At 37.9% G+C, this 57,671-nt stretch carries 60 protein-coding genes and 1 riboswitch (2 of these 61 cut by a window edge); of the genes, 14 read left to right on the forward strand and 46 right to left on the reverse strand.

Annotated features, from left to right (window positions below; genetic code table 11):
- The 14 genes from IGI38_RS13235 to IGI38_RS13300 all read right to left on the reverse strand — a co-directional run.
- A protein-coding gene (locus IGI38_RS13235) for a Spy0128 family protein (RefSeq protein ID WP_438731207.1) crosses the window boundary here: on the reverse strand, positions 1-4,123 show its 5' portion. 554 nt of this gene lie to the left of the window's left edge; the window shows 4,123 of its 4,677 coding nt (coding positions 1-4,123); it begins with the start codon at positions 4,121-4,123; its stop codon lies off the left edge, out of view.
- A gap of 14 nt (positions 4,124-4,137) precedes the next feature.
- A complete protein-coding gene (locus IGI38_RS13240; protein WP_438731210.1) occupies positions 4,138-4,488 on the reverse strand; it encodes a hypothetical protein in 351 nt (116 codons plus the stop codon).
- A complete protein-coding gene (locus IGI38_RS13245; protein WP_438731213.1) occupies positions 4,485-5,927 on the reverse strand; it encodes a helix-turn-helix domain-containing protein in 1,443 nt (480 codons plus the stop codon). The genes IGI38_RS13240 and IGI38_RS13245 overlap by 4 nt, the downstream gene beginning before the upstream one ends.
- A gap of 352 nt (positions 5,928-6,279) precedes the next feature.
- Entirely contained in the window at positions 6,280-7,602 is a 1,323-nt protein-coding gene (locus IGI38_RS13250; RefSeq protein WP_438731216.1) for a replication-associated recombination protein A, read from the reverse strand.
- Between the two features lie 126 nt (positions 7,603-7,728).
- Complete coding sequence (locus IGI38_RS13255; protein WP_438731219.1) at positions 7,729-8,403, reverse strand: fructose-6-phosphate aldolase; 675 nt, start codon at positions 8,401-8,403, stop codon at positions 7,729-7,731.
- 12 nt (positions 8,404-8,415) lie between these two features.
- A complete protein-coding gene (locus IGI38_RS13260) occupies positions 8,416-9,216 on the reverse strand; it encodes an SDR family oxidoreductase (RefSeq protein WP_438731222.1) in 801 nt (266 codons plus the stop codon).
- Between the two features lie 179 nt (positions 9,217-9,395).
- Positions 9,396-10,451 (reverse strand): zinc-binding dehydrogenase, encoded by a 1,056-nt coding sequence (locus tag IGI38_RS13265; protein ID WP_438731224.1) that lies wholly within the window; start codon positions 10,449-10,451, stop codon positions 9,396-9,398.
- Positions 10,448-11,512: a galactitol-1-phosphate 5-dehydrogenase gene (locus tag IGI38_RS13270; RefSeq protein WP_438731227.1), complete on the reverse strand. Its 1,065-nt coding sequence runs from the start codon at positions 11,510-11,512 to the stop codon at positions 10,448-10,450. Before IGI38_RS13270 ends, IGI38_RS13265 begins: the two co-directional genes overlap by 4 nt.
- 73 nt (positions 11,513-11,585) lie before the next feature.
- A complete protein-coding gene (locus IGI38_RS13275) occupies positions 11,586-12,857 on the reverse strand; it encodes a PTS galactitol transporter subunit IIC (RefSeq protein WP_438731230.1) in 1,272 nt (423 codons plus the stop codon).
- 58 nt (positions 12,858-12,915) lie between these two features.
- Positions 12,916-13,209, reverse strand: a complete 294-nt coding sequence (locus IGI38_RS13280; RefSeq protein ID WP_438731233.1) for a PTS sugar transporter subunit IIB — start codon at positions 13,207-13,209, stop codon at positions 12,916-12,918.
- A 15-nt stretch (positions 13,210-13,224) separates the two neighbouring features.
- A complete protein-coding gene (locus IGI38_RS13285) occupies positions 13,225-13,701 on the reverse strand; it encodes a PTS sugar transporter subunit IIA (RefSeq protein ID WP_438731235.1) in 477 nt (158 codons plus the stop codon).
- A gap of 3 nt (positions 13,702-13,704) precedes the next feature.
- A complete protein-coding gene (locus tag IGI38_RS13290; RefSeq protein WP_438731238.1) occupies positions 13,705-15,783 on the reverse strand; it encodes a BglG family transcription antiterminator in 2,079 nt (692 codons plus the stop codon).
- Between the two features lie 567 nt (positions 15,784-16,350).
- Complete coding sequence (locus IGI38_RS13295; protein WP_438731241.1) at positions 16,351-16,521, reverse strand: hypothetical protein; 171 nt, start codon at positions 16,519-16,521, stop codon at positions 16,351-16,353.
- 615 nt (positions 16,522-17,136) lie between these two features.
- Positions 17,137-18,294 carry an NlpC/P60 family protein gene (locus IGI38_RS13300; protein WP_438731243.1) on the reverse strand — a complete coding sequence of 386 codons (1,158 nt, stop codon included), beginning with the start codon at positions 18,292-18,294 and terminating at the stop codon, positions 17,137-17,139.
- Between the two features lie 496 nt (positions 18,295-18,790).
- Between IGI38_RS13300 and IGI38_RS13305 the strand changes: the two genes are divergently transcribed.
- The 8 genes from IGI38_RS13305 to IGI38_RS13340 all read left to right on the forward strand — a co-directional run bounded on the left by IGI38_RS13305 (position 18,791) and on the right by IGI38_RS13340 (position 24,930).
- On the forward strand, positions 18,791-19,150 hold the full coding sequence (locus IGI38_RS13305) for a LytTR family DNA-binding domain-containing protein (protein WP_438731246.1): 360 nt from the start codon (positions 18,791-18,793) through the stop codon (positions 19,148-19,150).
- Positions 19,151-19,259: 109 nt separating this feature from the next.
- Positions 19,260-19,868 (forward strand): accessory gene regulator AgrB, encoded by a 609-nt coding sequence (locus IGI38_RS13310; protein ID WP_438731249.1) that lies wholly within the window; start codon positions 19,260-19,262, stop codon positions 19,866-19,868.
- 734 nt (positions 19,869-20,602) lie between these two features.
- The gene (locus tag IGI38_RS13315; protein WP_438731251.1) at positions 20,603-21,322 is read left to right on the forward strand and encodes a GHKL domain-containing protein; all 720 of its coding nucleotides are present in this window, start codon (positions 20,603-20,605) and stop codon (positions 21,320-21,322) included.
- Positions 21,319-22,074, forward strand: coding sequence for a response regulator transcription factor (locus IGI38_RS13320; RefSeq protein ID WP_438731254.1), 756 nt, complete (start codon positions 21,319-21,321; stop codon positions 22,072-22,074). Before IGI38_RS13315 ends, IGI38_RS13320 begins: the two co-directional genes overlap by 4 nt.
- Before the next feature lie 174 nt (positions 22,075-22,248).
- Positions 22,249-22,581 (forward strand): PadR family transcriptional regulator, encoded by a 333-nt coding sequence (locus IGI38_RS13325; protein ID WP_438731257.1) that lies wholly within the window; start codon positions 22,249-22,251, stop codon positions 22,579-22,581.
- 2 nt (positions 22,582-22,583) lie between these two features.
- On the forward strand, positions 22,584-23,402 hold the full coding sequence (locus IGI38_RS13330) for a hypothetical protein (protein ID WP_438731260.1): 819 nt from the start codon (positions 22,584-22,586) through the stop codon (positions 23,400-23,402).
- Positions 23,403-23,501: 99 nt separating this feature from the next.
- Positions 23,502-23,993 carry a GNAT family N-acetyltransferase gene (locus IGI38_RS13335; protein WP_438731263.1) on the forward strand — a complete coding sequence of 164 codons (492 nt, stop codon included), beginning with the start codon at positions 23,502-23,504 and terminating at the stop codon, positions 23,991-23,993.
- A gap of 145 nt (positions 23,994-24,138) precedes the next feature.
- Complete coding sequence (locus IGI38_RS13340) at positions 24,139-24,930, forward strand: TraX family protein (protein ID WP_438731265.1); 792 nt, start codon at positions 24,139-24,141, stop codon at positions 24,928-24,930.
- Positions 24,931-25,268: 338 nt separating this feature from the next.
- On the opposite strand, the gene IGI38_RS13345 is transcribed toward IGI38_RS13340, so the two are convergent.
- On the reverse strand, positions 25,269-25,955 hold the full coding sequence (locus IGI38_RS13345) for a DNA-directed RNA polymerase subunit omega (protein ID WP_438731268.1): 687 nt from the start codon (positions 25,953-25,955) through the stop codon (positions 25,269-25,271).
- Between the two features lie 354 nt (positions 25,956-26,309).
- Between IGI38_RS13345 and IGI38_RS13350 the strand changes: the two genes are divergently transcribed.
- Both IGI38_RS13350 and IGI38_RS13355 read left to right on the forward strand, forming a co-directional pair.
- Complete coding sequence (locus tag IGI38_RS13350; RefSeq protein ID WP_438731271.1) at positions 26,310-26,873, forward strand: TIGR00730 family Rossman fold protein; 564 nt, start codon at positions 26,310-26,312, stop codon at positions 26,871-26,873.
- Positions 26,873-27,310 carry a nucleoside 2-deoxyribosyltransferase gene (locus IGI38_RS13355; protein ID WP_438731274.1) on the forward strand — a complete coding sequence of 146 codons (438 nt, stop codon included), beginning with the start codon at positions 26,873-26,875 and terminating at the stop codon, positions 27,308-27,310. Before IGI38_RS13350 ends, IGI38_RS13355 begins: the two co-directional genes overlap by 1 nt.
- 102 nt (positions 27,311-27,412) lie before the next feature.
- On the opposite strand, the gene IGI38_RS13360 is transcribed toward IGI38_RS13355, so the two are convergent.
- The 4 genes from IGI38_RS13360 to IGI38_RS13375 form a co-directional block, all read right to left on the reverse strand.
- Positions 27,413-28,942, reverse strand: coding sequence for a helix-turn-helix domain-containing protein (locus IGI38_RS13360; RefSeq protein WP_438731277.1), 1,530 nt, complete (start codon positions 28,940-28,942; stop codon positions 27,413-27,415).
- 420 nt (positions 28,943-29,362) lie between these two features.
- Positions 29,363-29,656: a PspC domain-containing protein gene (locus IGI38_RS13365; protein WP_438731280.1), complete on the reverse strand. Its 294-nt coding sequence runs from the start codon at positions 29,654-29,656 to the stop codon at positions 29,363-29,365.
- 15 nt (positions 29,657-29,671) lie between these two features.
- Positions 29,672-31,435, reverse strand: a complete 1,764-nt coding sequence (gene liaX / locus IGI38_RS13370; RefSeq protein WP_438731282.1) for a daptomycin-sensing surface protein LiaX — start codon at positions 31,433-31,435, stop codon at positions 29,672-29,674.
- Positions 31,436-31,639: 204 nt separating this feature from the next.
- Complete coding sequence (locus IGI38_RS13375; protein WP_438731285.1) at positions 31,640-31,924, reverse strand: PspC domain-containing protein; 285 nt, start codon at positions 31,922-31,924, stop codon at positions 31,640-31,642.
- 315 nt (positions 31,925-32,239) lie between these two features.
- Between IGI38_RS13375 and IGI38_RS13380 the strand changes: the two genes are divergently transcribed.
- The 3 genes from IGI38_RS13380 to IGI38_RS13390 all read left to right on the forward strand — a co-directional run bounded on the left by IGI38_RS13380 (position 32,240) and on the right by IGI38_RS13390 (position 34,040).
- Positions 32,240-32,659, forward strand: coding sequence for a GNAT family N-acetyltransferase (locus tag IGI38_RS13380; RefSeq protein ID WP_438731287.1), 420 nt, complete (start codon positions 32,240-32,242; stop codon positions 32,657-32,659).
- Positions 32,660-32,743: 84 nt separating this feature from the next.
- Positions 32,744-32,858: riboswitch (FMN riboswitch) on the forward strand.
- Positions 32,859-32,985: 127 nt separating this feature from the next.
- On the forward strand, positions 32,986-33,585 hold the full coding sequence (locus tag IGI38_RS13385) for an ECF transporter S component (protein ID WP_438731290.1): 600 nt from the start codon (positions 32,986-32,988) through the stop codon (positions 33,583-33,585).
- Complete coding sequence (locus tag IGI38_RS13390) at positions 33,585-34,040, forward strand: pyridoxamine 5'-phosphate oxidase family protein (protein WP_438731293.1); 456 nt, start codon at positions 33,585-33,587, stop codon at positions 34,038-34,040. The genes IGI38_RS13385 and IGI38_RS13390 overlap by 1 nt, the downstream gene beginning before the upstream one ends.
- A 56-nt stretch (positions 34,041-34,096) precedes the next feature.
- Here IGI38_RS13390 and xylB (IGI38_RS13395) read toward each other — a convergent pair whose 3' ends face one another.
- The 16 genes from xylB (IGI38_RS13395) to IGI38_RS13470 form a co-directional block, all read right to left on the reverse strand.
- Entirely contained in the window at positions 34,097-35,596 is a 1,500-nt protein-coding gene (gene xylB, locus IGI38_RS13395; protein WP_438731296.1) for a xylulokinase, read from the reverse strand.
- Between the two features lie 164 nt (positions 35,597-35,760).
- Positions 35,761-37,239: a xylulokinase gene (gene xylB, locus IGI38_RS13400; RefSeq protein WP_438731299.1), complete on the reverse strand. Its 1,479-nt coding sequence runs from the start codon at positions 37,237-37,239 to the stop codon at positions 35,761-35,763.
- A gap of 11 nt (positions 37,240-37,250) precedes the next feature.
- Complete coding sequence (locus IGI38_RS13405; RefSeq protein WP_438731301.1) at positions 37,251-38,213, reverse strand: hypothetical protein; 963 nt, start codon at positions 38,211-38,213, stop codon at positions 37,251-37,253.
- Between the two features lie 54 nt (positions 38,214-38,267).
- Positions 38,268-38,783, reverse strand: a complete 516-nt coding sequence (locus tag IGI38_RS13410; protein ID WP_438731304.1) for a D-lyxose/D-mannose family sugar isomerase — start codon at positions 38,781-38,783, stop codon at positions 38,268-38,270.
- Positions 38,784-38,799: 16 nt separating this feature from the next.
- Complete coding sequence (locus tag IGI38_RS13415; RefSeq protein ID WP_438731307.1) at positions 38,800-39,897, reverse strand: PTS fructose transporter subunit IIC; 1,098 nt, start codon at positions 39,895-39,897, stop codon at positions 38,800-38,802.
- A 10-nt stretch (positions 39,898-39,907) separates the two neighbouring features.
- Complete coding sequence (locus tag IGI38_RS13420) at positions 39,908-40,216, reverse strand: PTS fructose transporter subunit IIB (RefSeq protein WP_438731310.1); 309 nt, start codon at positions 40,214-40,216, stop codon at positions 39,908-39,910.
- A 21-nt stretch (positions 40,217-40,237) separates the two neighbouring features.
- Positions 40,238-41,104: a ketose-bisphosphate aldolase gene (locus IGI38_RS13425; RefSeq protein ID WP_438731313.1), complete on the reverse strand. Its 867-nt coding sequence runs from the start codon at positions 41,102-41,104 to the stop codon at positions 40,238-40,240.
- 127 nt (positions 41,105-41,231) lie between these two features.
- Positions 41,232-41,696: a fructose PTS transporter subunit IIA gene (locus IGI38_RS13430; RefSeq protein WP_438731315.1), complete on the reverse strand. Its 465-nt coding sequence runs from the start codon at positions 41,694-41,696 to the stop codon at positions 41,232-41,234.
- Positions 41,678-43,168, reverse strand: a complete 1,491-nt coding sequence (locus tag IGI38_RS13435; protein ID WP_438731318.1) for a BglG family transcription antiterminator — start codon at positions 43,166-43,168, stop codon at positions 41,678-41,680. The genes IGI38_RS13430 and IGI38_RS13435 overlap by 19 nt, the downstream gene beginning before the upstream one ends.
- Before the next feature lie 197 nt (positions 43,169-43,365).
- Complete coding sequence (locus IGI38_RS13440; protein WP_438731320.1) at positions 43,366-44,031, reverse strand: HAD family hydrolase; 666 nt, start codon at positions 44,029-44,031, stop codon at positions 43,366-43,368.
- A 10-nt stretch (positions 44,032-44,041) separates the two neighbouring features.
- On the reverse strand, positions 44,042-44,923 hold the full coding sequence (locus tag IGI38_RS13445) for an aldose 1-epimerase family protein (RefSeq protein ID WP_438731323.1): 882 nt from the start codon (positions 44,921-44,923) through the stop codon (positions 44,042-44,044).
- Between the two features lie 62 nt (positions 44,924-44,985).
- Positions 44,986-45,993 (reverse strand): tagatose-bisphosphate aldolase, encoded by a 1,008-nt coding sequence (gene lacD / locus IGI38_RS13450; RefSeq protein WP_438731326.1) that lies wholly within the window; start codon positions 45,991-45,993, stop codon positions 44,986-44,988.
- 4 nt (positions 45,994-45,997) lie between these two features.
- The gene (locus IGI38_RS13455; RefSeq protein WP_438731329.1) at positions 45,998-47,041 is read right to left on the reverse strand and encodes a galactitol-1-phosphate 5-dehydrogenase; all 1,044 of its coding nucleotides are present in this window, start codon (positions 47,039-47,041) and stop codon (positions 45,998-46,000) included.
- Positions 47,016-48,401: a PTS galactitol transporter subunit IIC gene (locus IGI38_RS13460; RefSeq protein WP_438731332.1), complete on the reverse strand. Its 1,386-nt coding sequence runs from the start codon at positions 48,399-48,401 to the stop codon at positions 47,016-47,018. Before IGI38_RS13460 ends, IGI38_RS13455 begins: the two co-directional genes overlap by 26 nt.
- 18 nt (positions 48,402-48,419) lie before the next feature.
- On the reverse strand, positions 48,420-48,698 hold the full coding sequence (gene gatB, locus IGI38_RS13465; protein ID WP_090407293.1) for a PTS galactitol transporter subunit IIB: 279 nt from the start codon (positions 48,696-48,698) through the stop codon (positions 48,420-48,422).
- Between the two features lie 129 nt (positions 48,699-48,827).
- A complete protein-coding gene (locus tag IGI38_RS13470; RefSeq protein ID WP_438731335.1) occupies positions 48,828-49,280 on the reverse strand; it encodes a PTS sugar transporter subunit IIA in 453 nt (150 codons plus the stop codon).
- A 235-nt stretch (positions 49,281-49,515) separates the two neighbouring features.
- Between IGI38_RS13470 and IGI38_RS13475 the strand changes: the two genes are divergently transcribed.
- On the forward strand, positions 49,516-50,451 hold the full coding sequence (locus IGI38_RS13475) for a 1-phosphofructokinase family hexose kinase (protein ID WP_438731338.1): 936 nt from the start codon (positions 49,516-49,518) through the stop codon (positions 50,449-50,451).
- A gap of 36 nt (positions 50,452-50,487) precedes the next feature.
- Here the strand turns inward: IGI38_RS13475 and IGI38_RS13480 are convergent, their stop codons facing one another.
- The 11 genes from IGI38_RS13480 to IGI38_RS13530 form a co-directional block, all read right to left on the reverse strand.
- Positions 50,488-51,252: a DeoR/GlpR family DNA-binding transcription regulator gene (locus IGI38_RS13480; RefSeq protein WP_438731341.1), complete on the reverse strand. Its 765-nt coding sequence runs from the start codon at positions 51,250-51,252 to the stop codon at positions 50,488-50,490.
- A 164-nt stretch (positions 51,253-51,416) separates the two neighbouring features.
- Positions 51,417-51,695 (reverse strand): PTS galactitol transporter subunit IIB, encoded by a 279-nt coding sequence (gatB, locus tag IGI38_RS13485; RefSeq protein ID WP_090407282.1) that lies wholly within the window; start codon positions 51,693-51,695, stop codon positions 51,417-51,419.
- 174 nt (positions 51,696-51,869) lie between these two features.
- The gene (locus IGI38_RS13490; protein ID WP_438731344.1) at positions 51,870-52,649 is read right to left on the reverse strand and encodes a DeoR/GlpR family DNA-binding transcription regulator; all 780 of its coding nucleotides are present in this window, start codon (positions 52,647-52,649) and stop codon (positions 51,870-51,872) included.
- Between the two features lie 130 nt (positions 52,650-52,779).
- A complete protein-coding gene (locus IGI38_RS13495; protein ID WP_438731347.1) occupies positions 52,780-53,709 on the reverse strand; it encodes a transketolase family protein in 930 nt (309 codons plus the stop codon).
- Entirely contained in the window at positions 53,710-54,522 is an 813-nt protein-coding gene (locus IGI38_RS13500; protein ID WP_438731350.1) for a transketolase, read from the reverse strand.
- An 18-nt stretch (positions 54,523-54,540) separates the two neighbouring features.
- Positions 54,541-55,134 (reverse strand): dihydroxyacetone kinase subunit DhaL, encoded by a 594-nt coding sequence (dhaL, locus tag IGI38_RS13505; protein WP_438733374.1) that lies wholly within the window; start codon positions 55,132-55,134, stop codon positions 54,541-54,543.
- A 122-nt stretch (positions 55,135-55,256) separates the two neighbouring features.
- The gene (locus tag IGI38_RS13510) at positions 55,257-56,249 is read right to left on the reverse strand and encodes a dihydroxyacetone kinase subunit DhaK (protein ID WP_438731353.1); all 993 of its coding nucleotides are present in this window, start codon (positions 56,247-56,249) and stop codon (positions 55,257-55,259) included.
- A 45-nt stretch (positions 56,250-56,294) separates the two neighbouring features.
- Complete coding sequence (locus IGI38_RS13515; RefSeq protein WP_438731356.1) at positions 56,295-56,633, reverse strand: Lin0368 family putative glycerol transporter subunit; 339 nt, start codon at positions 56,631-56,633, stop codon at positions 56,295-56,297.
- 26 nt (positions 56,634-56,659) lie between these two features.
- Positions 56,660-57,082: a Lin0368 family putative glycerol transporter subunit gene (locus IGI38_RS13520; RefSeq protein WP_438731359.1), complete on the reverse strand. Its 423-nt coding sequence runs from the start codon at positions 57,080-57,082 to the stop codon at positions 56,660-56,662.
- A 36-nt stretch (positions 57,083-57,118) separates the two neighbouring features.
- The gene (gene dhaM / locus IGI38_RS13525) at positions 57,119-57,502 is read right to left on the reverse strand and encodes a dihydroxyacetone kinase phosphoryl donor subunit DhaM (RefSeq protein WP_438731362.1); all 384 of its coding nucleotides are present in this window, start codon (positions 57,500-57,502) and stop codon (positions 57,119-57,121) included.
- Between the two features lie 2 nt (positions 57,503-57,504).
- A protein-coding gene (locus tag IGI38_RS13530; protein WP_438731365.1) for a triose-phosphate isomerase family protein crosses the window boundary here: on the reverse strand, positions 57,505-57,671 show its final stretch. It continues 607 nt past the right edge of the window; only the last 167 of its 774 coding nucleotides appear in the window; its start codon lies off the right edge, out of view; its stop codon occupies positions 57,505-57,507.

Below are 57,671 nucleotides of genomic sequence, written 5' to 3' on the forward strand. Positions count from 1 at the left end.
AGTTAATTGCTGTTCCATCTAGCTCATAACCTTTAGGGGCTTTCACTTCCGTAAGAGTGTATTTTCCAGGAGTTAGATTGTTAATCGTTAATTTCCCATTTTTCCCAGTTACTCCGATTGTTTTTCCGCCAATAGTAATCACTTTGTTATCCGCATCTCGTAACTCAAATTCTGCACCTTCGAGTGTATCAGCTGAATCCCCATCAATTTTTACAATGGTAATTTTCCCGTTTACCTTCTTTGGTTCCGTGTACTTATTAACGAACTTTTCTGGCCTATTGGTATCATCGCCATCATCATCTGAATAAAGCACACGAGCCTCTAACTCATTTTTACTATTCTCTTCAACAGTCACTGTGGCTGTTACCTTTTTTTTGTCGTAGGTAATTCCTGTTGCTTTTCCAGTTACTTCTTCGATCGAGTAAACATAGGTTCCTGCTGTGTCGAATTCGATACTGTCAAATTTCACCTTGCCATTTTTGGCATTTGCCTTCGTCTGGACTTCTCCTTGGCCGGTCAACTTGAATTCGAATTCTCCCGCATATAATTTTTTACCGTTCAAGATCTTCTGCACTTCTAAAGTCAATTTCGTTGGCTTCGCTTGCGGTTTGATATATTCATTGACAAACTCTTCTGGCGTATTGGTACCATCGTCATCTGTATAAATTACACTAGCTATTAATTCATTTTTACTATTCTCTTTAACAGTTACTGTGGCTGTTACCTTTTTTTGATCATAGATAATTCCTGTCGCTTTACCTATAACTTCCACAATTTCATAAACATAGGTACCCGCTGTATCAAATTCAATACTGTCAAACTTCACTTTACCATCTTTAGTGTTTGTCTTCGTCTGATCTTCTCCGTGACCGGTCAGTTTGAACTCGAAATCTCCCGCATATAATTCTTTACCATTCAAGATCTTCTGCACTTCTAAAGTCAATTCCGTCGGCTTCGATTGCGGTTTGATATATTTATTGACGAATTCTTCTGGCGTATTGGTGTCATCCCCGTCATCATCTGTGTAATTTACACTAGCCTCTAATTCATTTTTACTGTTCTCTTTAACGGTCACTGTGGTTATTACCTTTTTTTGATCATAGGTAATCCCTGTCGCTTTTCCAGCTACTTCTTCGATCGTGTAAACATAGGTGCCTACTGTGTCAAATTCAATGCTGTCAAATTTTATTTTGCCATTTTTGGCGTTCGTCTTCGTCTGATCTTCTCCGTGACCGGTCAACTTGAACTCAAATTCTCCTGTAGATAAATCTTTACCGCTCAAGATCTTCTGCGCTTCTAAAGTCAATTCCGTCGGCTTCGATTGCGGTTTGATATATTTATTGACGAATTCTTCTGGCGTATTGGTGTCATCCCCGTCATCATCTGTGTAAATTACACTAGTTTCTAATTCATTTTTACTGTTCTCTTTAACGGTCACTGTGGCCGTTACCTTTTTTTGATCATAGGTAATCCCTGTCGCTTTTCCAGCTACTTCTTCGATCATGTAAACATAGGTACCTGCTGTATCAAACTCGATACTGTCAAATTTTATTTTGCCATTTTGGTCATTCGTCTTCGTCTGGTCTTCTCCGTGACCGGTCAACTTGAATTCGAAGTCTCCTGAAGACAATTCTTTACCACTCAAGGTCTTTTGTGCCTCTAAAATCAATTCCGTTGGCTTCGATTGCGGTTTGACATATTTATTGACGAATTCTTCTGGTACATTGGTGTCATCACCATCATCATCCGTGTAAATCACGCTGGTTTCTAATTTGTCTTTTTCTTTCTTAACCGTAACCGTTGCGGTAATTTTTTTCGGGTCGTAGGTAATTCCTTCTGAATTTCCTTGTGTTTCTTCAATCGTATAGATATACGTACCAGGAGCATCGTAATCAATACTGTCAAACTTCACGTCACCTTCATTAGTATTCGTCTTCGTCTGGTTTTCTCCATGACCAAGTAGAGTGAATTCAAAATCCCCAGACTGCAACGTCGACCCAGTTAATTTCTTTTTCACGTTTAAATCAACTGTTCCTGAAAGTCTTTTATTATAAATATCAAAACTGAACCCTTCACTATCTGAAGCGGATATTTCAAAAATTCCATCTGTTGTCAGATTGGTTTGATTTTCAATAATCATCTTCGGATCGTAATTGTCCAATCCAGAAATTTCCTTAATCTTATACTTACCAACTTTTAAGTTACCTAATGTTGCTTTCCCATCTACATCCGTAATTAAAGTCCCCACTTGTGCGCCTTCTTGATTGCCGTCATACTCGACAACTTCAAACTGAACATTGGCAATAGGTTGATTAGTATCTTTATCCTTTTTCACAATCTCTATAGCATTTTTTGGTACTTTTCCCTCTCCACCCGCATCAGACTTCTGATAAATGACAGCAGATTCATTGCTTGTCATATCCCCATTGTCATAATACAGGTGAGCTGTATTAGAGAATCTATGATCACTAGGAACAGAACTATCCGCTTGAGCTTGCATTTCAATTGTATAACCAATGGACCAAGTACCATTGGACTCATCGTATAAATTTCGCAAAGCTGCTAATGTTGCTACTTTTTCTTCATCAGTCATACTAGTAGCACTGTTTATCATGTTTTCCATGTATTCCCATGTCCGGTCAAATACTAATCCTGCTTGTGCACCAGAGGTACTATCTGGAATTTCCCCAAGATGTATCAGCAGTGTCTCTTTTTTAGTAACATCATCCACATAGATAGCGAAACTTCCAACAGGATGATTCTTAATATCTTCCTTGGCAGTATCAATCGAACTCATGTCAATACTATCTGCAACATCATGATAATTACTACGATTCATTAAGACTGAGCCTATTCTGCTATCGGTTACCGTACCATCAGGTAATACTTTATAAATTGAAACACCTGCTCGATATGGGAATGGAACAGCGTCTGATCCTACTTGTTCTCGTAAAAAGGTTAGCCCTTCTTCCAACTCATCTACAAATACAGCATTTGAGTAAATTTCCGAACTTGCTTTGCCACCTTTATATATGGAAGTAACATCGTCCATGTTGACTTGTACTGACCATTGTAATCGATTGGTATTTAATGCTTGATACCCTTGTTTGTATAAAGTATCTGTAAAATTGATTTCTTTATCAGGATTTTTTCCAATACTAAAAGAAGGAAGTTCGAAATCACCGATGGTTACTAATTCTTCTTTTGATAACTCTTTATTAAAAAGTCCCGTGTATCTGAAATAGCCGTTTTCAATCGACGAGATCTTCTCTTTAGCAATCGTGTCATTAAAAACTACTCGAAAAACAGAATAATCATAATTTCCAGAAGCGTCGGTCACTTTATATAGTTCATACGTACCTACATGGTAGTCCTGTCCTTCAACCTTAATATTCAAGGCGCTGGCTGGAACATCGGTCAATCTAAGAATTGATGGAAGTTTAATTTCCATGTAATCTCCAGATTGAATAGTAGACGAATCCAGTATTTCCCAATCCACGCTTAACCGAAATGATTTTGTGGTAAGTTGGGAATCGCCATCTTCAATCGGTGACCATCCACCTGAGCCATCACTTTTTTCAAGTAAAACATTCTTGATTTCGGGCGTAACCTCTTTAATCACCTGTGGCATCACAATTTTCTGAGTAATAGGATCACTAGTCTTATCGTCTTCTGTCATATAGAAAATCGTTTTAGTAACGTTATTCCCAAAATCAACAATTTCGTTTATCAGATTTTTTCCGTTAGTTGAGGCTTTCAACGTGATTGAAATGATCGGTGTTTGCCTTTTCTCTGTCTCATAAAAAAACAATTGATTGTTCTTTACCGTATAGCTATTATTTGAATTTTCAATATTTCCATCTTGCTCTTCAAAAATCAAATTATTAGGCAATGTTACCGAAAAAATCTCTGTATCGGAAACTAGCCATTTCATTTCTACCTCAATGATTTCATTTACTTCTATCGGATTTTCAGCCGTTATTTCACTGCCATTGCTATGCTTTAATGTCGCCTCTTGAATTATTGCACCTTCTTGTAACGTAGTTTTTGCAAAAATTCCAATTGGCAGCATCCCTGACACAATCAAAATCGTTGAAAGTATTCCTATAATTTTTCGTTTCATCTCTTTTTCTCCCTCTAGTTCAATATGAAATGCTCAAAATAATCCGCAGGTTCTTTAGCGGCATAAGTAATCGTCCCAGCCAGACTACCTAAAAGATTTCCCAAATCTGTGTTCCCGGTAGAATTTATCGGCTCATAGGCCTCTTGTAGAAACAAAATTTTTTGTTCAATTTCCTGAGTATTCGTCCGCTTTTTTAATTTATAATTTCTTACAACGATCTCATGATCGCCATCTTGCTCAATAACAATATTTGCATGCCCACTGACTATGCTTGAAATACTATAATTGCTGTAAAGAACTGGCCAATGAGACTGATACATCAGTAGAAAAGGTATAGTCAACGTCACCATCGTTTGCTTTTTCAACTCATCCCTCCTCTAACCTCCACCAAAAGGTCCCCAAGTTCCTTCCAATCTTCTGGTGTTGGCGGACGTTTCCAAATTATCTGCTGGCAAGGCAATGTATCCAACGCAAAATCAGATAGATATATTTTTGTTTTAGTGCTCAATTTTTTTTCATATTGAATGTTCATACTTTGCAAGGAAGACAGCATCCTGCGAATATAGTCGTTATAAATTTCGCCATGTGAAAAATCAATGCAAATATGGAGAGGATTTTCTAGTCGTTCAATAGGAATTTGGGTAATAACAAAAAACAAGTAATCATAATAGAGCTTTGTCTTTTCCTGTCTACTTAGGAAAAGCGATCGCAGCTCCGCCTTCTCTACAAATTCTTGAATGAAGTCATCAAGCAAAGGATTTATTTCTTGAAAATAGCGAATCTGACCTTTTGTGATGAACGTTGACTCTTTGAAATGATAAATCAACCATTTACGATTTATATTTCGAAATTCATCAATAGTATTAGTCGAAAAGGTTAACTTCTCTCCATTACGCTCTATTTGAGTTCCCAATGAGTTAAAAAAAATAGTCGTCAATTCCTTAGCCTGATCCTCAACACTAGACGGTAGAAAATCGACAAACGATGACCGATCGATCGCCTCCAGATAAACAAATAGATAAAAATAAGCGAGTTCAAATTGGATTTGTTCGGCATTCAGGGCGAATTGATCCTTTAATACTTTCTGTAAATACGTAAAAAATTCTTCCTCATTAATAGAAATAAATGCATGATCTATTGCATGATTATGCTTTAAACGTGTCAACCAAATACATAAAAAGAAAATGAGTTTAATTTCTTTTGTTTTCACTAAGCTAGTCTTGTAATAGTGAATAAAGTGATTCAAAATATCTCTCGCAAGTTTTATTATGGTTTCCTCGAAAGGATTTTTGATGCCATTAAACAACTCGTAATAAATGCCAAATAGAAAACTTCTCAATTGAAATTCTTGCCCTGATAATTTATTTTTCTTTAATTGAATATTTTCGTCGGACAACAGTTTCTTTAAGTTTTTCTGATATTTATACGCTCCTGAACGGCTTAAGTTGATTTTTTCCTGATCCAATTGACTGTCTAAACTAATTTCTTTCGTCAGAAACAGATGAAACATCTGATAAGCTGGACTCTTTTCAACATAATAAACTCGAAGTTTTTTTACCAAGAGATGTGAAAATTTGGAACTACGAACTTCCCCATCATTACTTAGTTCAATCAGATGATTCTCTCCTATCTTTTCCAGATCGTATCCCAGCTCTTTCAAATATGTCTCTGTTTTATAAGCAGAAAAGTCCAATATTTCACTGATTTGAGTTAATGAACAATATGAATTTCGCTTAATCTCTAATAAATGAGCAATGTACCATTTATAGCGATCGTCCGTAATTAATAAATCGTTGGGAGACATAGCCACCTCTTTCTAACGTCTTTTTACCTGTTCCTTAGCTTAATTATATCTAGCAGATTTTTGTTTCGTTTTATTTTCAGACGCAATTTATCTACTTTTTTATTTCAGCACAAAAAAATAGTGGACTTTTCGATCACAATCCATCTACACATTTCTTTTTAATATTATTTATTAAACATATTATCATATCTTTGTATTATTTTATAGATTTTTCTTAAGAATAGTCATTTTTTAAAAAAAGAATAATATATCCATAACAAACAGAATTATTATCGACTGGAATTAATTAAAAAAAACGTTGCCTTCAAAATAGAAAGGCAACGTTTTTTTGTTGTAAAAATAGCTTTCTTTGTTAATCATGCTGGGAATGCCATTTTTCAATTGCTTCCTTACGCTCTTTGAAGCGTTTCTCATTTCCTTGCATGGTTGGCAGATAGTACTGATTACCTTCTAATGAAGGCGGCATTGTTTTCATCGAAGTCAATTTATCATCTGTATAATGAGCGTACTGATAATCTTCTCCATAATGCAAATCCTTCATCAATTTTGTTGGTGCATTGCGAATAACCAAAGGAACTGGTTCATTCATTGTTTCATAAACGTCCTTCTTCGCCAGTTGATAAGCCGCGTCGACAGCATTTGACTTAGGGGCTAGAGATAAATAGATCACGGCTTGAGTTAAATGAACATTACACTCCGGCAATCCTATGAATTGACAGGATTGAAATACTGTATTGGTTAATTCCAAAGCGCGGTTGTCTGCCAATCCAATATCTTCACTCGCAAAACGAACCAAACGCCTCGCAATGAACAATGGATCTTCACCAGATTCTATCATCCTGGCCAGCCAATAGATTGCAGCATCTACATCACTATTTCGCATGGATTTATGCAAGGCCGAAATCGTATTGTAGTGTTCTTCCCCTTTTTTATCATAGAGAAAAGATTTTCGTTCGATCAAGTCCAACAGCTTATCCTCTTTGAGAGTTACCATGGCAGCTTCCTTCTCTCCATTTAGAATAGCCATTTCTAATGTATTCAAAGCCACTCTAGCATCACCATTCGCATATTTTGCAATCGAATTTAGCACTTCATCGTCCATTTTAATTTTTAGTTTAGGAAAACCTCTTGGACTTTCAATCGCTTGCTTCAGCAGCCGTAAAATATCTGAGCTTTCCAATTGATTCAATACAAAAACTTTACTTCTGGATAGTAAAGCCGAATTTATTTCAAATGATGGATTCTCTGTCGTAGCTCCTATCAGAATAATACTCCCGTTTTCAACATAGGGCAAAAAAGCATCCTGCTGCGCTTTATTGAAGCGATGGATTTCATCTACAAAAACAATTGTTTTAGTACCATATGTACGATTGTGCTCAGCGTCTTTCATGACTGTTTTTATTTCCTTGATTCCGCTCGTCACCGCGCTAAAATTGATAAATTCAGATTTTGTCTGATTTGCAATAATCCGTGCCAATGTTGTCTTACCAACACCGGGAGGACCCCAAAAGATCATTGATGAAACATGATCATTTTCAATGATTTCTCTTAATAACTTCCCATTACCCAACAAATGCGTTTGTCCAACAAACTCCTCTAGATTCTCAGGTCGAACGCGCGTTGCCAACGGCTCACTCTCTTCTCTCGATTTTTCAAAAATTGAACTTTGTCTCATCTTAATACCTCCTAAGAACAAAAACGAACATCCGTTCTTATTTTAGCATTTTTGATCCCTATTTACAAAGTGATTTACGTTGAAAAGCTCACTCATCTTTAAAATGAGTGAGCTTCATAAGATGTATCAAATATTTTTCGTTTGATAAAAGTGTTCCCAATCATTTGAGAAACGGTCTATTGCTTGTTTAGTCACTGCTAAATCAAAGAACACCTCTAATATTTCGGGAGAAAACGTTACGGCATCAGCTCCAGAATCTATTGCTTCTGTAATTTGCATTGTATTCTTAATACTAGACGCCATGATCTTTCCATTCAGTGTATTTGTTTTGGCATATTCTTTGGCTGAGCCAATGATATCAAATGGATTAATTCCGATATTTTCAGATCGATTAGTGTAGACTGCTACATAATCTGCTCCTGATTCTAGTGCCAGAAAGGCCTGTAGTTTTGTATAAACAGCTGAAGTTGTAATTCTACAATTGGCATTTTCTTTTTTTAAAATATTTAGTGCATTCAGGCCAGCTTTTGACGCCGGAATTTTTACGAAAACTTCTTCGCCGATCTGGTTCCAAATTTTTCTTGCGTCATCTACCATTCCTTCAAGTTCTTTTGCGACGACTTGCATGTGTAAGGTACGCTCATTCCCAATTATTTCAAGTGTCTTTTTCATATGGGGGAAAAAATCAATTTTTCCTTCTCTTTTAATGATACTCGGTGTAGATGTTATTCCCTTAATAGGTACTACATCCATATACTTTTCAATACTATCTAAACAGACGGTATCCAACAAATACTCCATTTTTTATCCCCTTTACCCTCTAGATTTCCCACCAGCAATATTTGTGATAATACCACTTAAATAGCTAGCATGTTCTGACAAATAGAAGGCAACTACTTCTGCAATCTCCGATAACCTTCCAACTCTGCCGAGTGGAATACTTGAAGCTTTTACATAGCCTTCTCTCAATTCACTTAGCGATATTCTTCTAATAAAAGCTAATGTTTCTTCATACCTTTCAGAACGCAGTTCAGTCTCTTCCATAATACCTGGCGCTACACCTAAAACTCGGATGTTATATTTACCTAACTCTTTTGCCCAAGTACAAGTCATACTATTAATAGCTCCCTTTGTTCCTACATAAAAACCTTGTCCGATTGATCCCTCTAAAGCACTTTCAGTAGACATATTTATAATTACTCCAGAATGCTGCGTAACCATCTTACGAGCCACTGCTTGACTCATTAGAAATACACTTTTCTGATTAACTGAGACAATCCGATCAAATAATTTCTCGGTCAATTCATACTTCCCAGTGTTGTCAGGATTTATTAACATGCCGGGTAACGCTATTCCTGCATTATTTACTAGACCATCAATCCGCCCAAATTTCTGAAAAACATGATCTACTTGCTGATCTATCTCATTTTTTTTTGATACATCGACTTTATAAAAATAATAATTTTTTTCTTTGATTTGATTCGTACTCTTCAGATCAAAGTTCACCACTAGTGCATTGTTTTCTATCAAACATTTGACGATACTGCACCCAATTCCAGCAGAACCGCCAGTTACAATAATTACCTTATTATCTAGACCCAGCCAACTTTCCATGTCTTTCCTCCTACTACAATATATTTATAGGTTATAAGGCACTACTAGTATCATTAGTAATCCCTTTTATCTATCATGTTGCTTAAGCTGTTAGAATGAGAGGGCAATGGTCGGGCATTTTCCTCCTTGGACTTTAGCGTCCGTAAGTGAGTCTGCCAACCAGCTCACTTAATTTTCCATTAGTCAGGAAATTCTCCTGGATTTGACTCGATCATCACTTTGATCTCATTGCCTTCCATCACTTTATCAAACGCTTCACGCCAATCAGTTAATGGGTATTTTTTCGTGATCATCTCATCGATATTGATTGCGCCTTTGGCTAACAAATGAATCGCGATTGGCCAATCATAAGGATTCTGTGAACGACTGCCGATGTATTCAATCTCACGTTGTATAATTGATTCCGTATCCAGGTCTACCATTTTGTTGGCAAATAGCCCCACTTGAACAAATTGCCCCTGTTTACGGATCAATGGCAAGCTGGCATTTACAGCCGGCACCGCTCCAGATGCATCGTATACTTTATCAACACCGTAGCCATTCGTTGCTTCATCAACAATTTTGGCTAAATCTTCTTTCATCGTATCTACGATCACATCTGCACCCAGTTTTTTCGCTAATTCTAAACGGTGCGCATCTTTCGTGATTCCTGTCATAATAACGAAAGCTCCGATTTCTTTGGCGATCTGCAATAGGAACAGTCCAATCGGTCCAGGTCCCATGATAATAATCGTATCTTTTAGTTCTAAACGGCTCTTTTGATACATCGCATGCACACAACAAGCCAAAGGTTCGCTCATCGCTGCCCCTTCATAACTCAGGTGATCTGGTAATAAATGAATACTTTCTTCCCGTGCCAACACGTAATTAGCCATCGAGCCATTTTGCTGCGTTCCGATTCCTTTACGATGCGGACATAAATTGTATTGTTTTTCCTGACAATACTCACATTCGCCACAGACATAAAACGTTGTCTCGCTGGTCACACGATCGCCAACTTTGACCGTTGTTACGTGGTCACCTACTGCAACGACTTGTCCAGAAAATTCATGCCCCAGCACAACTGGTGTCGTTGGATTTTTGTATTCACCTTTAAACGTATGGATATCTGATCCGCAGATACCGGTATATGCGACTTTGATCAAGACCTTATCCTCTGTTGTTTCAGGTACAGCAAGGTCGATAAATGCCATTTGATCGTAGCCGGGGGCTTGTTTTGAAACACCCTGCATCATTTCTTTTCCTCTTTTCTCTCTTCCGGAAAAATCATTACTTTGTTATAAGATTCTTCACGATTCACTGTCAGATCAAATGCTTTTTGAATCTCTCCCAATTCATAGCGATGAGAAATCAATTCCTTCAGTTTTATTTTCCCTTGTTCGATAAACTTCGCAGAATGTATCCATTCTTTCCCAGGAAAAGGTGCTGAATACGAATTCCAGAAACCGTTTATTGTATATTCTCTTCTAAAAATATTTTCAAAAGCTCGTTGACGTAATAGAACATCTGAATAGGCGATTCCTTGATAACCAATTTTCCCACCTTTTCTTGTAATTAACAGGCACTGCTCCTCGGTAATTTTGGAGCCCGCACATTCGATAGCGATATCCACTCCAAGATTGTCAGTTAACTCAAATATTTTATCTTCTAATGATTCTTCCAAAGAATTTATCGTATCCGTTACACCATACTTTTTAGCCTCGTTTATCTTATTTGAGTCAATATCTACACCAATAATCTTTTTAACACCAGTTAAACACAACCACTGAACTGTTAATATTCCTATCGTTCCTAGTCCAAATACAGCTATCGTATCTCCGATTTTAGGATCTAAGCCCATTACGCCATGGGCTGCAACCGCTAATGGCTCAATCATTGCGGCTTCTTCAAAAGAAATGCTTTCCCCTATGTTAATCACATTTTCTTCTGGAACAGTCACATATTCTTCAAAACCACCATATCGGTGAGAGCCTACCATTGTATAATCTTCGCACAACTGATATTTTCCCGATTCACAGTAAACACATTCATGACAGGGAATCAGAGGCGCTACAACCACTCGATTACCTTTCAATGTCCTTTTTACTTTACTTCCTATTGATTCAATGACCCCAGAAAATTCATGCCCCAAAACCATGGGTAGTTCATATTTCCATTCGTTCTGCATTTTATGAATATCAGATCCACAAATTCCTGCAGCTTTGACTTTTATCAACACCTCGTGTTCCTTAGGAATAGGCTTTTCGATATTTTCTATTTCAAATTGATTCAACCCTTTTAACAATGCGGCTTTCATGACAAAGCTTCTCCTTTCAAAAAATCAAGGGACTCTTTTTAAAGTCCCTTAATTCAGTAATGGCTATAAAAAATTAAAGAATTCCAGAAAACAATTGAGAAAATTTCAAAATTACCCAGTTTAAGAAGTTACCACCCATATCGAGCGTTGATACTTGTGTTGCTCCTTTAGGAAACTCATACACACCTCGCATCATTTCTGTGTGAACAGGAGCGAAATTAGTTGCCATATATAATGCCAATGCTATTACAACGGTTCCTGTTAACACCGATTGAATAATATTCCCTTTCCGATGAGCGACAATTAAAGAAACATAAAATGGAATAGTTGCTAAATCACCAAAAGGTAACACCTTGTTGCCTGGCAATATAACAGCAATAAATAAAGTTATTGGAACTAAAAGCAAACCGGTTGCCAAGTTGGCTGGGTGTCCGGTGGTAACCGCAGCGTCTAAGCCTAAATAAATTTCTCTTTCCCCATAACGTTCTTGTAAAAAATCTCTGACAGATTCTGAAATTGGGATTAGACCTTCCATTAGAATTTTTACCATTCGAGGCATCAAGAACATTACTGCCCCCATGTTGATACCCATTTTTAAGATACCCCCAATATCATAACCACCTAGTGCAGCAATAGCTGCTCCGATAATAATCCCCATCATCATTGGTTCACCAAAAATACCAAAACGTTTTTGGATCGATTCTGGATCAGCGTGCAACTTATTTAGACCAGGAATTTTACTTATAGCAATACCAATCGGAATACCTACTAAGCCAAATGCGACTGTTGATCCAGTTGGCAGGCTCACTCCCTCCAACCCATAGAATTTCGCTACTAAAGGAGCTGTTTTGTCGGCAATAATCAAGCAAGCAATCTCATACAATACGGCACATAAAATAGCAAACCACCAGTTACCATTTGTTACAATATAACCCGTTGCTCCCGCAGCGATAAAATGCCAATAGTTCCATAAATCAATATCTAAAGTTTTTGTAACTTTCAGCAGGAGTAAGATAACGTTTACAATCAGGCAAATCGGAATTAAAACTGCAGAAACCGGCGAAGCCCATGCAGCAGATGCCGCGGATGGCCATCCAGTATCAATCACAGTTAAATGAAATCCAAAGCGTTCGACCATAGCTTGCGCAGCGGGCCCCAAATTATCTGATAACACACCGATAACCAAATTAATACCTACAAATCCAATTCCTATTGTTAATCCTGATCTTAATGCTTTCCCAAACGGAACTCTAAAAATAAGTGCTATGATTAGAATCATAATGGGGAGCATGACAGTAGGTCCTAAATTCAGGATATACTGTACAACATCGTTAATAGCTTTCATTCAAATAAATCCTCCTTGTATGTTTATTTTAAATAGCGGCCACTATTTTTAACTAACTTTATTGATCAACGGATCGTGCTAATTCCAAGATTTCTTTATCTAATTTGTCGGCGCCTATGCCACTGATATATCCCAAAGCTGTAATTGCTGGTATTTTGTATTGGGTCGGTAAGATTGTTGTCGAAATAAGCATATCAGCGCCTTCCTGTTTAGATACTGCTTCGGCAATTTTAATTTGTTGAACATCCGCATCAATGTTATTATCCTGCAATAGATCTTCAATTCTTTTCATAACTACTGTCGATGTAGCAATTCCTGCGCCACAAGCTACCAATACTTTAACTTTCCTCATAATAATCGTCTCCCTTTATTTTTCATTTTTTTTAATTGCATGAAGTAGTTGTTCTGAATCTTTTGCTGCTAAAACTTCCTCTAAAATATTGTCATTTTGTAATAATTTCATTAATGATTGCAGCATTTCTAACTGCGCATGAGGTTGATTTAATCCCAAAATGAACACAACATCCGTAATAACTTTTTTATTTTTGTCCTCCATGCTAGTAAATTGAACCGGTTTCTTATTAGTAATTACTGCCACAAATTCGGTTAGAATGCACTCTGCATCTGTATGTGGAATGGCCGCACCAAATTTTTCCAACTGAATCCCAGTCGGAAACATGTCTTCTCGTTCCTTTATTCGTTCAAGAAAATCACTTCTGACCCATCCTAGTTCTAATGCTTGTTCATAGACCTGTTCAAAAATTTCGATATGACTCGAAAAAGACTCTTGAACAAAAATCAACGGAGTTTTCACATAAAAACTTAGTTTGTCATTTTTCCCCATCTCTTAGTTCCTCCAATATTCTTCACTAAAATCTACTAACAAAGTGAGTATTTCACTGATAGTTGTTGCTTCTTCTATTTTTTTTAGTTGTTCCGAACCTGCTAAATTCATCAATTCAAAGATCAAATCGACATGTTTATCTTTATCATTAGAAGCCAATAGAACAACTGAATGTACTTTTGATCCGTTTTCAGTAAGTATTCCTTTCTTAACGACTCCCATACTGATTCCTACTCCTAGTGCTCCAGCTTCACTCATCGTATGTGGCAGGCCTATAGTATTACGTAAAACTGTGTATTGAGGTAAAATGGGCATCTCTTGTTTTAAAACGGTCACAAAATTTTTACTAATAACTTTTTGCTTTTCTAAAGGCTCTGCCAATTTATCAAGAAGTTCTGACCACTTTATTTCATCATCAAATATTTGGATAGTATCCATTTTTAATGTATCGATTAAATGAATACGTTTCTTCTCTAATCTCTCGAAATCCTTTGGAGTAAATAGCGTCAATAGTTCGTGATACAGATTTTCTTCATCAGTGATCACCGCATATTTCTTTATTAATGACATGATTTTCTCTGGATTTATAACGGTATTTTGAGATAGTGTCACTGATCGTAATACACGCTCTCTTAGTTGTCTTTTTTCCTGATCCGTTAAAAAATTATTTACAACAAAAACAGATTTCTCGGTTTCCAAAGGAATAGCTGAAAAAATGAAATCAACATCGTAATTATTTCGATAGAATTTTCTTTCAGAAATCAAATCTACAAAGTCGATTTCCGGTAATAAATTTTGTAAAGTATTCTTTAGCAATAGCGAGATTGAGATACCATTCGGACAAACAATAACTGCTCGCCTTCTATTTTCGTCTCTAATGATCTCTGTACTTTCGACGATATGACTACCTATGAATAAAGAAATTAGGAATAATTCGGGGTCTGGTATCGACTCTTCAAAAAAAATTTCCAAAGGTTTACTAGATTCCTTCACTAGGTAAAATAAGGAAAACAAATCAGCGTCCTTGTTCTCTTGGTAAAATCGTGTTTGCAAATTTAAATGGTATTTAATGCGATAATATGCTGGTCTCATATGAATCAGTAATCGTTCTAACAATATTTCTTTACGTTCAATACTTAGACCTGATACCTTTTCAAAATTGTTCAATACTTCAAATAGAGCCTCTTTTAAATTATCAATTTCTCTAACTGAAAGGATGTTCGCTTGCGACAAATTAGTTGTAAGCAATAATAAAGTTAGATACACTCGTTCATTTCTACTTATTTCATCTACATCCCAAATAATATGTTCTGCAGCTAAAAATTCTTTTGTATCCGCAAGTTCAAAATCATTAATTTTGAAATTGTAAGTTATTTGTTTCCCTCTTTTCGCTCTCCGAATAATTAGAATGACTAGTAGCGGTAAAACCTTTAAGCGATCATCAGTAAATTGAATATTCAATTTTTCTTCCACTAACCAGATACGTTTCTTGAAAACCTCAACTAGATCAGTATCAATTTTTGAAAATTGGATAATACAATTGATTCCGTCATAAATCTCTGCCAAATTCATTAAAGTCTCAGATAGCAACTCGCGTTTATTCCATTCATCACCGTGGAAATAATATCCTTTCTGTCGGGTGTATTTTAATTCCAAATCATACTTCTCAATATCTTCTCCAATTCTTTTTAAATCTCGCAAAATGGTATTCCTGCTAACCTCCAACTCCACGATGAAGTGATCCAACGATAGATGCTCTTCTTTGCCCAAAACCATCAATTCGATTACCCAGATTCTTTCCTGCCCTGAAAATATATAGTGCTCTATCTTTTCACGTTCTTTTTCTTTTCCACCTCCAAATACGGATATCACCTCATTAGGAACTAAAAAGTAACCTTTTTTTGTTCTTTTGATTTGCGGCAACTTTCCATCTTCTAGAAAATCGTTGATTTTTTTTAAAGCGTAATTTAATTGACTTCTGGATAGATTGAACCTTTCATATAAAACTTTACTAGTAATTTGGGGGGTATTTATTAGTTCCATTAATATTTGGTTATTTCTATCTTCTAAGTTCATATTCATCACCCTTACACTCTCAAAATACTTTAAAAACGTTTTCAAATCTACAGATTTTGTTATCCAATAATATGCATACTTTGTGCAACATGAGCTCTCATAATTCCTTCAGTTTATTCCCCCATAAAAAAAAACAGGCGGAATTACCTGTTTTACAACCTTTCTGTCTTTTTTTAATAAATGAAAACTGTTCTTTCTTAAGTTCTACTGAAGTACAGATAAATCCGCAGCAACTTAAGCCATTAAATACTATCATATTTTTGTTATCCTTACTGATCAAAATCATCCTGTTAGTTATGCCTATTTCGATTGTCCTCGTTAAGCAATCCAACAAATCCACCCCAGAAAAATATCACTCTTAAATAGATGATATTATAAATATTTACATTTCCTTATTACTATTATTAGTATCAAAACTAAAAAAACAGCACATCTTTTTTAGCGATGCGCTGTTTCTTATCTGTATTAATAGTTATTAGAGTAAATTGGTATACTCATAGTGATCCCTCATTTTCATTGTACGGATTAATCTACTGAAACTAGAATCATCTTGTCATAGAAATAACAAGTCAGTCATTCACTCTTCTGCAGCTCCATCTTCTTTATCATCTTTTTATTATTAAAGATCTGCAGTTCCAAATGCTCGTTATCTAATTTGATAATATGGTATTCGGTATTACTGCCACTTTTTGCTAAAACAATATTTCTCTTCGTTGAATTTGCGGCAACTTGTGCGTCTTCCATCAAAATATACCCATTTTGCTTAACGTTCCAAAACTTGCACTTTTTATTTTTTGCTTTGATTGAGTATTTCTCGGAGTGATTGGACCATGTCCCCTCTACCCACATTGCATTATTTGCAGTGTGAGTACTAATAAAACTTAGTAAAACGAAGACGCACACAATTACTAAGCAAATAAGAAACTGTTTCTGTCTTTTAGACAGCCCTTTAAACTGCTGCCATAATTGGTATGTCCCAGTGTCCAGCCATTGTAAGAATTTTATTAATCCATTTGTGTTCCTCAACAACAGCCTCACCTCTTTTACCATACATTTTATTCAGATTATAGAATAAAAATGCTCGGATAGGACGAAACTTTCCTAAACGGTTCGTTTTCAGTCCTGAATGTAGGATAGTATGTAAGAATTGTTTGCGATCATACACAAAAGACCTAACTGATTGAATGGTGTGTTTGAATAGAAATTTGATAAGTTAAAAAAATGACTTAACGAAGTAATATAAAGTCAAACGAGCATACACTATCGAAATCGATAGGTAATATGCTCGTTTACTTTCATTTTGTTAATTATTTTTCGAAGACACTTAAAAAATCTACTATTCATTTTATTGTTAAAGGTTTAGTTCAGTGTCCTTGATGCATACCATGCAGTACCTTCTGATTTCCACCCTGCCTTAACTAAACTGTCTCGTTCAGAAGCGATTGGTGTATAGTGATGACTATCTTCTCTTGGTGCTGCTTGCGGATTGTATAAGCGATAAACAGGAACACTTCCACCCGAATACCAAGAGACACCCTCATATCTCCAGCCGACTTTAATTAAGTTATCTCTCTCATAGGCATGCGGTGTGTAATGATGTCTGCCGTTATTAGGATTGTACATTCTGTAAACGGAAGTCCCCGTCGAAGGCGATACCCAACCGACTCCTTCATAATTCCAACCAACCTTGATCAAATTAGTCGCTTCGCTAGTTATTTGTGTGTAGTGGTGCTGACCATCATTCTTGTTATACATTCTAAAAATATAACGCTCGTTTGCAGCCTGACCATCTGTCGAAGGAGAAACATTTGGATCAGTACCCGTATTTAAAAGTCTACGAGCAAAATTCGGGTAAAAATACTTGATATCCACCGCTGTGACGCTCTGGCCTGGTTGCGGCGAATGAATCATTTGATTATTACCAATATAAATTCCCACATGATAAGTAGCCCCTCGATTACCATAAAAAAGCAAATCACCTGGTTGCAACGCGCTTAAACTCGCTTCAGTTCCATATTTTTCTTGATTCGTTGTTCCCATCAATAAATCCATATTTACGGATTGTTTATAAACATATTTCACTAATCCGCCGCAATCAAATGAATTCGGACCAGCAGCGCCCCACGCATAGGGTTTACCAATTTGGGCTCTCGCACTTGATACAACAGAATTTTGCTGTCCGCCCGCACGACTCATTGGAGGCAGAGCCGCAGTTTCCAGTGTTGGTATACTCATAATTTGTTCAAATTGCTGCTCTGTATATCCCGCTTCTGAGGCTTTTGACTCTTCTGAATCTTTCAATGGTTCTGCTTTTACATCTTTTCTGTCTGCTGAAACTACTTGTTCTGTACTCGAAGTAGTTAAGCTAGTTTCAGAATCCGAAGCAGCAATACTACTTGTATTTATTGTAGAATCTTCAGTTTCTGCTGCGTTCACTAATTTTGTAGTAGCAAACGTCATCAGTCCCAACAGTGACAAGGTGGTACCAAACAAACGTAGTCTAATGTACTTTCTCATAAAATAACTCCCATTTTATTATTTTTCCCTTGAAAGAATAAATACGAAGGGTTTATTAGCTTATAGATAAAGCTATCAATCTTTCATAATCTATAAAAACCATAAAATAACTAATTTATAAGTTCATTGTACATTAAATTAAGGTGATTTCCAGCTCAAAATCAAATTGACATATTTCTTTAATCCTGCAGAAAAGCATCTGCAATAAAACTCACAGATGCTTAACGAATTACAGTAATATTTTTATTATCAATTTAAATGGTATACCTACATAATCTAAAAAAACTTTCTATCTTTTTTTTAAGTGAAACCTCATTATCGATAACTCATTTAACTTTTTCTGCATAAGATGTAAATCGAATACTTATCTACTTGATAAAAGACCATTGAAAACTCAAATAATACCGTATACGGTTGAAATCCAACCATTCACGGTATTAGGCTTAACAAATCGCATTAAACTCACTATTATTAATATTAAAAAGGGGAGATAAAAATGCGGACATCAATTTTTTTAGAAACAAAAAAGGGCCCAGTCGTTATCCAGGCGACTGAACTACTATATATCACTGTAGATCCTACGAGAGACCACACGCTATGCTTTGTTACTAAAGAAGAGAAGCATTATTCTACAGGCGACTTAAACGATTTCGAAGAGTCAAATCGAAGCTGGCTATTTCGCTGTCATCGCTCCTTTATCGTTAACTTGCATATGATTCGAGAAATCAACAAATATGAGCGAAATATTTACTTCTTAGAGGACTGTTCTAACAATAATTGCCCTTTTTCCAGAAGAAAATATGTTCCATTGAAAGACTCGCTTAAAAATTTTATATTGACCGAACAAGAAGTATAATTAACCATCCTGGTGCAAATTCGGTCTATTCACGGTTTTTCGTTGTAGTAAACAAGCAAATGATTTACAATCGAACAGTAATGAGAAGTCACTCACAAGAGGTGAAAAAATGACACATTCCTTTACGTTATTTCTACTAGATAAGATCCAAGCAAAGAATCATATGACAGAGGATGAATATGAGAATGTTGCCTACTCGCTAGAAATTTTTATGATCAATATCTTCAAGACTATCCAGGTTTATGTAATCGCGTATCTTTTAGGTGTTCTATTTGAAACGTTTATCATGAACTTGCCTTACGTTCTTTTAAGATGGCATGCTGGAGGTTGGCACGCGAAGTCAACAATCAACTGCTCTATTTTTGGAATCACAACATTTGTTGGCATTCCATTCATACTACAGAAAACTGATTTTACTCTACCTGTTCTTTGGATGATGATTGTTTCTCTAGTGATTCTATATTGCGTTTTACTTTACGCGCCGGCTGATACAGAAAAAAATCCTTTGGTTAGCGTAAGTGAGCGAAAAAGAAAACGAATATTTTCTTTCTTAAGTGCTTTGTTAGCTATCTTCATAGCTGTGTTTTTTGTAAATAGTAAAATAGGGACATTAATGATTAGTGGGTTATTTGTGGAAATCATTATGATTCATCCACTGTTTTATAAATTAAATAAAAGGAGCTATAAAAATTATGAAAACTATCAAGTACAACCATAACACATTTTTAAAAAACATCTCTAAAATTCTTGTTGCGGCTTCAATTGCATTACTGAGTTATCCTTGCATTATTTTTGGCTATGAACCTGAAAATCCAAAACTAAAAAAAATGACTTCCGAAGAATAAAATGGAAGTCTTGATACTTCTCTTGTTAACTTCTATAGAAAATGTATGTCAATTATTCATCTATTCTAAGTTAATCAACAAAAAAGTTTCGTTCAAAATGGCAATTTTTCTTCCTATAATATCTTTTATAGGATACTTACTTTTGAACTACTGGGTATTCATCGTGCCAATTTCTTACTTTCTGTTTGTCGGAAAAATTATTAAAAGAGACTCTAGCAACAATATGATATGGTTTTACAGTATTTATTCTACTTTCTCTTACGCTGTATTTGCCTATTCTATGAATGCTTCGATTCTCTTCTTTATCGGAGAAGACACCTTTACCAAATATATGTATCTGATAAATATGACGATATCACCCATTTTTTCAATGATATGCAATTTAATTTTATTGCGCTTAACTAGACCAAGTGTTTACTTTTTAGAGAAGTACAAAGACAATTGGAATCAATTTTTTCTTCTGTTTATAAACATTCTCCTAACACTGTGTTGTATAATTCAGTTTGGCAATTACTGGATAGAACGTTATTTGATAAAAGACGAAAACCCCATTAGAAAATATCTGATTGCTATATTCATACTAGTTATTGTCCTATTGGTCGTCTATTTGAACATAAAAACACGTCAGCTTGACAAGCAACGTATCCAACAACTAAAGGACAATCAGCTAGCTGACTTGACCTCTTATGTTCAGCAAATCGAGGCAATGTACGGAGAGCTTCGAAGTTTTCGTCACGACTATCATAATGTGCTGATCAGCCTTAATCAGAGTATCAAAACAAAAGATCTGTCTGTGATTGAAGATACGTACACGCGGATATTGGAAACTGAAGGAATCGTTTTAGATGATGATCATTATGCCTTAGGAAAGTTGAACAATCTGAAGACACTACCAATAAAAGGGATATTTTCCACCCACATTATTCAAGCGTGGCAGAAAAATATCCCTGTCCATTTAGAAATTGAGGATATTATTCAAGATGAACCGATTGAGGTTTTAGATTATGTGCGAATCACTTCGATTTTATTGGATAATGCGATTGAAGCGGCTGAAGAAGCTGAAAACCCTTTTGTTACTATCGTCTTTTTGAAAAATGAAACGGAGCGAGAAATTCAGCTTACTATTGAAAATTCTTGCCCTGTTGAACCAATTGATATCGTAAAAATTTTCAATAAAGATTATTCAACTAAAGGGAAAAATCGTGGACTTGGTTTAGCCACTATCCAAACAATTCTTCAAAACTATACGAATCTTTCATTGCAGACAGAATATCAGGATGGTGTATTTCGACAAATTTTGATGATTAAGGAGGAAATTCCAAGATGAACATTTTTTTATTAGAGGATGACATCATGCATCAGCAGCGTTTGGAGCTAGTCATTCGTGAAATTCTCTTAGAAAAACGTTGGCCAGCGAAATCGATCGTTACCACTGCAAGACCAGAAACTCTGCTAAAAAAAGTTCAAGAAACCGTTGATCAAAACATCTATTTTCTTGATATAGAAATCAACGGAGAAAAGAAATTGGGGTTAGAAATCGCCAGTCAGATCCGAACTATGGATCCCCATGGAGTAATTGCCTTCATTACCACTCATTCAGAATTTGCGCCAATTACTTATGCCTATAAAGTTTCTGCTTTTGACTTTATTGCTAAAGACAGTCCCATTGATGAAATCAAGCAGCATTTAGTTGACTGCTTCGAAAATCTTTTAAGTAATCGAGCTAATGAAAAAAAAGAAGAAATGTTCTTTTTTAGTAATCAGCACAGTAATTTCCAAGTCCCCTTTTCTGATATCCTTTATTTTGAAACTACTGAAATTTCTCATAAGCTACGGCTTATTTGTAAATCTCGCTTGGTTAATTTTTATGCGACACTTGGCGAAATCGAAAGTTTAGATGATCGTTTCTTTAAAGTCCATCGCTCTTTCGTCGTCAATTTAGAAAATATTGCACAGATTGATCGATCAGAAGGTGTAGTTCATTTTGATCAAATTCATTCCTGTATGATCTCTCGCAGAAAAATTAGGCCCGCCCTGGAGAAAATGAACGCTGTAAATCAGATTTTTCAAAAAAATTAATCTAGAACAAGACAATCAGTAGAACTTACAACTGATTGTCTTTTTTTGCCTAACCCACCACTCAGTATTCAAATTTCTTTTTGCTAAGTAAAAAAAAAGCGCTAGTTTGCATTGCAATATAGTCGGGGATTTAGTACTATATTGTTAAGCAAACTAGTAGAAAGAAGGTTGCGTGTGAATCAACAAGTATCCTCTCAAATGCTTAAAGGAATTTTGATGGGCTGTATATTAGTCATTCTGTCAAAAAAAGAATTATACGGTTATAAAATTAGTGAAGAACTGCAGCATTTCGGTTTTGACAGCATTCCAAAAGGGACTATCTATCCCCTTTTGATGAATATGGATAAGAAAGGTTTGGTCGTTGGCGCGATGCGCGCTTCAGATGAAGGTCCTAAACGAAAATACTATCATTTAACCAAAGATGGAATCAGTGAGAAAAATGCTTTTATTAAGCAGTGGGCGTTCTTATCCAGCAATGTAGACCGTTTATTGAAGGAGAGTGAATAGGAATGAGGAAACAAACTGTGATTACTGACAATGCGAAGTTGCAAGAGTTTTTGAATCCAACCAATGAAGAATATTATGGAAATCTATTACTATATGTCAGAGGAAAATCCTTTTTGAAAGAGGAAAAAGTACTGGAAGAAGCTCTGTTAGAGATTCTGCAGGATATTCTTGATGCACAAGAAAATGGTGAAACCGCGGAAAATTATTTTGGTAAACAGCCTAAGGAAATCGCTGACGAATTACTTAAAGAAATACCAAACAGTTTTTTTAGCAGTTTTAAATTGATTTTTACTGTTTTGTTCACTTACAGCCTTATCGTTACCATCCCTGCGCTTGCTTCTCCTAATCCACTCTTGGATGTGGGAAAACTACTGATTGGCGGGGTTTATTGGACGAGTATTGCAATGATAATCGTTCATCAGATTGGCAATGACGCCTATACGACCAACCAGACCTTCAGAAAATATTTGAATTTTTCTCTATCTGCTCTATTGATTATTTTAGGTATGGTTCTGTCCATCCTTAGTCATACGAGGTTGACTATCAATACCGAAGGCAGTGTAGGAATTGCTTTAATCGGTGGAATCATTCTTATTTGTGGAATTTTCTTTTTCAAACAATCTGACAAAGAAGCTTTAATGCCTTTTTTACCCATTCTTTGTATCGGAGCCATGCTCGGTATTTTGTACAGAATTCCTTCTTTTCAAGTTTTATTAATCCGTCCCATTGGAAAAATCATTGTGATAGGCCTTCTAATTCTCGGAATGATCAGTTTCTACTTCTTATTGTACAAAGGAAAGAAAAAACAAACGGCCAAATAATTAAATTGTTTATTCTTTGGGAATCTATTCTCTTCCAGACTTTATGATTCATTTCATCAAACCATCCATTTCGGAAATCTATTAAAGCAAGGTGATTATTTGACGATTATATTTAGACAACCGGTTATAACTGATTTAGATCAAATCATTAAAATTGAAAATACAGGCTTTTCTCCTGAAGAGGCCGCAACAAAAGAAGCAATGGCTCAACGAATCAAGACTATTCCAGATAGTTTTATATTAGCAATTGATGATAACGAAAACCTGATGGGTTATGTGGTTGGACCGGTTATTCCGGAACGTTATTTATATGATGCTCTTTTTGAAAAAACTATTCCCAACCCAAAAAGCGGCGGTTATCAGGCTATTCTTAGTCTCGTTGTTGATCCCGCTTACCGAAAAATGGGTCTTGCCAATCAAATTCTCTCTGAATTGGCACGTCGCTCAAAAGAAAAAGAACGAGTTGGAATCACCTTGACTTGTTTAGAAAATCTGATTCCATTCTATGAAAAAAATGATTACAAAATTGAAGGCTTATCAGAATCGCAGCATGCTGGAGAAACCTGGTACAATATGGTACGGGCTTTATAAAATTAATTCCCACACTAAGAATGGTACTTACTCATTCTTAGTTTTTTTATTACAAAAATGTTAGCCTCCCACAATATAATTCAATGGTTTATGGGCCTCCTACTTGATAAAGTAACTTTATTCTTTATATAAGGAGGAAATACTCTTGAACACAAAGTTATTAAAAAAAAGCCTTTCGACATTTGATCTGAAAATTTTAGGGATTGTTTTAATGTTTATAGATCACATCCATCAAATGTTTGTACCTTTCGGAGCACCAAATTGGCTAGACTGGTTTGGCCGACCAGTTGCTACACTTTTCTTTTTTGTCAGCGTAGTTGGGTTCACTCATACTCACGACAAAAAGAAATACATGGCAAGACTATATATCTCGATGGCTCTTATGTCATTGTTCACTTATTTGCTGGGGCGCATCGTTCAATATGATCAAGTTGTTTTAATGAACAATATTTTCAGGGACCTCTTTGTCGGTGCGATGATGATGTACGGTGTGGATCTCTTTGTTGCAGGAAAAAACACCGCGGATTGGAAAAAAATTACTGGGGGAATTGTATTATTCATTCTACCCTCCTTACTTTCTCTGCTCGTTCCGATCATTCTTTCAAACCCGACAATTGTGCAAAATCAATTGGCTATTCTAACGGTTACTTCACTTCTGCCGGCCTTGCTACTAACAGAAAATAGTGTCATGGTATTTTTGATTCCTCTACTTTATATTTCTAGAAATTATCGAAATATCCAATGTATATTGATTGCGATCTTCGCGGCTATCTTTTTCTTTTTTGGATCGACACAATGGATCATGATTTTTGCTATCATTCCGATCCTGTTATACAACGGACAAAAAGGAAAAGGCATGAAGTATTTCTTCTATGTTTTTTATCCCGCACACATCGCTGTCCTTTACCTGCTTTCAGCATTTTTCTTTAATCGTTAGATTCACCAATGAACTGCAAAGTATCAAAATCGCATAAGTTACTGCTGCCGAAAATCTTCATCCTACTGATATCAAAAGCTACGTTGAAGTCTCCTTCACGATTTCTAGCATAATCAGTATTTTATCCGACTGGCACAATTGATATTGAGTTAGAGGAGTTGGCTAAAATCTTGAACGCGATTATGCTTGAATACTAAGCTGTTCATTGCGAAAAGAACGTATAATCTAAAGTTTTTTTGAAAACTACTTAATAAAATGAAGCTGAACGATCAAATGACTTTCGATTTAGAAAGTCATTTGATCGTTCAGCTTTTAATATCTAATTAGTTGGTTGCTTTTTATTGATGTTGATTGACGATCTGTTGAGACTTATCGGCTGTAGCTTTTACATCGATATTTGCTTTTTTTAATTTTGCGATATAGTCTTTCAAATCGGCATTCTCCTTGTTTGAGTTGGCTAGTTGTTGTCGTGTCGTATCCAGTTCAGCCTGTAAAGAATTCTTTTCGTTGTTTATTGTCTTAATTTGACTGTTTAAATCATTTATGGTCGTTTGCAAAGAACTCACCTGATTAGACGCTGCTTGTAGTTTTACATTCCATTCTTGAGTTTTTTGTTCAGTCTCTTTATTCTTTTGATCGATTTCTTTGATTTTATCTGTGATCTCTTGCTGCTTCGATTGTAATTCACCATTTTTACTAGTTAATTGCGACTCTAAGTTCGTTTTTTCACTAGCTAATTGATTTTCATGTGCTTTTACACCTTCTAATTGCTGCTTGTAACTCTCTACATCCTTTTGAGCTTGACTTAACTGGCTCTGTGCTTCATTTGAACGCGTCGATAACTGCGCTATTTGCTGCTCTTTGTTCGATAGTGATGTGTTTAATATATCTAAATTATTATTAATCGTGGCAATATTGTCTTCCCCGCCCCAACTCAAAACAGTGTCTGCGTAGTTTTTACCTGCGATTCCAATAAGGACCACTAATAAAGGTACAATAATAAGTGCAAAGTTTCTCTTTTTCATACTCAGTTTTCTCCTCTTTAACAAACCAATTGCGTCTTAACAACTTTTTAATCATAATACAACCTTCACAATTAGCAATTACATTCATTATTAAATGAAAAATATATATACTTATATTCATTATTAATTAATTATAAATACATGCCTTGGAAACCAAAAAAATGAGGAGCTGCATATATCAATAAATCAGTAAAAATAATCGTATGCTGAAAAAAGAAAGCCTTTCAACAGAGTACCACAACATATGGTATAAAAACCAGAGAATACCACAAACAAAACACAATATCTAGTCTTTTATTTTATTTTTTTAGAGCTATAATGAACTCTCAAAGAAAAAGATTGGAGGCAATATTTATGAAATTAGCAGTTTTTTGTGGCGCACGCTATGGAAAAGAAGCAAAATATAAAGAACTTGCGGAACATATTGGAGAGTATATCGCTGATAAAGGTCTGGATTTAGTTTACGGTGGCTCTATCAGTGGTTTAATGGGGGCCGTTAGTAATGGTGTTATCAATAAGCGTGGGAATGTGACAGGAATTTATCCTCGCGGATTATTTGATGGTGAGATTCCACGTGAAGAGGTTAATGAATTCATTTTTACTGAAACGATGGATGAAAGAAAGCAACTTCTGATCAATAAATCCGATGCCTACTTAATCTTACCCGGCGGATTAGGAACACTGGAAGAGTTGTCTCAAGTACTGAGCTCGATTGCCATTGGACTTATTCCAGCAAAGCCCATCGCTATTCTTGATATCGATGGCTATTATCAACCCCTGATCGAATTTTTGATCAAGGCCTCCAATGAAGAATTCATTGACCATCAAGCGCTCAAGCACTTATTGATCTCAGACGATTACCAATCGTTGATTAACAAAGTTTGCATTGAATTATCTGAGATGGGAGTTGTTGCCTAATGAAAATCTATTTAGCTGGACCGTTTTTCTCTAAAGAACAAATTTCTCTAGTTCACTCAGTGGAAAAAGCATTGACGAACAACCCCACCGTTACCGAATACCATTCTCCGCGCTTAGATCAGACATGCGAGTATGAAGAATTCACACCGGAATGGGCAAAGGCGACCTATTTGAAAGATATGCATCATATTGAAACAGCCAATGCTCTCGTTGCTATTTTAGATTATGAACATGGCATCACTGATCCGGGAACCGCTTATGAGATCGGAATCGCAACGATGCTGAAAATCCCTGTTATCGGTTTGTTGACAGCTGGCGATACGGTAAATATTATGTTGACCGAATCTCTCCAAGCATTCACCAAACAAGTCGCTGAGATCGAGAATTATGATTTCAATAAATTACCCCATTCACCTTATCTGGGAAATTACATTTAATCAGATTTACTGTCTCACGAGCCTGTAGCATTACTAAGGATTCAACCTCGATTACGAGATTGAGCCCTTAGTTGATTGATTAACTATTTTTTAAACAACAGGTTATTCCTTCAAAGTGGAACCGCGAAACATTTTTTCGGATAATTCATTCACCAAATTTTGAATCGCAACGATCGATTGCGGTGTCACATAAGGATCCATGGATACTAAGGGAAAATCTTTAGGCAGTCCCTCTCTTGACCCCGTTGTGATCAAACCATCATAGGTCACTATTTTTTTATTTACTTCTTCATCATTATCCCAGACACTTCCCAAATGACCGATTTCGAAATTTCCGTAAACGATTTGCTTGATCACTTTCGCGATGAATTCTTCTTCCGTTGGAGAAAGATCTGAGGTCAGTAACAAGTGAATGGTTTTGTCCTGTGAAGCTAAACGTTCTAGACTATCAACTTCCGCTGTCAGCAATAAGTATACATAATTCGTAATAAAGTCCTCATTTTGATATATCTCATATTTTTGTACGAAGTCCTTCGCGATTTCTGTAACCTTCTCTACTGCGTGGCGATGCATGATTTTGACCATTTCTAAAAAGATCGTTCGATTTTTTCGAAGAATAGTCAAAAATTCACCGTTTTCATCATAGAGATAACTATCATTCAATAAAACGGAGGTCAGCTCCTGTATCCGTTCTTCGTCGATTGAACCGCCCAGCAATTTCGTAAACTCTCTGGTCAACGTTAAATGCTTTTCAAACAATTGCCTATACCGCGGATTATCATCCAATGCCAAGGCTAGATGCTCCTTGCTGAAAACAACCGAATCCGAAAAGGAAAGCCATAAGCAATCACGCATCATATCCTCTGTTAAGTCTAATTGATATACTTCGGAAACCATGTCTCTGAATGCATTTGCTGCTTCATTTTTAGGCAGCAACAAACCATCCGTCCGCAAATCTTCTTTAGGAAAATCATGACCGTTTTTTATTCGCCAAAGGCTGATAAACACGTTGTAGGTCAAACGTTTTTGAAAAATGTGTTTCTTGTATAAGTTATTGATCGTGATAAATTCTTGGACAAATCTTTCAATTGACCGCAGCTGATACTCCTTTAAATTCGGTAAAATACTCCTTAAGGCATATTGTTTTTCAAGGAAATAACGATAAAAAAAGTGTCGTATGATACTTTCCTTCCCTTCCAAACGTAACGGTCGATAGCACAAGTCAATTCCTGCCTGCCTCAAAGGCGCCTCGACCTTTTTCAAGTAACGTTGCGTGTTAGAGGAACTCAAAAATAGCGATTTTGATACCTCCCCTATGTTGTCATATTTCTCATACAGCAGCTGTTCAATGAGCTGAAATTCAGGCGCACTGGTCAATGCCTCAGCATAAAGTTTCCCAATACTGATATCCTCCATGAGCTTGACGCGATACAATCCTTTGTCCTTTTCAACGATAAAAAATTTCTCTTGCTGCGCATTTATCAAACTGATATCACTCAATAGAATCGGCAATGAACAACCCAACTCACTAGTGAGCTTCTCACTGGGTGTTCCCTCACGATTGTAATACAATATCTCGATCAGTCGTAATCTTCGTCTGTTACTAACTCCTAAAGCCTGGCGAAAATCCATTCTTTCCCCTCCAAATTAATTAACGGTGTACATGCTCTTTCAACGCATCGGGGTCTAAACAAAAAAATACTCTTTTAAATTAATTAAAATAACGCATTATTTTTATTAATAAATCCCAAATCTATTTTTATTCTACCCTTTCCCCATATATGTATATAGGTTTTTTGAATAAATTAAGCAATTAAATTGTTAAATTCCATAAAATTATAATTTTACATACCACCATCGTTATTATTTAATTTTTATTTATGAGGATATAATGTGATGGAAAATTATAGCTGCTTTTCTTTTAAAAAAACTGTTAATCCGTTTCTAAAACTGCTTTAAAAAAACAAAAAAACATTCCTAAGAAACTAGAAATGTTCTTTGCTACTATATGCTTAACTGTTGTATTTTCATTGTAATGCAATCATTATCTAATTAGAAATCGCTCCAATTATCCTCTTCAGTTGCTTCCGCCTGTTTACGTTGATTTTTGGTTTGTTTCGGACGATCATAGTGATATTGTTGATAGTCTCTGTTTCCACTGCCCGCTTTTGGAATAATTAACGCTAATAAAATGTAAAGGAAGACTGGTGCGCCAACTAATACTATACTGATAAATACAAAGATGACACGTGCGATAGTCGGATCGATCCCAAAATACTCAGCGATCCCTGCAATTGTCCCGGTTAGCATCCTGTTTGTTTGTGATTTCGTCATTCTTTTTCTCATTTTAGTGATTCCCTTCTATTTATCATAATCTTTCAAGAATATATTTCCCGCCTTAGAAGAAACCTCGACCTGAGCAGCATCCCCGCCGCTCCGTTGAAAATGCAAGACTTTTTGTGTGTCGCCGTTTCTCTCTTGGATCGTTTCACAATTAGCAAAACGATAATTGATGGTTCCGATTCCTGTTTTAGCAGAACCTTCTATCCCGATCGCTTTAGGCAGTGAAACTTTGACATCGCCATTCACAGATTGTGCTTCGATTTTTTTCAAGTCCTCGTTTTTGACAGTTAATTTGATGTCACCGTTGATCAGTGAATATTCAGATCGTACAATATCAGCTCTTGATATGATCGTACCGGTAACTGTTTCAATTGATGCATCTAAAATCTGACCTTCGCGAATCTCAAACTGATTGTTTGTACCTTCAAATTCCAGCATTGAAGCATCAATTTCCTTGATCAAAACAGTCCCGTTGGTCGCCTTAATTGAAGCGTCCTTTGCTACAAGGCCTTCAATCATCAAATCACCTGTTAACAAACGGATCATGAGATTATTGTACTGACGTTTTGGCAAATAGAACGTCAATTTTGCATCAACTCTCTTATTTGGCACATGGAATAAAATCTGGTAATCATTTACATCGATTCGACTACGTTCCAGAAAGGCGTCGATTGGATCTGGTTCATTCATTTGGCCTAGCAAATCAACTGACGCCTCGACTTTTACGTCATTGATCGTTTCATCTTCCCAAGCTTTAAGGATAATCTTTCCTTTTGCTAATTTGATATCAATTGTTCGCGCATCAATATCTTCAAAGGTGAACTGATGGTTAAAATGCGTTTTGGCAGTTCCATAAAATTTTTGATTTACTTTTTTCCAATCAAAATCGTTATTCACTGTATCTGTAACCGTCTTAGCTGCTCGGTTGACGACTCGTCCGATTCGGCTTGCCAGATCATTCGGTTCTACTTGCGGACGATCCATAGGACGATATTTTTGTTCTTCAAAGTCATCAGGAACCTCAAAGAATCCATCTGATACATAGGGGCTCTCTGGCGAAGCAAAAAGATCCGCATCAATTGCTTTTCGTTCATGCTTTAATAGTTCGATCTCTTCTTCTAATTCATTTAATTCGCGTTTCATTTGGTTATATAAAACTTCATTTTCGGCTGAGATGATTCCTAATTCAGCTTCAAGGTTTAGTTCTCTAAACTCTTCTTTCTTCTCTCGAAGTGCTTCTATTTTCATTTGCAGAGCTTCGTCAAACTCGTCAATCTTTGATCTTACAGGATCTGTTTCTTTAGGAGTAGGATCTTTGTGATTTTCCCATTCATCGATCATACTGACCACACTATCAGACGGACTAGGTTCCGCTTGTTGTTCTTCAATCGGTTCTGACGTAAACTCCGATTGCTGCTCAGATGTTTCTCCCGTTTCTTTTATTTCTTCGACTTCTTCTTTTTCATCTACTTCTAGATTTTCTTCAAGCTCTAGTTCTGGTTCTAATGCTGATGCTTCTTGATAGTCTGTATTCTCATTAACTTCTTCTGATTCATCGAACTCAGCTACTTCTTCAAATTGTACGGATTCTTCAACTTCACTTTTTTCTTCAGGTTCTGCTTGAACCGGTTCCTCTGGTTCTGATTCGACTTCCATTTCTGGTGCGTCTTCAGTTTTTGTCTCTGTTTCCTTTAGGCCAAGACTTTCTATTAAATCTAATCCTTCTTCTGGGGAAAGGATGCCCTTTTTGATCGATTCTAAGATCATTTCACGTTCGTTCATGATAATCGCTCCTCAACGAATTGTTCTATGAACCTATTATGCCCAAACTTTTTCTATTCGTCATGGGTCGAAAGGACTATCTTTTATGGAATAATTACTGTATGAAGGCAGTTCATTCGCAAAAAAAGAGTGTCCATCATTTTTAGACGGCACTCTTTCGATTTATATTATGAGATCGATATTAATCAATCATTGTTTTCGTAATTAAAAGTCGCTCCATGCATCATCCGCAGTTGTTTCAGCTTGTTTAGGTTGGTCGCCTTCCGAATGTTCATAAGGTTGTTGATGGGTACGAGTAACCTTTCCCGCTTTTGGAAGAATCACCATTAGTAAAAGATAGAGTAAAATTGGCGCACCTTCTAAGAAAAAGCAACTAAAAACAAAGACTACACGTGCAATCGTAGGATCGATTCCAAAGTATTCTGCAACTCCTGCTAGTGTACCTGTTAACACTCGATTGTTTTGTGATTTCGTCATTCTTTTCATCATTTTAATTCTCTCCTTTTATTTTCCAAAAACACTATTTTTGTAATCTCATCTACCCTTAGATGTAATTCATTTTGAAATTCCTATTTGCGATCTGTTTTTATCTTATGTCTATATTATGCGTAATTCTCATTGATTCGTCATAGGCCAAAAGACCTATTTTTTGTCTAGTCATTTGGTAGGAGCTTTTCTATTTCTTTTTTCTGGCAGCAGACGCCTTTACCACTCGGTTCAAATAAGCGCAGTATTTAGTGAAGTATGATAAAGTAATTCCATTAGAAAATTTTTTTCAATTTACTGTCAGAAAGGGATGATTACTTGATTCAAATTCGCGAGATGATACTTCAAGACAAACCGAGATTACAACAGCTATACTTAGAAAGTCGCCGAGCAACGTTCTATTGGGATGATCCGGAGTTGATGCATATAGAAGATTTCGATCATGATACAGAAGATGAACGCATCTTTGTAGCAGAGGCGCAGCAAACAATTATCGGCTTTATTTCTTTGTATGTACCAGATAATTTTATTCATTGTTTATTCGTAGATGATGATTATAAGGGCAACGGGGCTGGTCATCGACTGTTAAAAGAGGCCAAACGACAGTTGCAACTACCGATGACTTTGAAGTGCTTGTCCCGAAACAAACCTGCTCTTGCTTTCTACGAAAAAGAAGGTTGGCAAAAGCTCCATGAAGTAAAAATCCATGATGCCTATTGGAATATGATTTATCGCTAATTGTTTCTTCCATTTAGTATATCCTGTCCAGTGCAAGTAAAAAACGCTTGCATTTTCTCATACAACATGTGAAAATAAACACAATAAGTTCTTCAGGGCAGGGTTTAATTCCCGACCGGCGGTGATAGTCCGCGAGCCTTTTGGCTGACTCAGTGCAATTCTGAGACCGACAGTACAGTCTGGATGGAAGAAGAAAAACGTGTGTTTGTTGATCCTTCAGATAACAAACGCTATTTGACGAATCAATACACCTTTTTCTACTTTGACTGTGCCTTGCAAATGTTGTTGTAAGGTTCTTTTTTATGCTTCAAGAAAGGTGTGTTGAAATGAAATTTACTGCCAGAAAGCTAGTGATGATCGCCATTTTTGGTGCACTCTCCTACGTATTAATGCTCTTCAAGTTTCCGTTGCCATTCATGCCGCCGTTTATGGATTTTGATTTGGCGGGGGTTCCTGAACTATTAGGAACTTTTCTGTTAGGTCCTGTTTCAGGGATTTTCATCGTATTGATCAAGCTTTTAATCAAACTAGCAACAGTCGGAACGGCCTCGATGTTTACCGGAGAGATCCAAAATTTTATTTTGAGTCTCAGTTTTATTTTACCGGCAAGTTGGATATACCAGCGCTCAACGAATAAGGGCTCTGCTTTAAAAGGTATGCTGGCGGGAACTGTCGTCGCTACATTTGTGGCCTGCTTATCAAATGTCTATTTTATTATCCCCTTTTATACGAAATTGTATGGCTTATCGATGGAAGCGATCATTGCTATGACACAAGCAGTCAACCCAATGGTAGATAGTGTTTGGAAATTGGTTGTAATCGGCATTATTCCCTTCAACGTAATCAAATACGGAGTTACTACCGCGGTCGTTTATTTTTCATTAGATCGTTTACGGGCAATTTTTCTTAGAAGGGAGTTTTTATAGTGGAATTTCAAACAGCAGTGGAACAATTTTATAAAAAACTGGGAAGAAAAAAAATTATGGCATTAGCTACTAGCTTAAATGATCATGTAATGGTACGAAATGTCAGTGTCATTATCCATGAAGAAAAAATTCTCTTTAAGACGGATAAAAATTTCCGTAAAACCAAGCAATTATTGGAAAATCCTCAAATAGCTATTTGCTACTGGGGCATTCAAATTGAAGGTACGGCTGTTAATCATGGATTAGTAGTTGATCAAGAAGATCACACTTTTCAAACCTTGTATCAGAAATACTGGGAGAAAAGCTATAATGCCTATCCCCATAAGGAAAGCGAAATCCTGATTGAAGTGATCCCAAAATTGGTAGAAATCTGGGATCAAGATGAGGATGACAAGGGATTTCAACTGCTTATTGATTTTGAACAGGAAAAAGCAGAGATTGCGAATTATGATTAGATAACGAAAAAGAAGCAAGCTACGATTAACTAACGTAGTTTGCTTCTTTTGGTCTATTACTGCATGATTTCCTTTAACTGCTTATAAAGCTTCAAGTATAACTCATAATTTTTTTGATAGACGTCCGCATTCTCTGTATTTGGATGATAACTTGTTTTAATTTTAACCGTCTTCGAAACTGCTTCCTCAAAATCCTTATAAACACCGACCGCAACTCCCGCCAAAATCGCTGCTCCAAGTGTTGTTGCTGTGTCCGAGTTCAGTATATCGATTGATTTATTCGTGACATCACTCTTGATCTGTGTCCAAAGTTGACTATTTGCGGAGCCGCCCATCGCCCGCAAGTGATTGACTTCCGTACCAGCCCTTTCTGCAACATCCAGATTGTGTTTTAAAGAAAAAGCTACCCCTTCCATGCTTGCACGAATCATATGTCCCTTCGTTTTACTATAATCCAAGCCATAATAGAGTCCTTTAGCTTGTGGATTCCAGACCGGTGACCGCTCTCCCGCCATATAAGGTAGCAAAATGACCCCTTCCGAACCAGGAGCTATACTTTCAGCTTGAATGGTCAACTCAGCAAAGCTAGTCGTTCCATTTTGTTCCGCATCCATTCGTTCTTTCTGTCCAAAATTCTCTTCAAACCATTTCAACACACCACCACCGCCAACCGTTCCACCCTGCAGCAGCCATTTTTCAGCAGTCACATGAAAACTTAGAATCAATCGTTTATCTGCACGGTATTCCTCAGTACAAATGCTCATACCTCCGGCTTGTCCACCTTGCTCTTGTGTTTCACCATTAGCAATGACTCCAACACCTAATGCCCCGCAAGCAGAATCCAAGCCACCAGCAACTACCGGAATTCCAATACTTAACCCACTTTGTTCTGCTGCCTCCTTAGTTACTTGACCGACTATGGCATCGCAAGGAACGATTTCAGGAAGAATATCTGCTCGAAGATTCATTTCTTTACATAAATAGTTGTCCCAAACTCCTTTTCTCATATCAAAACATTGATATCCGTAACCTTGGGAAAGATCCTGTGTAACTTCACCAGTCAACTTGTATACGATATAGCTGTTGGATTGCAGAATCTTGTCGGTCTGTTTATATAGCTCAGGGAGTTGATCGCGATACCACAGAACTTTTGGTAGCGAATAGGTTGGCTGTATAGGATTTCCACTCACATTAAATAGCGTTTCCTCCCCGATAGTTTGCTTCAGGTCTTCACAAATTCCTTGTGCACGAGTATCCATCCAGATAGGTGTATTTCGAAGAAGCGCACCATCACTCGAAATAGGAATTGCTGACCAGCTCTGCCCATCAACCCCGATCCCTAGAATCTTTTCAGGTTTTATTTTTGATTTTGTTAGCAGCTCGTTGATTGCTTCGCAAACAGCTTGCCACCAATCTTCTGGATTTTGTTCCACCCAGTCTTTTTGCGGGCGAAAAATTGGATAATTCTTAGTTGATTGCGCAATTGCCTCTCCATTTTCTGTAAATAGCGCTACTTTACATGACGATGTCCCAATATCAATACCTAATAAATACACAGCTTTCTCCTTTCTAAACAAGACGTCTCATTACTTAATAGTATCTCAAATATTTTTCTATTTGATAGTCTTTTCATGAATAAATCGAGCGTGCTAATGAGAAAAAGAGCAAACAAATCTACGCGTTTGTTTGCTCTAATAGAATGGAGTTTGCTTAAACTCAATTAAGTATTCTTATTTTTATTCACCGCTTGCTGACTCAAACTCAGAAAACGCCGATAAGGCTCATGATAGTTCTCTGCCCGCTCTGTTGGCTGATACGAATTTTTGATTTTGTTAGCTTGTTTCCAATAGGTCAATAAATTTGGATCTTTTTTCCCTGCGACCGCGCAGAGCAATGCCCCATATGCTGGACCTTCATCAGAGCTCAAAACCTCAATCTCCACTTGGAAAATATCCGCAAACAGTTGAAGCCAAAAAGGATTTTTTGTGACTCCACCTGTAATGCGAAAAGTTTTTAGTGCTTGCTCTCTATCATTTCTCATGTTTTCATACACGTTTTTTAAAGAAAAGGCGATCCCTTCCATCACTGCTCTGATAATGTCCTCCCGCTTATGATGCGCACGCAAGCCAACAAATGCACCGCTGAGATTAGGATCGAAATACGGACTTCTTTCGCCAAATAAATAAGGTAAAAAAGTGATCCCCCTACTGCCAACAGAGCTTTGCTCAGCAGCATCACAAAATGTAGCAAATGATTCATTTGGCGCTAAAATCTTTTTGAGCCAGTCTAATGAATAGCCTGCGGACAAGGTCACACCCATTTTATAATTTATGTCTTCTAAGACGGAAGCAAAATAGTGGTATTTCCCTATATCTGACAGTCCCTTCTCAGTTTCATAAACTAGGACTACTCCAGAAGTTCCAACAGAAATCAATCCCTGTGAATGAGGTTCTGAAATGTTGGCAAAAGCCCCGCAGGCGTTATCTGCCCCACCCAGGACAAGCTCCACTTTTCCTTCTAAACCAAATCTCTTCTTTATTTTTGAGTCCATTTCTCCGATAATTTCCGTTGATGATTTAATCGTAGGACATTTATCCAATGGAATATCCAAGTGTTTTAATAAGGACTCATCCCAATTTCGCTGATCAATATCCATCAAAATTGTTCCGGTCCCATCAGAAGGCTCTGTGAAAACTTCACCCGTTAGTGAATAGACCAGATAATCCTTGGGAAGCATAAATTTCGATGTTTGACGCCACAAATCTGGTTCATTTTTTTGAATCCAAACTATCTTGGGCAAAGTGAAACCCTCTAATGGGATATTTTTTTCATAGTTTAATAAATGATCTCCTAGTCGTTGTTCAAGCATTTTGACTTCTTCCGTCGTCCGACTATCATTCCATAAAATCGCTGGTCGAAGGACCTCTCCATTTGAATCAATCAAAACTAATGTATGCATTTGTCCTGAAAACCCAACTGTTAACGCCGATTTTTTTATTTGAGGAAACTTCCTAATCAAATCGAATAGAGCTTTGTTGAAAGCCGTAAGCCAATCACTTGGATTTTCTTCACTATAACCGATCTTTTCCGATAGTATAGCGAAGGAACTGCTGCTGTTTCCTAATAAATTCCCTTTTTCATCTCCTAAAATAATCTTTAAAGAACTGGTACCCAGATCAACACCCAAAAAGTAACTCATTGGCCTTCCTCCTAGTCAATCTCATAAATCGTAATTGCTGAATAATTCGTCGTTAAACACTCTGGTTCAGTTTGTACATAATTTGGTCTGCGCTGCATTTCAAAAGTTATACCACCGAATTTTTCGACCGGATGCCCCTTTGATAGCAGAAGTGCATCAGATACTTTGTTTAACGTATAAATGACGCAGCCCTCCTGATCAGAATAAACTTTCAATCTATGCTTTCTATTAGAGTCAGTCAAGATAATTTTAGGCTTTTGGAGAGCTTTTTCTCTAAAACAATAAGCCAAGTCGATACCATCTCCACAGATTTTTGAAAGGTCTGTCTCTAGTTTCAATGCTTTTTTAATTTGCTTTTCTTGAGAAAAATCGAACGGTTTATATTCCACATCGTTCATCGTAGAATATTCTTCTGTTGGCACAAATTGCTCATCGATCAGTTGAATTTTTGCAGAACTAGTTTGTAAGTAATGTTCTTCAATAGTCGCTTGACTGCTCAAATTGAAATAGCTGTGATTGGTTAAATTACAAACTGTCGGCGTATTAGATACTCCACGCATCTCTATTGAGAAACGATTCTTAACCAAACGATAAGTCAGTTTTATGGTTAACGGATCATAAAGAGAATCGTTATCCTCGTAAGACAATTGAAAACTCGTTTCATCTATTCTCTTCACCAGCCACTCTACTTGATGCAGTCCATCTTTTCCGCCATGTAAATGGACCTTCCCTTCATTAACATCTAGTGCTGCTTTTTCTCCAGAATGCTTTCGATAATATGGTGGAAAAGTTCTACCGGCATTACGCCCGATCGTCGCGCCAAAGAAATAAGGATTTACTAAATAGTTTTTTTCGTCTCCATAAGCCAAAATATAATTTTGCCCGCTTTTCTTGTTTATCATCTTCGTTAAAATACCGCCGTAGTTCAAAAACTCAACCAATACTTGATCATTTTCCAATTGAAATTTTTGCATCTATTTTTCCTTTCAAAAACAGACTAGGAAATAATACCTAGTCTGAACACACGCTTATTTTGTTACTCGCTGAATTTTAGGATCAGTAAAAATATCGCTGGCATCATCACTCGGAGAAGAAAATTCAGAGATGATCGCGCCTGCTTCTCCCGCTTGGAACCAGTGTTTGATATTCGGTTCAATCGTATACTGCTCTCCTGCATTTAACACAATCTCATGTGCCACCGTATAGTAGGCTTCTTGCCCTTCTGGAAGGATACTGTGAATTGAATTTCCAGATTCGCCTTCTACATACAAGTAGACGCGTCCTTTACGACAACGAAATGTCTCTCTTTTGCCATCTTCGCCATTACGAGGCGGATGGCGATGCTCTGGACAGGTCTGTCTTGGTAGTAAAACCATTTCTTTAGCACAATAGCGGTCATTATTCTCATAAATGATCAAATTTAATCCTTCTGATTCAATTTGTCCAAGACCAAAATCAGCAAAATCGATTTCACCTAATTCTTTTTCAGTAAAAATAATTCCTGAATCATGAAACATTGTCCGTACGCGTTCTTGATAATCCATTTATGATTTCCTTTCTTTAAGAAATTTTCAAATCATCCCAAGAAACATCCTCTTCTTCTTTGGTTTCAATTACCACCTCGGCATTTGGATCTACCCGTTTTTTCAATACAAGAATGGTGATCGCAGTAGCTAAAGAACCAATGAATAAGGCAGCAACAAATGCCCATGGTCGGGTCATTGTAGGAATCGCAAACATTCCGGATGCTGGGATATGACTGTCTGCACCCCACAGCATACTTAAGCCTCCGCCGATAGCTCCGCCAACTCCAGTAGCAATAACGTTACGAGCCAGATCATTTAACACGATCGGGAAACACCCTTCGGTAATCTGACAAATCCCCATCGGAAAGGCTGTTTTCAGCGTTTCAATCTCTTGGCGATTAAAAATATTTTTCTTGATGACCTTTCCAATAAAATGCGCCATCGTTAAGCCAAATGGCGTGGTCATAGAAACCAAGATCAGCACCGTAATCGGTTCATAAATTCCTTCCGAGAATAATGCAAAGACAAATGCGAAAACCACTTTGTTAATTGCGCCGCCATAGTCAATAGAAGCCAAAACGCCAATAATCGCTCCATAAAGAAATAGTGACGAAGTATTCAGATTTCCAAGATAAGCAGTTATTAAATCCGTGAACCAGATAATTGGCGTTCCAACTACGTAATACATCACCATTCCAGCCACAAATGAACTTAGAAAAGGCAAAACCAAGGTCGGAAGCAGCCCCTCCATCCATTTAGGTACTTTAATCACTGCCATCAATAAAACAACCACATAGCCCGAAACATAACCGCCGGCAACGCCACCCAAGAAACCGGTACCAATCCCATGAGCTACAAAGCCGACCACCAAACCAGGGGCAATCCCTGGTTTGTCAGCTATAGAATAAGCAATAGCCGTGGAAACTATCATAGGCAAGAAACCCAGTCCGTATCCGCCCATCGTGGTCATCGTATCCGCAAAACTGAATCCGTCTCGAAAGTTTTCTATGGTCACTCCACCCATCATATTTCCGATTGCTAAGAGAAAACCTGATGCAACAATAATTGGCAAGAAAAACGAAATGGCTGTCATCAAATGCTTTTTAAATCCAATCTGCTTAATCTTTTCCATTTTTGCCCTCCTATACTTTAACTTCTTCCAACTTTTCTACTAACTTGTTTGGCGATTTCACTACTAAACCAGTCGGTACTTCAACAACCTTCTTATTTTTGAAACGCTCGCGACCACTGATTTTAATATCAGCCGCAATAATTACTACATCCGCTTCATTAATCTCTTGCTCTGTTAATGCATCCTGCGTTCCGGCTAATCCTTGCGTCTCGATATGAATTTGATGTCCACGATCAATACTTGCTTGCATCAATTTTTCTTTGGCAATATAAGTATGAGCGATTCCTGCCGTACACGCGGCAATCCCAACGATTTTCATGGAGGCACATCCTTTCGTTAATTAATAGTATTTGACTTTATCATTAGATTTGAATAAGTGGATCTTTTCCAATGCTACTTTTTTAGTTTCTTCCATACATGCTGGGAACAAAACATTTGGTTCGCGAATTTCATTATTTCCAGCATTCAATACTTCACGCAGTTTATTCGCAAAAACAATTTTGATATCACTAGAAATATTGATTTTGTTTACACCCATGGTTACTGCTTTGCTGATTTCATTATCCGGATTGCTTGAACCACCATGAAGAACCAATGGAATATCTGTTAATGCTTCAATTTCTTCTAAAATATCTAAGCGCAATTTAGGATCAACATCTTTTGGATAGATGCCGTGAGCCGTTCCGATTGCGACTGCTAGACTGTCAACACCAGTTTTTTCAATAAAATCTTGTGCTACTTTTGGATCAGTATAAATGATTTCACTAACACCGCCTTCGACTGTATTTCCAGTATCACCAATCGTTCCCAACTCTGCTTCGACTGAAACTCCAGCAGCATGTGCAGCTTCGACAACCTTTTTAGAGATGGCTACATTTTCTTCGAAGGATAAGTGCGACGCATCAATCATTACAGAGGTGAAGCCAATGCTGATTGCATGCAGAACTTGCTCAAAACTGGCACCATGATCCAAATGAATACATACAGGGATTTTAGAATGATTAGCTAGATAAGCAGCTTGTGCCACAAAACTATCTGTTAAAAAACTCAATTCATCGGGGTGAATCGCTATCATAACAGGAGATTGCGCTTCTTCACAGGCCTCCATCACCGCATTTAATAATTGTCCAGACCCTGCATTAAAAGCAGGAACAGCAAAACCTTTTTCTTTTGCGACATTCAAAATTTCTTTTCCAGTTACTAACATTTGATCTTCTCCTTTTTCGTGTTAAAAATTTTTAGGGAATAATTAGTTCAATTTTCAAGCCATCGATCCGTCCACTTGCTTTCTACTTTTTTTTGTGATAGAGATGGAGCGGGTATTCTTTTGGCCATTATTGAAATGCTAAGATTAATTCATACAACGCTTCGACCGACGCAACATTCTTTACAGCTTCAATGAATGTATTGTTTGCCAAAAGTATCGCGACTTGCTGCAAGAGTAAAACATGAGTGGTGTTTGCATCTGAATCTTTGACTGCAAACATAATAACGACTTTTACCCCCTCTCCATCTAATGTCTCCCACTCAATCTCTTGATCTAATACCGCGATTGCGACTGTTGTCTCGATTACAGCAGCAGATTTCCCATGAGGAATCGCTACGCCTTCACCAATACCTGTTTCTCCTTCTTCCTCGCGTAAATACACATCACGAATGAAGTCTTCCGCTGAGCGGACAAAGCCTTTAGCTTCCAACATTCCAGCTAATTCTTTGATGATTTCTTCTTTTGTAGCTGCTTTAGACCCAACCTTAAGCAGTTCCTCATGGATTACCTTGCCTAATTCAATTTTTTCCATTCTTCTATCTCCTTCATGGTATGATTTATATTTTGAATATCCTTATCCGTCAATAACGGACTGATCAGCAGAACGGGGATATGATCGATATTTATCGGCATCCGAATTGTTGAAAATATTAGATCGACATTCTCTCTAATGAAATCCTGATTTTTCTTAACCTGACGTTGGCTCATCGTAGCGATGATATTCATGCTAGAAAAATTTTGCTGAATTCGAACCTTTAATAATTCCGAGGTCCCAACACCGGTAGAACATATCAGCAAAACATTTCTATTCTCTTGCCGATGAATTTTATACTTTTCAAAATACAAAGTCAGATAACCGATTTCCGCATCGTTCATTTTTGTGTCAAACATCAATTCTTGATTTATTTCTTCCGCAATTTTCTTTACCTTTAAGAATGTTGCCCTGTATTCTAGCAATAAGCCGTCCAACAGATTGTTTTCGACCTTTATTCCCGAACGTAACCGACTGAGCATCGGAAGAACATGCTGGTATAAATCCTCATATAATGAACGGCTCGCAGGCAGTAATGTTACATCAGAAATCAAGAAGTACTCCGTAATAAATTTTTTAGTCATCTCTTCGGCCAATTTTTTATCTACATTACTGCTTTCTCTTTTTTGACTATTGATCGAATAAACATTTTGAAAAACAAAATATATTTCCAATGGATCCATCTGAACAGATAGGTAGCTTTCGATGTTTTCAATAATTTTGGTAGAGACCTGTAACATTTTCGGATTTGACGCCAACAGTTGCTGTTCTTCTTTTTCAAGTGGCTCCTGATTGCCTAAGTAGTTCACTTCCCCTTCTCTGTAGCGTTTGATGATCATATAAATATGGGTGTAGATTGTAATGTCATAGGGGTAGTTTATGTATTCATTTAACGTCTCCTCAAGCAGCGTAATTTGCTGATCAATAAAGTATTTATCTATAACATTGATTTTGATCCCAATCTCGCTTAAGCTGTTTATCTTATTCATTTCTAAAAAAATATGATTGATCGCTTTACGAATATTAACTTCTTCACCCCGAATCCATAAATATTCATGATTATAGTGAAGCTGCACTTCATACTTTTCTATAATTTCCGTTAATTTTTTCATCCGCCGTTCCACTGAACTCTCACTTAAAAACTGGGTGTCCATGATCGTACGTTTGATTTTATTGGGGTATTTAAACAATAGAGCCAATGCCACTTCGTTCAGATTGTTCTCTTCGGCAAACTCAACCATCGAGTGAACATCACTATTACGAAATTGGGCACTCAATTTATACCCTTTACCGGCTTCCGAGATAATTAGCGGAACCCTTTTTTCTTCCATAAACAATCCATTGATTTTTTTTATCATGCGATAGACTGTTTTCGTAGAAACATATAAGGTCTCTGCTAGATGCTTCGCTGAAACAAATTCATCGAAATTCAAAATATTGATCATCATATTTTCATTCGAACTAAAAATCATTTCTCCCACCTCTTGTCATTATTCTATATCTGTTGAATACGTTTTCTTCGTCATCTCTTGTCTATAGTATGTGGACAGAAATTGATTCAAGTAAAAACTAGTAGATAAATCCAGCTTCTGATCAGTACTCCAACTGAAACGCCTAAAGAAAAAATCCAACTATCTTTCATCATAAAAGATAATTGGACTAGAAAAAATTAATTTATAAATGTCGAATCCTTTGAGCATAACGCTGCTTGAAACTCCAATAAGCTGTTGAAAAATGTATACTTGAAGGATTCAGTCTCAGGATGATCGATTTTTTGCTCTGGAATATAGATTGGAATAAAGCCGCCTCGGTTAGCTGCGGTTATTCCCGACTGAGAATCTTCGATCACACATGTTTTTTCAGGCGGAATGTTTAGGCGAGACGCTGCGTTTATAAAAAGCTCTGGATTTGGTTTCGCTTCTTCAACTTCTGAACCATAGCAATGGGCGTCCATCCGCTCAACTATGCCAGCTTGCTTAAGCAAGTGTTCAGCAATGCTTTTCTTTGCAGAGGTGGCTACTGCCCTCTTTATCTTCTGACTATCCAGATAATCCAACAATTCATAGACACCTGGCTTAACTATTACTGGATGGTCTTGATAATGCCGCCTAAATTCCTGTTCACGAATCGTGATGATCTTAGCCGCCAACCTAGCATCTTTATACCATTCTGAAAGGAACAGCTCAATGTCCTTTAAGCTTCGTCCTAATATCTTTTGATAGATTGCTTCCGTAAAATCAAGTCCTATTGCTTCAAACGCTCTGGTAAAGGCTAACTTTGAAACCGGTTCAGAATCAATCAAAACACCATCCATATCAAAAATAACTGCTTTCATGGCTCTCTCCTTACTTGAACGTCATTTGATAACTGCTTGTGAACTGCTCATTTGGCAATAGTGTATTGATGCCTAATTTTTCATCGTATTTTCCATTTGTATCAAAAGTATCAGCAACTCCACACCATGGTTCGATACAAATAAAGGGGGCATTTTGCGGATATGGAGACCAGACTCCTAAATAAGGCATATCAGTATAGTCAAAAATGACTGCCTTTTTTGTTTTATCCGACTTTAGTTCTACCCGCGTATTTCCTTCGGTCTCCCAAATCAATACTCCTTCATTAAACATTTCACGATTTAGCGGATATGAATTATCCATTAATTCTACAGTTCTATCCGTTTGCAGCAAAACGTCCTCCGTCACAGGGATAAACGTTCGTTGTTGCTTTGGTGAAAATTCTAAGTAGTAATCATCAAAGCGAGTATTCTGATCCAGTGGCACATTGAAACCAGGATGGGAACCAATCGCAAAATACATCGTATTCTCTGTCTCGCTATTTTTAACTAAGTAACGAACGATCAAACAATTACCGATTAATTTATATTCGATCGTCAATTCAAATTCGAATGGATAGATTTTTAAGCTTTCCTCATCAGCGGCTAATGTCATCGCTATAAAATCTGACGAATGATTTGTTACTTTAAATTCACGATCTCTGGCAAAACCATGTTGAGACATCGTGTACGTTTTTCCTTCTAGCTCATACTGATCATCTTTTAATTTCCCTACGATTGGAAATAAAATCGGCGCATGTCTGTTCCAAAATTTACTATCAGCCTGCCAAATATATTCTGTTCCTTCCTTTTTCGATCGAATGCTTTTAATCTCCGCTCCTTTTGTTAAGATCTCCACTGTTATTTCATCATTTTCCAATACTCGATAATTCATTCAAATCCCTCTTTCCTTTTAAACACAAAGAAGGTAGAACAAGTCTACCTTCATATTTTATTCTATGAAAAACGTGCTGCTTTTTGTTGACACTGAATTTTTTCATGCCAAGAAGTTGCGGTTTTTCTCAAAACAGTATTTAATTCATCAATATTTCTACGCCCTTCTGTTTGTAGCCATTCTCTAGCAGCTGCTTCACCTTTTGTAATGAACGGCTCTACTCCGTTTGCCCATGTTGCGCGGCCACATAATACACCGTTAAAGGTTGAGCCGGCTTCCTTAGCAAACCGCAAAGTATCTTGGAACATGACCGCACTCACTCCAGCACTTAAGAAAATGAAAGGAAGGCCCGTCGCTTCACTCTGTTCCTTGAATAATTTCGCGGCTTCCTCTTTTGTATAAACCACTTCATCTCCAAAGTCTTCAACAAATTTCATATTTACTGGTACTTCTACCTTCAAGACATCAACATTATAACGAGGATCAGAAAATTCTACCATCATATCATTTACTTTATGAGGTTTTACTTTGGCATATTCCTTTGATGCCGCATCACTAATCTCAGCATCATACGATACTAGTTCTAAGAAGAAGGGAATTCCTTCAGCCACACATTCGGAACCGATCCGTTCCATGTATGCTTTCTTCTGATCATTGATCTCATCAGATTCATCAATGTCGTAATATAGAAGAAACTTACAGGCATCTGCTCCTGCCTCTTTTAAACGCTTCACTGACCAAACATTCAACGAATCGGGCAAACGTCCCGGTGTTGTTGCATCGTAACCTGTTTTTTCATAGGCCAACAACAATCCGGCACTCTCCGCACGAGCATTGGCCGCAGGCAACCCATATTCCGGGTCCAATAGGATGGCACTCGCGTACGGTGTCAGCTCTTCGGAAACGATCTTTTTGAAATCTTCAATATCGTGATCTGTTGCATCTTCTTTGTACTTCGCGATCATTTTTTTTAACGCACCTCGTTGATCAATCGCTAGAGCCCCAATAATACCGTCATGGCTGCTCGTATTTTTTAATGCTTCATATTGTGATTCAGATACCATTTTCATTCTGCTATTTCTCCTCATTTATGGCGTATAGTAACTTAACTGCTGCTGAATTTTTCTCAACCATTTTGTCGAAGGGAACAGCAACATCCTCCAGTTGGAAAGTCTCGGTAATCAACGGCTTCACATCGATCGCCCCTGTAGACATATATCGTAGTCCCGTTTCCCATTCATATCCCGGAAATGGCGCAGAATAAGACATCCATGAACCAGTAACTTCTAATTCCCCCCGCAAGATTTTCTCAAAAGTTTCTGGATCAAAAATCACATCTCTCGTACTCGTACCTACATATACAACTTTTCCACGCTTTGCGACAAACTCTACCGCTTGTTTTTGTGTGACGGAACTGCCAGCCGTTTCGATCACTACTTCCGGCAAACGATTTTTTTGGTAATAATCCTCTAACTTAGTGTTCAGCGGATTTACTGTTTCGTCAGCTCCAATCACTTTTGCAACTTCCAGCTTCTTCTCGTTCAAATCAACCACAGTAATTTTTCCAACTCCGATTGCCCTTAAAGATAAAACTGTTAAAAGACCGATAGTCCCTGCACCTAACACCAAAACATCCACACCAGCGGAAATTCGGACTCTTTCAATCCCATGGATTGCCACCGTTAAAGGCTCCAATAAAGCAGCTTCCTTTAAAGAAAGATTGTCTGGTACTTTCACACAATTTTTTTCTGGAACAACGACATATTCTGCCATCGCCCCTTGTTCACGCGACCCAATAAAACTATAGTGAGTACACATCGCCGGCTCGCCCTTTTGACAATTCTCACACGCACCACAAGGAACCAACGGTGCTACTGCAACTTTTTCTCCCGCTGACACTGTTGTCACGTCTTCTCCGACTTCTTCTACAATTCCAGAAAACTCATGACCTAAAACTTGTGGAAAGGCGTGCACACCACCTTCAAAATAGCGCGGCAGGTCAGAGCCGCAAATCCCGCAATAAGCAACTTTTATTAGAACTTTGCCTGGTTTGACCTCCGGTTTGGAGATATCTTGCAATGCCATTTTATGTTTAGCTGTTACTACTAATGCTTTCACCAGTTTCAGTCCCTTCAATTTCTTCCACTTCTACATATAACGTCTTTTTCTTATATTTGATAAAGGTATAGGCAAATGCTGCGATATATAAGACTAGGATGATAAAGAAGCCTGCACCCATTTCAAATGTAATTCCTTTTGCTAACAAGTAAGTAATTGGACTTCCCGCCTGATCCAACGAAGAAACTCGCTCACCAGAACCCACCAAACCAACATTTTGACCCAACATGGTTTGCAACGTAATCATTTGATTTGAGATCCAAATCGTGATGAACATGATCACTGAGCCGGAAATCAAGGTACGGAATAAGTTTCCTTTATGAACTCCGACCGCAATCGCAATAAAGAATCCGATTGTTGCCAAATCACCAAATGGCAAGACTTGATTTCCTGGAACAATCACTGCAATTAGAATCGTTAACGGGACAAAAACTAAACTAGCCGCAATTACTTGTGAATCTCCTAAAAGCAACGCTGGATCCAAACCGATCTTCAATTCACTACCCTTGAAGTGTTTGTCTAATAAATCGCGAGCAGCTTCTGAAATTGGAATAAGACCTTCCATGATCAATTTAACAACCATCGGCATCAAGACCATGACTGCCGCCATTTGAATTGCTAATTGAAGAGAGTCACCCACTGTATAACGCGCCAACATTCCAATCGCAAAACCAAGAATCGCTCCGACGATCGTTGGCTGACCTAGTACACCTAAGCGTGATTCAATCTTTTCTGAAGTAATATTGATTTTATTGAGACCTGGAATCTTTTCAATCAAATCATCGATTGGTGCTGCAAAAATCCCCATATATGCTGACGAACCATGGGGAATCGAAATCCCTTCCAAACCAAAATACTCATCTGTGACAGCGCCAAACATATCACCTAGTTTATAAGCGATTACAGCATGGACAACGACCCCTAGAATTCCTAAATAGAAGTTGCCTGTCGCAGTTTGAACGATCGCTCCTGTAAAAGCCATATGCCAAATATTCCAAATGTCTACGTTTACAACTCGCGTCAACTTCAATAACAGCATCACGATATTCACCGCGATCGCAACTGGAATTGCCACTAAACCTAAATCAGATGCCCAAGCCATCGGCGATGTTCCCGGCCAGCCAAGATCAACCACATTCAAACCAAGATTAAAATTCTCAGCCATTGCTTCTGCTGCTGCCCCTAAGTTTTCAGTCAGCAAGCTGATCACTAAGCTAATTCCGACAAATCCGATACCGATGGTAATACCTGAACGCAATGATTTCCCAATGCCTTGTCTCAGTAATAACCCTAAAATGAAAATGACGATTGGCAGCATTACGCTCGCGCCTAGATCAACAATGTATTGAATTACTCCCATTTTTATGAACCCCTATCTTTATTTTTTTAGAACTGCTAAGATTTTTTCTTCTGTCGCTTGAATATTAATACCCGATACAAACGCTACGCCATGAATGACTGGCACTCCATAATCCTTTTTCACCTTTGCCGTTGTAACGATTAAATCAATCCCATCCTTCTTTGACTCCAATTCATTCACCCGACATTGTGTAACTTCAACAGGAATTCCTTCTTTTTTTGCTAACTCTCTGATTTTATTTGCCGCCACTGTTGATGTTGCAACAGCTCCGCCGCATGCTACGATAACTTTTTTCATTTTTAAATTTCCTCCTTATCAATATAAAAATTCTTTTCATTCCGTGTATTCTTCAACTGTGCCCCTTCGGCATTCACTTGGTTGAAATATTAAAGTTAATCCTTGCTGGGAAAAGTTGAACCGACATCTTTATAGATATAAATAATTATTTACAATTTCAAGCATTTCATCTGTCTCTTTCGCCGACACTAAACTATCCACAAATCCTTCTTTTTGAATCGATTCAATCAATTTCTGTAAAACATCCAAATGCTTTGGCCCATCTTTTACTGCCAGCATGACAATAACTGAAACTTCAACAGTATCTTCTTCATCTCCGCCCATCTCATTAAAAACAACTGGATTTTTTAAAGTAGCAAAAATCAACTGATCCGAATGAACTAAACTTCCATCTGTATGAGGAATCGCTACACCATGTTTTACCGGAAGACCGGTTGGAAAATCCATTTCACGATCTTCTAGCGCTTGGGAAAAGCCGTCATTGACAATACCCTTTTGCTTCAATGCCTCTGACAATTGATCAAACAATTCTTCTTTGTTTTCGACTGTATACTGACAATACATAAAATCTTTCGAAATCATTCTTATCCTCCTGCTTTCTCGTTGTACCTAATGCAAATTGATTCAAAAATTTGCAAACTCAAACTCGGCCGATTTTTTTGCACCTCTTTGTAATCGCTAACATCATAATAGCACATTATTTTGCTTTTGCAACATATTTCTTTGCTTTAATTTTCTTTTGTTGAACTTTGCAATATTTCGCGTTGTTAATAGTTGGCAAAGATGCTATTATGAAAGAAAAAAAGGAGATGCTATTATGATTCATTTGGTCTGTCCCAATCCTGCAATCGACAGGACCTTATTAGTAGACGGGTTTGTTAAAAGTTTGCCAAATCGCCCCTACGAAGTTAAAGAATTACCCGGTGGCAAAGGATTTAATGTTGCCTATGCGATTGGCTATGAAGCCCCTTCAGTTGAATTCTGCGTCCATACGATTGCTGGCGGTCGAAACGGGGAATACTTAGGCGATTTGGCAATTTCAAGTAATGTTCCTGTTAACTTTACTAAAATTGACAGCAATACTAGAGTTTGCAATATCATTATGGATACACAAAACTTTGCCACCTACCCGATCTACGAAAACAGCTTTCAGTTGAACAACGAATTACTGGAAAAATACACGAGTGCTTTAAAGCGCTCAGTAAAAGAAATGGACTATATTGTTTTCAGCGGTTCTTTGATGAAAGGCATGCCTTCAAACTACATCGCCAAATTCATCAACGAATTTCGCGAGAAGGATGTAAAAATATTTGTGGATACTAGTGGGGAGGCTCTGCGTCAAGCTTATCAAGCAAAGCCATATGCGATAAAAATAAATGACGAGGAGATTTTAGATATTTTTCCTGAGGCCGATTTAAGTACGATTGATTCCTATGCGGCCCTATTAGCATCGAAAGCTACAGAAAGCATACCGGTTTTCATCATTACACTTGGAGAAAAGGGCATAATCGCCAAGATTGATGATCAAATTCTCTATGTTAAGGCCAAAAAGGTAGTAGCCAAAAATCCAATTGCCTGTGGAGATTTCTTCTTAGGCGGCTTAATTAAAAATCTTGCTACTGGTCAGAACCCTGAATACACACTAAAAAGAGCAATCAGCTATTCTACTGCAAATGTGTTGAGTTGGTATCCAGAATTAAATCAACAACAAATCGAAGAGATTTTCCGTTCATCTGAAGTAACGCGATATTAAAAAACCACTAGTGTCTTAACTGGCACTAGTGGTTTTTTAGATTGAGGCGATCAATTCTACGCCATGCTCATTCAAATATTCAAGTTCCTGATTGAAGCTTGGAATTTGATCGGTTACAACAATATCAATATCTTCAAAATTTGCCGTCCGATTAAATGCAATATTTCCGAATTTGCTTTGATCCGCTAATACGATTGCCGTTTGGCTTTGCTGGATCATTTGTTTTGAGATAAGAACTTCGCCCATATGATGACTAGTAATAGCCGCTTGGCGATCAATCCCGCTACACCCAAAAAAACCAATCGTAATGAAGATATCACAAATATTATTTAACGCGAATTGGCCAAACAATGAAGACTCATTGTTTCTAAGTACTCCACCAGGGATAAGAATATCGATTGATTTATTTTTTATCAATGTATTGATAATTGGGATCGTATTAGTGACAACTGTAATATTTTTCAAATGAACTAATTCCTGTGCTAATGCCAAGGTCGTCGTTCCATAATCCAAATAAATGCTATCTCCTTCTTCGATATAACTGACCGCCGTCTTAGCTATTCGCTCTTTTCCAATCCAATTCTCAATTTTCCTTTTTTCATAATCCGTCTCACCAGAAGGAGTTTCTAGAATCGCTCCGCCATGGACCTTCTTGATTCTCCCTTCTCCCTCAAGCAGATAGAGATCTCTTCGAATTGTTTCCCTAGTTACTTTCAACTCTTTACTCAATTCATTAATTCTAACGGAATGCTTTGTGTCTAAAGTATTTAAAATGTAGTCTTTTCTTTCTGTAGAATTCATTAGTTTCTCCCCTTGCAATAACTTGCTTTTACAGAAAAAGAGCAGTACAACTGCCCTTTTTACAAGTCATGCCTATTTTCATAACAATGCTGGATTTCAGGCACAATACCTCTGACCGCCAAACAGTTCATCATTGAATTTAACTATATAGATATTCCCTTTTCTTATTGTTTTAAAACATCCAAAATCTTTTGTTCAGTTGCTGCTATGTTGATGCCTGAAACAAAAGCTACCCCATGAATCACAGGTACACCATAATCTTTTTTTACTTTAGCAGTCGTTACGATCAAATCAATACCGTCCTTTTTCGACTCTAGTTCGTTCACCCTGCATTGACTTACTTCTACAGGAATCCCTTCCTTTTTTGCCAACTCTCTGATCTTGTTTGCCGCTACCGTTGATGTCGCTACCGCTCCGCCACATGCCACAATCACTTTTTTCATCTCTATTCCTTCTTTCTTTTTTGTAACCGTTAACATAAGGATAACACATCTATGGCTTTTTGCAACATTATAATTTGCTTTTAACTTTTTTCGCAAACCAAAAAGCAAATTAATGGTTTTATTGCAAAAAAATAGGTCTATGGACTTTACCTTCCATAGACCTATCAATAACTATCACTCTTCTTCAGTTTTGTTTGAACTGTATACCAGTTCAACTCCTTGTTGAGTATACTGTTGATACTCTTCCTTATTTCTCGGGATGTCCGTGATGACGATATCAATTTGATCAAAAGCAGCAGTTTTATTCAACGCGACAGTCCCAAATTTGCTATGATCTGCTACGACAATCGTTGTTTGGCTATGTTCGATCATCTCTTTTGAGACTATGTTTTCACCTGTATGATGGGAAGTGATCCCTCTTGCAGCATCAATTCCACTGCAGCCATAGAAACCGATCGTAACAAAGATATCCTTAATGTTGTTTGATGCGAATGGCCCATATAATGAAGACTCATTGTTTCTAACAATCCCACCAGGAATGATCAAATCAATTGATTCATTTGCCAACAAAAGATTAACGATTGGAATCGTATTAGTCACCACCGTCACATTTTTCATTTTTAGAATTTCTTTTGCCAACTCTAAGGTCGTCGTTCCATAATCAAGATAAATAGTATCTCCTTCTTCTATATATGAAGCAGCCTTTTTTGCAATTGCGGTCTTTTCAGCATGAAACTCATTTTTACGCTTTTCGTAATCCGTTTCCTGATTTGAAGTTTCTAAAACAGCTCCACCATGAATCTTCTTAATCAGACCTTTTTTTTCAAGGAGATACAAGTCTTTTCTGATAGTCTCTCTAGTTACTTTCAAGCGTTTGCTGAGATCTAATATTTTAACCGCATGGTTTTCTTCTAATTCTTTGATAATAAACTCGCGACGTTCTTCTGAATTCATTCTGCTCTCCCTATCTGCTATTCTGTCTTCATATGTCATGATACCATATAATTCGTTGGCTTTTAAGAAAAGCAAAACGATTAAAAAAACACTTGTTAAAGCTCAAACAGGCGTAAAAAAATCAATGTTGCTAAACGGTTTGATTTAAATGAATAGCTTTCTCAACAATATGCTCAGCAGTCACCCCATAATGTTTTTTCAGTAAATTTGGAGCACCAGATTGACCAAATTGATCCTGAATTCCTATTTTTACAACCCTTGTTGGTTGATGCTCTGATAAAAAATCAGATACTGCACTACCAAGCCCGCCAATTACACTGTGTTCCTCAACTGTGAGCAACCATGGCGTTTCTTTTGCTGCGCATATAATCAATTCTTCGTCCAGTGGTTTAATTGTAGAAAAATTTAATACTCGAACATTGATTCCTTGCTCCTTTAATTGTCGTGCAGCTGCCAAAGCTTCTTGAACCATTAAGCCAGTTGCAATTATTGTACCTGCATTTCCCGATGCTAAGGTTTCACCTTTTCCAATTGTGAATGTTGGTTTTGTGCTATGCACTCGTTCAACCGCTAACCTTCCCAAGCGAAGATATACTGGACCATTATGTTCAAAAATCGTTTCAATTGCTGCTTCTGTCTCCAAATCATCTGCAGGATTAAGAATTGCCATTCCAGGAATCACTCGCATCAATGCGATATCCTCAATGGCTTGATGCGAACCACCGTCTTCACCAACTGTGATTCCGGCGTGAGTGGCAGCGATAGTCACATTTAGTTTTTGATACGCAACGGCATTGCGGATTTGTTCATAAGCCCGGCCGGCTGCAAAAATGGCAAAACTGCTGGCGAATGGTCGCTTGCCGCCTAAAGCTAATCCCGCCGCAGTGCCGATCATATCCGCTTCTGCGATTCCCATATTGAAGAATTTTTCCGGTGCCGCTTTGGCAAAAATATCGGTTTTAGTTGCGGACGATAAATCAGCATCCAGCACTACTAGCTCTGGATGTTCTTTTAGTTTCACCAGCGTTTCGCCGTAGGCTTGTCTTGTAGCTTTTTTCATTTAGAACGCCTCCTTCAGCTCAGCGAGCGCTTTTTCGGCTTCCTCTGACGAAGGGGCTTTACCATGCCAGCCCACTTTATCTTCCATGAAGCTGACACCCTTGCCTTTGGTCGTTTGACAGACGATGACGGTCGGCCCTGCTTCATGATCTTTTGCTTCTTGGATCGCTTTTGTTAATGAAGCGAAATCATGTCCGTCAGCAGTCAATACATTCCAATTAAAGGCCTCAAATTTCTTACCGATATCTTTCACACCCATTACTTGATCGTTCGTTCCATCGATCTGCAAGCCATTGTTATCAATAAAAGCAATGACATTATTCAACTTGTAATGGGCCGTCGTCATGACTGCTTCCCAGACTTGACCTTCCTGCAGCTCGCCGTCGCCGATCAAGATATAGACTTGTTTTTGAATTCCATCCAAACGCTGAGCCAGCGCTAAACCATTCGCGATCGATAATCCTTGTCCCAACGAGCCGCTGGAAGAATCGACGCCTTTCGTCTTGATCCGATCGGGATGTCCTTGTAAATGGCAGCCGAATTTTCGCAAATCAAGCAGTTCTTCTTTCGGAAAGAAGCCATTGTCTGCTAAAACCGTATATAACGCCGGTGCCGCATGTCCTTTGGAAAGGATAAAATGGTCGCGATCTTTTTGATCGTAATTCTCCACCGAGATATCCATTTCTTGATAGTAAAGAGTCGTTAAAATATCGATCGCCGAAAGTGATCCGCCTGGATGCCCCGATCCGGCTGAAGCCAGAGAGCGAATGATCCACTCCCGCAGCTCCAATGCTTTTTGTTCTAAAATTGTCATAGTAATCTTCCGTTCACCCTATTTTTTCATTTCCTCTAAGAAAACATTCATCAGCATCCACGATGATTCCGAACCAGGGTCTTTATGCCCGACGGCACGTTCACCTAAACGCATCGCCCGCCCTTTTTTCGCAACCAAAGGAATAGTCGAGTCTGCTCCTTGCTTCATGATCGCGACGGTTTCTTCCATCACTGCGATCGAATCTTCATCATTCTTGTGTTCTTCTAAATATTCGATCCCCGGAAGCAGCGCATCAATCATGGTCTTGTCCTGTAATTCCGCTTTTCCCCGAAGCTGCACGGCTTCGACACCATTTTTCAACATTCCGGCAAATTCGGGGAAGGTAACTGTTTCTTTGCCTGTATCGTCTTTGCCCATTTTGATAAAGAAGCTGCCATATAAGGGGCCTGATGCGCCGCCGACTTTACTCAACAGCAGCATGCCGGATTTCTTCAGCAGTGCACTGACGTCTGCCGCCTTTTCTAAATTGTCCTGCAAGTTGGCATTGACGGCTCTAAATCCAATACTTAAATTTATTCCATGGTCGCCATCGCCAATGTCTGAATCTAATTTTGTCCAATAATCACGATTTACTTCCGCAAGCTCTGCCATTTTCGCTAAACTGTCGGCAAAAAACTGCTTATCTAACACCATTTCACTCATAAAGCACACCTCATTCTTTCTAAATTCGTGTTCTTTTGAAAAAACCTGATACCAGAAATGAAATCCTTTTCTTACAATTTATAATGAGGTGTATCACATGGCGCATCAAGCAATTCTTTGATCTCATCATCCAGCTTCACTAACGTAACGGACATCCCGGCCATATCCATCGAAGTCGCGAAGTTTCCGACATCTGTACGATGGATCTTGATGCCTTTTTCATTCAAGATTTGATCAACCCGGCGGTAGCAGACATATTGATCCATTACTGGCAAGGCACCTAGGCCATTGATTAATACATAGACTTCATCGCCAGCCGCGATCTTAGAATCTTCAAGGATAATCTTCATAATCTCATCAATGATCACATCCGCTTTTTCAACTTTACGACGTTCGATACCCGGTTCACCATGAATCCCCATGCCGATCTCCATATCGCCTTCATCCATTTGGAAAATCACTTCGCCCGTAACCGGCAAGGTAGAAGAAGATAATGCCACCCCTAATGAGAAGGTATTGTCATTAGCTTTTTCCGTCAACGCTTTGACCTTATCCAAATCGTAGCCCTTGGCCGCCGCACTTCCGGCCACTTTGAAGACTGGCAAGTCGCCAGCCACGCCGCGACGATCAGCTTTATTTTTCGCTGAATAAACATCATCAGTTGTCGTTACCGTTTCTACGCGAATACCGTCTTCCTCCAGCGCCATTTCCGCGCCCATATCGAAATTCATCACATCGCCTGCATAATTTCCATATAAATAGAGACAACCTTTCCCACTATCAACCGCTTTCACCGCTTCGTAACAAGCATCCGGAGCCGGTGAAGTATTGACGTTTCCAACAACCGCCGCATCCGCGAAATCTTTCCCAACATAGCCTAAGAACATCGGTTCATGACCTGATCCGCCGCCGACGATCACTCGTACACGCGCTTCGTCGCTCATTAATTTGCTGACAACTACGCGGTTTTCTAAGTCTAATGTCACATATTGTTTGTTCGCTGCTGCGTAACCTTCCAGCATTTCCTCTACTACTTCATAACCATCATTGATTAAACGTTTCATTTTCCCAATCTCCTTTTTTTTAGTTGATTTTTTCTACTAATATTTTTATAAGAATAAAGACAATAACAAGCCGCCTAACAAACCGCCTGATACTGCGGCTGCAATTTTCGGAAGCGATTTTTTCACATTGCCGCCCACTAGAGCAGACGCTACCCAAACACCAACGCCGGCTGCCAGCCCTTGATCCACCCACGCGCCTGTTTGCGCGATCATCGGTGTTGAAATGCCGTGATTAATACACCAAACGGTTCCAACAATAAACAATGCTGCCATCCAGCCGCCGATCGGTCCCCAGTGCTCCACCATTTTTCCCCATGCCATGCGAATTACAAATGGAAATAAAAATCCGCCACATATCGTTGCTAGTCCTAAGCCCAAAGTCATTTATTTTTCCTCCGTTCCTTAATGGATTATTCTTCGCCAACTAAGCGATCTAACTCTTTTTCGGTCATTCCTGGTTCTGGTGCGTTTTCGTCACGTTGTTCTTCTTTCGCCACACTCTTTTCAAACGCCGCTGCAACGACTCCACCAATGACAGCACCCACGATAACTAACGCGATTGTTGGTAATGCGTCAGAGAAAACAGAGGTTCCTTGCATAAACGTGTCTCGTGCAATCCCACAGATACCGATCGCCAGCCCCATATCCACAAATGCTGCGTCATCTTCGTTACCGGTCAAATTCAGATAATGATTCATAAACCACATTGGTCCAATAATAATTCCAGCTGCCAAGTAACCGCCGAAGATGCCAAAACTGCCTAATTCATTCCAAACAGACATGACAATAGTGCCAGCGATCATGTATCCTACCATACTTCTCAGAAATTTCATTTTTTTCGCTCCTCACTTTTTTTATTCAACAAAGCCTTACAGCTGTGCTAACTCTTGGATAATTGTTTCCTTCTCCTGACAAACCGTTGCCTGAACAGCTGCCGCAAATGCCCCTTCAACTAATGGACAATCCATGATTTCTGTTTTCGCCGCCAGCTCTTCATCATCGATCAGATCGATCGCCGTTTCAGAGCTCAATATAGCGCTTCCAATATCACAAAAAATCAAGATGTGATCGCAATCGGCATTCTCTTCGATCGCCTCCATGATCATGACGGAATTCGTCCCCAGACGCCCATCGCCAGTCCCGCCGGCAGAGATGATCCGCACGGCCTCGTTGGTTCCTGTCATTTCTTCGATCATTTCCTTTGTCCCCTCAGCGATTTTTTGACTGTGGGAAACGAGAATAATACCAAACATTTTTACTCCCCCTTTACCTTTTTGACAGTTTCAACGATCGTCGCGTATTGATTCGGATTATGGCCGAAGCGTCCAACAAACACACCATCGACATTTTCATCTGAAACGATCAGTTTTGTATTTTCCTGTGAGACCGAGCCGCCGTAAATGATGCGGATATTATCCGCTG

It is taken from the genome of Enterococcus sp. AZ128 (assembly GCF_051714485.1).
In the GTDB taxonomy this organism is placed as follows: Bacteria; Bacillota; Bacilli; order Lactobacillales; family Enterococcaceae; genus Enterococcus_A.

Bases quoted from the DNA above. Each gene is read 5' to 3' on its own strand.
- IGI38_RS13245 (WP_438731213.1), bottom strand. From the start codon at position 5,927: ATGTCTCCCAACGATTTATTAATTACGGACGATCGCTATAAATGGTAC.
- IGI38_RS13250 (WP_438731216.1), bottom strand. From the start codon at position 7,602: ATGAGACAAAGTTCAATTTTTGAAAAATCGAGAGAAGAGAGTGAGCCG.
- IGI38_RS13255 (WP_438731219.1), bottom strand. From the start codon at position 8,403: ATGGAGTATTTGTTGGATACCGTCTGTTTAGATAGTATTGAAAAGTAT.
- IGI38_RS13260 (WP_438731222.1), bottom strand. From the start codon at position 9,216: ATGGAAAGTTGGCTGGGTCTAGATAATAAGGTAATTATTGTAACTGGC.
- IGI38_RS13265 (WP_438731224.1), bottom strand. From the start codon at position 10,451: ATGATGCAGGGTGTTTCAAAACAAGCCCCCGGCTACGATCAAATGGCA.
- IGI38_RS13270 (WP_438731227.1), bottom strand. From the start codon at position 11,512: ATGAAAGCCGCATTGTTAAAAGGGTTGAATCAATTTGAAATAGAAAAT.
- IGI38_RS13275 (WP_438731230.1), bottom strand. From the start codon at position 12,857: ATGAAAGCTATTAACGATGTTGTACAGTATATCCTGAATTTAGGACCT.
- IGI38_RS13280 (WP_438731233.1), bottom strand. From the start codon at position 13,209: ATGAGGAAAGTTAAAGTATTGGTAGCTTGTGGCGCAGGAATTGCTACA.
- IGI38_RS13285 (WP_438731235.1), bottom strand. From the start codon at position 13,701: ATGGGGAAAAATGACAAACTAAGTTTTTATGTGAAAACTCCGTTGATT.
- IGI38_RS13290 (WP_438731238.1), bottom strand. From the start codon at position 15,783: ATGAATATGAACTTAGAAGATAGAAATAACCAAATATTAATGGAACTA.
- IGI38_RS13295 (WP_438731241.1), bottom strand. From the start codon at position 16,521: ATGGAAGACGCACAAGTTGCCGCAAATTCAACGAAGAGAAATATTGTT.
- IGI38_RS13300 (WP_438731243.1), bottom strand. From the start codon at position 18,294: ATGAGAAAGTACATTAGACTACGTTTGTTTGGTACCACCTTGTCACTG.
- IGI38_RS13305 (WP_438731246.1), top strand. From the start codon at position 18,791: ATGCGGACATCAATTTTTTTAGAAACAAAAAAGGGCCCAGTCGTTATC.
- IGI38_RS13310 (WP_438731249.1), top strand. From the start codon at position 19,260: ATGACACATTCCTTTACGTTATTTCTACTAGATAAGATCCAAGCAAAG.
- IGI38_RS13320 (WP_438731254.1), top strand. From the start codon at position 21,319: ATGAACATTTTTTTATTAGAGGATGACATCATGCATCAGCAGCGTTTG.
- IGI38_RS13330 (WP_438731260.1), top strand. From the start codon at position 22,584: ATGAGGAAACAAACTGTGATTACTGACAATGCGAAGTTGCAAGAGTTT.
- IGI38_RS13345 (WP_438731268.1), bottom strand. From the start codon at position 25,955: ATGAAAAAGAGAAACTTTGCACTTATTATTGTACCTTTATTAGTGGTC.
- IGI38_RS13350 (WP_438731271.1), top strand. From the start codon at position 26,310: ATGAAATTAGCAGTTTTTTGTGGCGCACGCTATGGAAAAGAAGCAAAA.
- IGI38_RS13355 (WP_438731274.1), top strand. From the start codon at position 26,873: ATGAAAATCTATTTAGCTGGACCGTTTTTCTCTAAAGAACAAATTTCT.
- IGI38_RS13360 (WP_438731277.1), bottom strand. From the start codon at position 28,942: ATGGATTTTCGCCAGGCTTTAGGAGTTAGTAACAGACGAAGATTACGA.
- IGI38_RS13365 (WP_438731280.1), bottom strand. From the start codon at position 29,656: ATGAGAAAAAGAATGACGAAATCACAAACAAACAGGATGCTAACCGGG.
- liaX (WP_438731282.1), bottom strand. From the start codon at position 31,435: ATGAACGAACGTGAAATGATCTTAGAATCGATCAAAAAGGGCATCCTT.
- IGI38_RS13375 (WP_438731285.1), bottom strand. From the start codon at position 31,924: ATGATGAAAAGAATGACGAAATCACAAAACAATCGAGTGTTAACAGGT.
- IGI38_RS13385 (WP_438731290.1), top strand. From the start codon at position 32,986: ATGAAATTTACTGCCAGAAAGCTAGTGATGATCGCCATTTTTGGTGCA.
- xylB (WP_438731299.1), bottom strand. From the start codon at position 37,239: ATGAGTTACTTTTTGGGTGTTGATCTGGGTACCAGTTCTTTAAAGATT.
- IGI38_RS13405 (WP_438731301.1), bottom strand. From the start codon at position 38,213: ATGCAAAAATTTCAATTGGAAAATGATCAAGTATTGGTTGAGTTTTTG.
- IGI38_RS13410 (WP_438731304.1), bottom strand. From the start codon at position 38,783: ATGGATTATCAAGAACGCGTACGGACAATGTTTCATGATTCAGGAATT.
- IGI38_RS13415 (WP_438731307.1), bottom strand. From the start codon at position 39,897: ATGGAAAAGATTAAGCAGATTGGATTTAAAAAGCATTTGATGACAGCC.
- IGI38_RS13420 (WP_438731310.1), bottom strand. From the start codon at position 40,216: ATGAAAATCGTTGGGATTGCCGCGTGTACGGCAGGAATCGCTCATACT.
- IGI38_RS13425 (WP_438731313.1), bottom strand. From the start codon at position 41,104: ATGTTAGTAACTGGAAAAGAAATTTTGAATGTCGCAAAAGAAAAAGGT.
- IGI38_RS13430 (WP_438731315.1), bottom strand. From the start codon at position 41,696: ATGGAAAAAATTGAATTAGGCAAGGTAATCCATGAGGAACTGCTTAAG.
- IGI38_RS13435 (WP_438731318.1), bottom strand. From the start codon at position 43,168: ATGATTTTTAGTTCGAATGAAAATATGATGATCAATATTTTGAATTTC.
- IGI38_RS13440 (WP_438731320.1), bottom strand. From the start codon at position 44,031: ATGAAAGCAGTTATTTTTGATATGGATGGTGTTTTGATTGATTCTGAA.
- IGI38_RS13445 (WP_438731323.1), bottom strand. From the start codon at position 44,923: ATGAATTATCGAGTATTGGAAAATGATGAAATAACAGTGGAGATCTTA.
- lacD (WP_438731326.1), bottom strand. From the start codon at position 45,993: ATGAAAATGGTATCTGAATCACAATATGAAGCATTAAAAAATACGAGC.
- IGI38_RS13460 (WP_438731332.1), bottom strand. From the start codon at position 48,401: ATGGGAGTAATTCAATACATTGTTGATCTAGGCGCGAGCGTAATGCTG.
- gatB (WP_090407293.1), bottom strand. From the start codon at position 48,698: ATGAAAAAAGTTATCGTAGCATGCGGCGGAGCTGTTGCAACATCAACA.
- IGI38_RS13470 (WP_438731335.1), bottom strand. From the start codon at position 49,280: ATGATTTCGAAAGATTTTATGTATTGTCAGTATACAGTCGAAAACAAA.
- IGI38_RS13475 (WP_438731338.1), top strand. From the start codon at position 49,516: ATGATTCATTTGGTCTGTCCCAATCCTGCAATCGACAGGACCTTATTA.
- IGI38_RS13480 (WP_438731341.1), bottom strand. From the start codon at position 51,252: ATGAATTCTACAGAAAGAAAAGACTACATTTTAAATACTTTAGACACA.
- gatB (WP_090407282.1), bottom strand. From the start codon at position 51,695: ATGAAAAAAGTGATTGTGGCATGTGGCGGAGCGGTAGCGACATCAACG.
- IGI38_RS13490 (WP_438731344.1), bottom strand. From the start codon at position 52,649: ATGAATTCAGAAGAACGTCGCGAGTTTATTATCAAAGAATTAGAAGAA.
- IGI38_RS13495 (WP_438731347.1), bottom strand. From the start codon at position 53,709: ATGAAAAAAGCTACAAGACAAGCCTACGGCGAAACGCTGGTGAAACTA.
- IGI38_RS13500 (WP_438731350.1), bottom strand. From the start codon at position 54,522: ATGACAATTTTAGAACAAAAAGCATTGGAGCTGCGGGAGTGGATCATT.
- dhaL (WP_438733374.1), bottom strand. From the start codon at position 55,134: ATGGCAGAGCTTGCGGAAGTAAATCGTGATTATTGGACAAAATTAGAT.
- IGI38_RS13510 (WP_438731353.1), bottom strand. From the start codon at position 56,249: ATGAAACGTTTAATCAATGATGGTTATGAAGTAGTAGAGGAAATGCTG.
- IGI38_RS13515 (WP_438731356.1), bottom strand. From the start codon at position 56,633: ATGACTTTGGGCTTAGGACTAGCAACGATATGTGGCGGATTTTTATTT.
- IGI38_RS13520 (WP_438731359.1), bottom strand. From the start codon at position 57,082: ATGAAATTTCTGAGAAGTATGGTAGGATACATGATCGCTGGCACTATT.
- dhaM (WP_438731362.1), bottom strand. From the start codon at position 57,502: ATGTTTGGTATTATTCTCGTTTCCCACAGTCAAAAAATCGCTGAGGGG.